This window comes from Paraburkholderia phenoliruptrix (genome assembly GCF_019511605.1).
Taxonomy (GTDB): Bacteria; Pseudomonadota; Gammaproteobacteria; order Burkholderiales; family Burkholderiaceae; genus Paraburkholderia; species Paraburkholderia phenoliruptrix_A.
In genome coordinates, this window is the sequence record NZ_JAEUAV010000001.1 from 689,171 (window position 1) to 746,021 (window position 56,851).

The 56,851-nt window shown below is 62.3% G+C and carries 49 protein-coding genes and 1 pseudogene; 22 read left to right on the plus strand and 28 right to left on the minus strand.

The genetic code is table 11. The annotated features are described in order from the left end of the window. Positions 1–23 precede the first annotated feature (23 nt). From JNB89_RS02940 to JNB89_RS02950, 3 genes are read left to right on the plus strand one after another with little or no spacing between them, the layout of a single operon-like run. A complete protein-coding gene (locus JNB89_RS02940) occupies positions 24–338 on the plus strand; it encodes an EthD family reductase (RefSeq protein ID WP_220361183.1) in 315 nt (104 codons plus the stop codon). Positions 339–388: 50 nt separating this feature from the next. Beyond that, positions 389–1,408 (plus strand): alpha/beta hydrolase, encoded by a 1,020-nt coding sequence (locus tag JNB89_RS02945; RefSeq protein WP_223216675.1) that lies wholly within the window; start codon positions 389–391, stop codon positions 1,406–1,408. A 31-nt stretch (positions 1,409–1,439) separates the two neighbouring features. Then, complete coding sequence (locus JNB89_RS02950; protein WP_220361275.1) at positions 1,440–2,300, plus strand: NAD(P)-dependent oxidoreductase; 861 nt, start codon at positions 1,440–1,442, stop codon at positions 2,298–2,300. Between the two features lie 237 nt (positions 2,301–2,537). Here JNB89_RS02950 and JNB89_RS02955 read toward each other — a convergent pair whose 3' ends face one another. Continuing rightward, complete coding sequence (locus tag JNB89_RS02955) at positions 2,538–3,833, minus strand: APC family permease (RefSeq protein ID WP_220361185.1); 1,296 nt, start codon at positions 3,831–3,833, stop codon at positions 2,538–2,540. A 249-nt stretch (positions 3,834–4,082) separates the two neighbouring features. After that, complete coding sequence (locus tag JNB89_RS02960; protein WP_223216676.1) at positions 4,083–4,928, minus strand: AraC family transcriptional regulator; 846 nt, start codon at positions 4,926–4,928, stop codon at positions 4,083–4,085. 476 nt (positions 4,929–5,404) lie between these two features. Here JNB89_RS02960 and JNB89_RS02965 point away from each other — a divergent pair, with 476 nt between their 5' ends. Next, the gene (locus JNB89_RS02965) at positions 5,405–6,304 is read left to right on the plus strand and encodes a DMT family transporter (protein WP_220361186.1); all 900 of its coding nucleotides are present in this window, start codon (positions 5,405–5,407) and stop codon (positions 6,302–6,304) included. A gap of 388 nt (positions 6,305–6,692) precedes the next feature. Here JNB89_RS02965 and JNB89_RS02970 read toward each other — a convergent pair whose 3' ends face one another. Then, positions 6,693–7,589, minus strand: a complete 897-nt coding sequence (locus tag JNB89_RS02970; RefSeq protein WP_220361187.1) for a LysR family transcriptional regulator — start codon at positions 7,587–7,589, stop codon at positions 6,693–6,695. A gap of 93 nt (positions 7,590–7,682) precedes the next feature. Here JNB89_RS02970 and JNB89_RS02975 point away from each other — a divergent pair, with 93 nt between their 5' ends. Beyond that, positions 7,683–8,681 (plus strand): NAD-dependent epimerase/dehydratase family protein, encoded by a 999-nt coding sequence (locus tag JNB89_RS02975; RefSeq protein ID WP_220361188.1) that lies wholly within the window; start codon positions 7,683–7,685, stop codon positions 8,679–8,681. 265 nt (positions 8,682–8,946) lie between these two features. Here the strand turns inward: JNB89_RS02975 and JNB89_RS02980 are convergent, their stop codons facing one another. Next, the gene (locus JNB89_RS02980) at positions 8,947–9,111 is read right to left on the minus strand and encodes a hypothetical protein (RefSeq protein ID WP_223216677.1); all 165 of its coding nucleotides are present in this window, start codon (positions 9,109–9,111) and stop codon (positions 8,947–8,949) included. Positions 9,112–9,477: 366 nt separating this feature from the next. Here JNB89_RS02980 and JNB89_RS02985 point away from each other — a divergent pair, with 366 nt between their 5' ends. From JNB89_RS02985 to JNB89_RS02995, 3 genes are all read left to right on the plus strand, one after another. Then, a complete protein-coding gene (locus JNB89_RS02985) occupies positions 9,478–10,062 on the plus strand; it encodes a chorismate mutase (protein WP_220361189.1) in 585 nt (194 codons plus the stop codon). A 264-nt stretch (positions 10,063–10,326) separates the two neighbouring features. Then, positions 10,327–10,629, plus strand: coding sequence for an EthD family reductase (locus JNB89_RS02990; RefSeq protein ID WP_218741745.1), 303 nt, complete (start codon positions 10,327–10,329; stop codon positions 10,627–10,629). Between the two features lie 32 nt (positions 10,630–10,661). Next, positions 10,662–11,408, plus strand: a complete 747-nt coding sequence (locus JNB89_RS02995) for a glucose 1-dehydrogenase (protein WP_135895448.1) — start codon at positions 10,662–10,664, stop codon at positions 11,406–11,408. 274 nt (positions 11,409–11,682) lie between these two features. Here JNB89_RS02995 and JNB89_RS30970 read toward each other — a convergent pair whose 3' ends face one another. Then, positions 11,683–11,997, minus strand: coding sequence for a hypothetical protein (locus JNB89_RS30970; protein WP_223216678.1), 315 nt, complete (start codon positions 11,995–11,997; stop codon positions 11,683–11,685). Between the two features lie 575 nt (positions 11,998–12,572). Next, positions 12,573–13,664: an FAD-dependent oxidoreductase gene (locus JNB89_RS03005; protein WP_220361190.1), complete on the minus strand. Its 1,092-nt coding sequence runs from the start codon at positions 13,662–13,664 to the stop codon at positions 12,573–12,575. Between the two features lie 187 nt (positions 13,665–13,851). Between JNB89_RS03005 and JNB89_RS03010 the strand changes: the two genes are divergently transcribed. Together JNB89_RS03010 and JNB89_RS03015 are read left to right on the plus strand one after the other, a co-directional pair. Continuing rightward, positions 13,852–14,595, plus strand: coding sequence for an AraC family transcriptional regulator (locus JNB89_RS03010; protein WP_220361191.1), 744 nt, complete (start codon positions 13,852–13,854; stop codon positions 14,593–14,595). A gap of 206 nt (positions 14,596–14,801) precedes the next feature. Further along, a pseudogene (locus JNB89_RS03015) lies at positions 14,802–14,939 on the plus strand (nuclear transport factor 2 family protein); the annotation flags it as partial. A 35-nt stretch (positions 14,940–14,974) separates the two neighbouring features. On the opposite strand, the gene JNB89_RS03020 reads toward JNB89_RS03015, so the two are convergent. Beyond that, the gene (locus JNB89_RS03020) at positions 14,975–15,865 is read right to left on the minus strand and encodes a LysR family transcriptional regulator (RefSeq protein ID WP_220361192.1); all 891 of its coding nucleotides are present in this window, start codon (positions 15,863–15,865) and stop codon (positions 14,975–14,977) included. 109 nt (positions 15,866–15,974) lie between these two features. On the opposite strand from JNB89_RS03020, the gene JNB89_RS03025 reads away from it, so the two are divergent. After that, entirely contained in the window at positions 15,975–16,805 is an 831-nt protein-coding gene (locus tag JNB89_RS03025; RefSeq protein ID WP_220361277.1) for an SDR family oxidoreductase, read from the plus strand. Positions 16,806–17,119: 314 nt separating this feature from the next. Here JNB89_RS03025 and JNB89_RS03030 read toward each other — a convergent pair whose 3' ends face one another. From JNB89_RS03030 to JNB89_RS03045, 4 genes are all read right to left on the minus strand, one after another. Further along, on the minus strand, positions 17,120–18,076 hold the full coding sequence (locus JNB89_RS03030) for a quinone oxidoreductase family protein (RefSeq protein WP_220361193.1): 957 nt from the start codon (positions 18,074–18,076) through the stop codon (positions 17,120–17,122). Between the two features lie 184 nt (positions 18,077–18,260). Continuing rightward, positions 18,261–18,632, minus strand: coding sequence for a YciI family protein (locus tag JNB89_RS03035; RefSeq protein ID WP_220361194.1), 372 nt, complete (start codon positions 18,630–18,632; stop codon positions 18,261–18,263). Between the two features lie 55 nt (positions 18,633–18,687). Continuing rightward, positions 18,688–19,995 carry an L-fucose:H+ symporter permease gene (gene fucP, locus JNB89_RS03040; protein ID WP_220361195.1) on the minus strand — a complete coding sequence of 436 codons (1,308 nt, stop codon included), beginning with the start codon at positions 19,993–19,995 and terminating at the stop codon, positions 18,688–18,690. 12 nt (positions 19,996–20,007) lie between these two features. Then, positions 20,008–20,943, minus strand: a complete 936-nt coding sequence (locus JNB89_RS03045; protein ID WP_220361196.1) for an NAD(P)-dependent oxidoreductase — start codon at positions 20,941–20,943, stop codon at positions 20,008–20,010. A gap of 293 nt (positions 20,944–21,236) precedes the next feature. Between JNB89_RS03045 and JNB89_RS03050 the strand changes: the two genes are divergently transcribed. From JNB89_RS03050 to JNB89_RS03060, 3 genes are read left to right on the plus strand one after another with little or no spacing between them, the layout of a single operon-like run. Next, positions 21,237–21,776 carry a cupin domain-containing protein gene (locus JNB89_RS03050; RefSeq protein ID WP_220361197.1) on the plus strand — a complete coding sequence of 180 codons (540 nt, stop codon included), beginning with the start codon at positions 21,237–21,239 and terminating at the stop codon, positions 21,774–21,776. A 59-nt stretch (positions 21,777–21,835) separates the two neighbouring features. After that, positions 21,836–22,789: a dioxygenase gene (locus tag JNB89_RS03055; RefSeq protein WP_220361198.1), complete on the plus strand. Its 954-nt coding sequence runs from the start codon at positions 21,836–21,838 to the stop codon at positions 22,787–22,789. Continuing rightward, positions 22,786–23,145 carry a putative quinol monooxygenase gene (locus JNB89_RS03060; protein ID WP_220361199.1) on the plus strand — a complete coding sequence of 120 codons (360 nt, stop codon included), beginning with the start codon at positions 22,786–22,788 and terminating at the stop codon, positions 23,143–23,145. Before JNB89_RS03055 ends, JNB89_RS03060 begins: the two co-directional genes overlap by 4 nt. Before the next feature lie 42 nt (positions 23,146–23,187). On the opposite strand, the gene JNB89_RS03065 is transcribed toward JNB89_RS03060, so the two are convergent. Together JNB89_RS03065 and JNB89_RS03070 are read right to left on the minus strand one after the other, a co-directional pair. Then, positions 23,188–24,180, minus strand: a complete 993-nt coding sequence (locus JNB89_RS03065; protein WP_223216679.1) for a LysR family transcriptional regulator — start codon at positions 24,178–24,180, stop codon at positions 23,188–23,190. A gap of 561 nt (positions 24,181–24,741) precedes the next feature. Next, on the minus strand, positions 24,742–27,159 hold the full coding sequence (locus JNB89_RS03070) for a filamentous hemagglutinin N-terminal domain-containing protein (RefSeq protein WP_220361200.1): 2,418 nt from the start codon (positions 27,157–27,159) through the stop codon (positions 24,742–24,744). Positions 27,160–27,905: 746 nt separating this feature from the next. Between JNB89_RS03070 and JNB89_RS03075 the strand changes: the two genes are divergently transcribed. Further along, positions 27,906–30,308, plus strand: coding sequence for a filamentous hemagglutinin N-terminal domain-containing protein (locus JNB89_RS03075; protein WP_013341711.1), 2,403 nt, complete (start codon positions 27,906–27,908; stop codon positions 30,306–30,308). A gap of 254 nt (positions 30,309–30,562) precedes the next feature. On the opposite strand, the gene JNB89_RS03080 is transcribed toward JNB89_RS03075, so the two are convergent. Next, positions 30,563–31,525 (minus strand): DMT family transporter, encoded by a 963-nt coding sequence (locus JNB89_RS03080; RefSeq protein WP_013341712.1) that lies wholly within the window; start codon positions 31,523–31,525, stop codon positions 30,563–30,565. 91 nt (positions 31,526–31,616) lie between these two features. Here JNB89_RS03080 and JNB89_RS03085 point away from each other — a divergent pair, with 91 nt between their 5' ends. After that, positions 31,617–33,062 (plus strand): PLP-dependent aminotransferase family protein, encoded by a 1,446-nt coding sequence (locus JNB89_RS03085; RefSeq protein ID WP_220361201.1) that lies wholly within the window; start codon positions 31,617–31,619, stop codon positions 33,060–33,062. Between the two features lie 429 nt (positions 33,063–33,491). Here JNB89_RS03085 and JNB89_RS03090 read toward each other — a convergent pair whose 3' ends face one another. From JNB89_RS03090 to mdlC, 4 genes are all read right to left on the minus strand, one after another. Next, positions 33,492–34,637: an alpha-hydroxy-acid oxidizing protein gene (locus tag JNB89_RS03090; RefSeq protein WP_220361202.1), complete on the minus strand. Its 1,146-nt coding sequence runs from the start codon at positions 34,635–34,637 to the stop codon at positions 33,492–33,494. A gap of 58 nt (positions 34,638–34,695) precedes the next feature. Continuing rightward, positions 34,696–36,042 carry an MFS transporter gene (locus JNB89_RS03095; protein ID WP_220361203.1) on the minus strand — a complete coding sequence of 449 codons (1,347 nt, stop codon included), beginning with the start codon at positions 36,040–36,042 and terminating at the stop codon, positions 34,696–34,698. A 275-nt stretch (positions 36,043–36,317) separates the two neighbouring features. Next, the gene (locus JNB89_RS03100; RefSeq protein WP_220361204.1) at positions 36,318–37,769 is read right to left on the minus strand and encodes an aldehyde dehydrogenase; all 1,452 of its coding nucleotides are present in this window, start codon (positions 37,767–37,769) and stop codon (positions 36,318–36,320) included. 55 nt (positions 37,770–37,824) lie between these two features. Continuing rightward, positions 37,825–39,414 carry a benzoylformate decarboxylase gene (mdlC, locus tag JNB89_RS03105; protein ID WP_220361279.1) on the minus strand — a complete coding sequence of 530 codons (1,590 nt, stop codon included), beginning with the start codon at positions 39,412–39,414 and terminating at the stop codon, positions 37,825–37,827. Between the two features lie 307 nt (positions 39,415–39,721). On the opposite strand from mdlC, the gene JNB89_RS03110 reads away from it, so the two are divergent. The 3 genes from JNB89_RS03110 (at position 39,722) to JNB89_RS03120 (ending at position 42,561) form a co-directional block, all read left to right on the plus strand. Continuing rightward, positions 39,722–40,651, plus strand: coding sequence for a LysR family transcriptional regulator (locus JNB89_RS03110; RefSeq protein ID WP_135895464.1), 930 nt, complete (start codon positions 39,722–39,724; stop codon positions 40,649–40,651). Positions 40,652–40,790: 139 nt separating this feature from the next. Continuing rightward, positions 40,791–41,180 (plus strand): DUF6232 family protein, encoded by a 390-nt coding sequence (locus tag JNB89_RS03115; protein ID WP_135895465.1) that lies wholly within the window; start codon positions 40,791–40,793, stop codon positions 41,178–41,180. Positions 41,181–41,454: 274 nt separating this feature from the next. Then, on the plus strand, positions 41,455–42,561 hold the full coding sequence (locus JNB89_RS03120; protein WP_220361205.1) for a hypothetical protein: 1,107 nt from the start codon (positions 41,455–41,457) through the stop codon (positions 42,559–42,561). A 115-nt stretch (positions 42,562–42,676) separates the two neighbouring features. On the opposite strand, the gene JNB89_RS03125 is transcribed toward JNB89_RS03120, so the two are convergent. Next, positions 42,677–45,130, minus strand: coding sequence for a glycogen/starch/alpha-glucan phosphorylase (locus JNB89_RS03125; RefSeq protein ID WP_013341721.1), 2,454 nt, complete (start codon positions 45,128–45,130; stop codon positions 42,677–42,679). 777 nt (positions 45,131–45,907) lie between these two features. On the opposite strand from JNB89_RS03125, the gene JNB89_RS03130 reads away from it, so the two are divergent. Continuing rightward, the gene (locus JNB89_RS03130; RefSeq protein WP_220361206.1) at positions 45,908–47,275 is read left to right on the plus strand and encodes an MFS transporter; all 1,368 of its coding nucleotides are present in this window, start codon (positions 45,908–45,910) and stop codon (positions 47,273–47,275) included. Between the two features lie 34 nt (positions 47,276–47,309). On the opposite strand, the gene ltaE is transcribed toward JNB89_RS03130, so the two are convergent. From ltaE to JNB89_RS03145, 3 genes are all read right to left on the minus strand, one after another. Continuing rightward, complete coding sequence (gene ltaE, locus JNB89_RS03135) at positions 47,310–48,317, minus strand: low-specificity L-threonine aldolase (RefSeq protein ID WP_220361207.1); 1,008 nt, start codon at positions 48,315–48,317, stop codon at positions 47,310–47,312. A 219-nt stretch (positions 48,318–48,536) separates the two neighbouring features. After that, positions 48,537–49,337, minus strand: a complete 801-nt coding sequence (locus tag JNB89_RS03140; protein WP_220361208.1) for a peptidoglycan DD-metalloendopeptidase family protein — start codon at positions 49,335–49,337, stop codon at positions 48,537–48,539. A gap of 106 nt (positions 49,338–49,443) precedes the next feature. After that, positions 49,444–49,755: a cupin domain-containing protein gene (locus tag JNB89_RS03145; RefSeq protein WP_220361209.1), complete on the minus strand. Its 312-nt coding sequence runs from the start codon at positions 49,753–49,755 to the stop codon at positions 49,444–49,446. Between the two features lie 258 nt (positions 49,756–50,013). Here JNB89_RS03145 and JNB89_RS03150 point away from each other — a divergent pair, with 258 nt between their 5' ends. Together JNB89_RS03150 and JNB89_RS03155 are read left to right on the plus strand one after the other, a co-directional pair. Continuing rightward, positions 50,014–50,331, plus strand: coding sequence for a hypothetical protein (locus JNB89_RS03150; protein WP_013341726.1), 318 nt, complete (start codon positions 50,014–50,016; stop codon positions 50,329–50,331). Between the two features lie 189 nt (positions 50,332–50,520). After that, complete coding sequence (locus tag JNB89_RS03155; protein WP_220361210.1) at positions 50,521–51,465, plus strand: DUF2968 domain-containing protein; 945 nt, start codon at positions 50,521–50,523, stop codon at positions 51,463–51,465. A gap of 252 nt (positions 51,466–51,717) precedes the next feature. Here the strand turns inward: JNB89_RS03155 and JNB89_RS03160 are convergent, their stop codons facing one another. The 6 genes from JNB89_RS03160 to JNB89_RS03185 form a co-directional block, all read right to left on the minus strand. Next, positions 51,718–52,044 carry a DUF4148 domain-containing protein gene (locus JNB89_RS03160; protein ID WP_135895471.1) on the minus strand — a complete coding sequence of 109 codons (327 nt, stop codon included), beginning with the start codon at positions 52,042–52,044 and terminating at the stop codon, positions 51,718–51,720. A gap of 267 nt (positions 52,045–52,311) precedes the next feature. Beyond that, the gene (gndA, locus tag JNB89_RS03165; RefSeq protein WP_220361211.1) at positions 52,312–53,721 is read right to left on the minus strand and encodes an NADP-dependent phosphogluconate dehydrogenase; all 1,410 of its coding nucleotides are present in this window, start codon (positions 53,719–53,721) and stop codon (positions 52,312–52,314) included. A 149-nt stretch (positions 53,722–53,870) separates the two neighbouring features. Beyond that, positions 53,871–54,506 (minus strand): DUF938 domain-containing protein, encoded by a 636-nt coding sequence (locus JNB89_RS03170; RefSeq protein WP_220361212.1) that lies wholly within the window; start codon positions 54,504–54,506, stop codon positions 53,871–53,873. 93 nt (positions 54,507–54,599) lie between these two features. Then, positions 54,600–55,478, minus strand: a complete 879-nt coding sequence (locus tag JNB89_RS03175) for an NAD-dependent protein deacetylase (RefSeq protein ID WP_220361213.1) — start codon at positions 55,476–55,478, stop codon at positions 54,600–54,602. 50 nt (positions 55,479–55,528) lie between these two features. Beyond that, positions 55,529–55,870, minus strand: a complete 342-nt coding sequence (locus JNB89_RS03180; RefSeq protein ID WP_346656182.1) for an oxidoreductase-like domain-containing protein — start codon at positions 55,868–55,870, stop codon at positions 55,529–55,531. A gap of 163 nt (positions 55,871–56,033) precedes the next feature. Beyond that, positions 56,034–56,798 (minus strand): SDR family oxidoreductase, encoded by a 765-nt coding sequence (locus JNB89_RS03185; RefSeq protein WP_135895475.1) that lies wholly within the window; start codon positions 56,796–56,798, stop codon positions 56,034–56,036. Positions 56,799–56,851: the final 53 nt, after the last annotated feature.

Consider the following 56,851-nt stretch of genomic DNA (forward strand, 5'->3'; position numbering starts at 1 on the left):
CACCACAGGAAACGGAGATTGTCATGTCGCGCATCGCACCGGCCATCGTGTATGTGAGCTACGAGGGCACACCCGAGGATCGCTTTGACCGCAGCTACTACGTTGAGTGTCACTTGCCGCTCGTGATGCAGGCATGGCGGCGCTACGGCCTCGAACATGTCTGCGCTTTCTTCCCGGCCCTGGCCGAGGCGGGCACCCTCGCAATCTGCGAATGCGTTTTTCGCGACGAGGCGGCAATCCAGGCCGCGTTCGAATCAGATGAAGCCGAGCAGGTCATGGCCGACGTTGCGAGCTTCACTGACATTTCCCCCACGCGTTTGCGCGTCGCCCGGCTTTGACCGGCTCAGTACTCGACTCGCGCGCCACGCGCCTATCACGCTACAGGAGAATGACCTTGGCCTTCTGGGAACAAGCCGCCCCGCGCACCGTACGCCGCGGCCATATGTGGATTGCGGGCAAGCGGATTCAAAGAAACGCGCAGACGTACCAATGCGGCCCGCTCTTTGTCGAATGGGAAGCGCCGGAGCAGGTCACCCGGCCGTGGCCGATCGTGCTTCTGCATGGCGGCGGCTATCAGGGAACCGAGTGGTTCGACACGCCCGATGGCCGGCCCGGGTGGGCACAGCGCCTCGTGGAAGCGGGCTACGTCGTTCTGGTGGCCGACCGTCCTGGACAAGGACGGTCCCCTTTTCATGTCGAGACGATGGGGCCGATGGGTCCGGCGTTTTCGTACGAACACGGCCGCCATATCTACTTCCCAGCCGAATACGAAGGCCGACACACGCAATGGCCGTTTGCTCGCGACGACGAAGCCGCAATGGACGAGTTCATCGCCGGTTATGGCCCGCTTCCCGCAGACCTCGCGTTTTCCGAGGACATGGAGGCAGACCGGATAGCAAAGCTGCTCGACAGGATTGGCCCGGCGATTCTGCTGACGCACTCGGCGTCGGGCCCGGTCGGCTGGCTGGTAGCCGATCGGCGGCCCGGTCTGGTGAAAGCGATCGTTGCCGTTGAGCCGATGGGCCCTCCGTTTGCGCAGATCCCCAACATCGGGACGCTGACGTGGGGCCTTGCCGCGACGCCGCTGAACTGGGAGCCGCCGGTCGCTTCGCCTGACGCGCTGCGCGAGGCTGCGCCCGGCGAGCACCGGTTGCCTGCGCTCGCCGGGTTGCCGATTGTCGCCGTGACAGCGGAGGCCTCAGCCTTCGCCGCTGCCAGTACGCCTGCGATCGAGCAACTCAACGCAGCGGGCTGCCAGGCCGAGCTGCTGCATCTTCCCGACCATGGTGTGTTCGGCAACGGCCACGGGCTCATCTACGAGAAGAACTCCGATGCTGCACTGGTGCCGGTGCTGAACTGGCTCATTGAACACACCGAGCCTTCGGACCCGGCGCATCGGAAATCGTGAACGCGCCAGCCCATTCGAAAGGAGAGTCAAATTGGAAATCGGATTGATTGGTCTAGGTGCAATGGGCCGGGAAATGGCCCGCAATCTGGTCGCTGCCGGTCATACCGTCACAGCATGGAATCGTTCCGGCGGGCATGTCGAAGGAGTGCGCATGGCTCAGACGCCCGCGCAGACCTTGCAGGCCGACATGGCATTCACCATGCTCCCCGACGACGCAGCAATTCGCAGCGTCATGCTGGACACGGGTCTGCTTCGTCAGGCTCGGCCGGGGCTGGTGCATGTGGTGTCATCGACCATTTCGGTGGCGTTCGCGCGCGAACTCGCAGAGCTTCATCGCCTCGCGGATATCGGCTTTGTGGCTGCGCCGGTGCTGGGGCGTCCCGATGTCGCTGCGAGAGGAGAACTGAACGTGCTTGCCGCCGGCGCGCCCGCCCCGCTGGAGAAAGTCAAGCCGGCGCTGGACGTGATTGGCAAATGCGTATGGGACATGGGCGAAGAGCCGTCTGCGGCCTATGCCGCGAAAATTGCCTGCAACATGATGATCACGATGGCAATCGAAGCGATGGCGGAAGCGGTGGTGCTCACAGAGGCGAACGGATTGTCGCGGGAACGCTTCTTCGAATTGATTCTGGGAACGCTGTTTGGCAGCCGTCCTTATCACACCTATTCCCGCAATATCATCGCAAACGAGTATCAACCTGGTTTTAAGGCCACGCTTGGCCTGAAGGATCTGGGTCTCGCATCCGCCGCAGTAGAACAGGCTGGCCGCGCATTGCCGATGCTCGCTGCCGTGCAGGGCCAAATGCTCGAGGTAGTCGAATCGGGCATGGGTGAGCGCGACTGGTCGGCAATCGCAGCTTTGACGGTTCAGCCGCGCGGGCTCAGCGCGTGAGTGCGCCGCAGAAGTTCAGGGCACGAGGATCAGACACGTCGTTCAAAGCGAGCGGCGGCTGCAGGCGAATCTGAACGGCGGCGCTGCCTGGGGGAACGCGGTGCCTTGTGCGATCAGAATCTCTCCCGACGCGCCGCGGTCGATCGGCAAACGCTCAACGCCCACCGAATGCCTGCGTGCCGATGACGCCTATTGCAACGTCTACGGACATGCACTGCCGAGCGGCGTCCAGCGCAGTCATTGCACGGTGTCACGCTTGGCGGTGCCCCTGCATATCCACATCACTGCGATGCCGGCGGCAATCCAGAATGTACCGCCGGCAATGCCCTCGGTCCCGCTTGCGATGAGCAGCAGTAGTGTCATAGCAAAGGCCAATGGCAATAGAATTTGCGGCACAGGTGTCATGAATGCAGGTGAAGCGCTTTTCGCCCGACGCAGTTGCACAAGTACAAGCAACGGCGGTATGAAATGCAGGACGTACAGAAATCCACCGATCGCTGTTGCACTTGCCGCCGAACTGAACACTGCCATCAAGATCAAAAGGCTTCCGCTCACCAGCACCGCGACAATCGGCGTCCCCGTTCGGGGTTGCACTTTTGCAAGTTGGGACGGCAGAAGGCCGTCTCTTGCCATCGCGAAACTTATCCTGGACGTTACGACCAGTACGGCGTTAGCGGTCGCCGCGGTAGTCACCACTGCAATTACAGCGACCAGACGAGCGCCGAGGTCACCGAGAAACGTTTGCGCAGCGTCGCTTAGAGGCGCTCGGGAGGCGCCCAGCGTGTGCCAATCGACCGTCCCTAATGCGGTAAATGCGACCAGCAGATAAACGAAGAGCACGACTGCCAGTGTGAAAAAGATAGCCCGCGGCAGGTTCTTGTGAGGCTCTGTGATTTCTTCTCCAGCGGCAGCAACCATGTCAAAGCCGCCGAACGCAAGGAAAGCGATCAAGGCGCCCGACAGTATCCCCGACACACCGTGCGGCGCCCAAGGGGTTAGCCGTGCGAGCTGAACCGCATGAGCTCCTGCTACCGCAAAACCGAGCAGGCCGGTGATCGCAAGGCAAATGACCAGCACCTGAAGCTTGCCGGCAACTTCGACGCCACGCAGGTTGATCGCTACGCATGCCAGTATGAGTGCAACCGCGCCTGCTTCGGGCGGCAGGCCCGTCAAAGCATTCAAGTATCCACCGAACCCAAGCGTCACATAACCGCTCACGAACACGTACGAGCCCCAGAACACCCACCCCATGAGGAAGCCCCACCTGCGTCCCAACACCTCGCGCACGAAGGCATAGCCGCCGCCTGCTTGCGGATAACGGCAGGCGAGCTCTGCGTAAGGTAGGGCGATAACCAGTGCGGCGACGAAGGCTAGCGCGAACGAAAGTAATGCGGCCGGTCCGGCTAGCGCAGCCGTCTGACCGACCAGCACGAAAATGCCACCTCCAATCGTTCCGCCGACCCCAACTGCAACCGCTCCGCACAGACCTAATGAGCGCCGTAGTTGCCCATTTGTTTCAGCACTCGCGCTCATGACCGCGCTCCGGCGGTGCATACGTGAAAGGGAAATTGTCGAGTGCGGTCGTTCAGGTTGCCATACTGTCGCCTGCGAGCACCCTGGGGTGACGATCGGCGGCAGTGAGTTATATGACAATCAAAAGAGGGATGAATGACGTCGCGCTCGCGAGCGATCGTGGCCATGGTGGCTTCCAGTAGTAGTTGGAAAGCCCCATTGTTGAACCGCAAGCGCCAGGCGTATTGGCGAAAATTGCAGCAGCCGCGGCTAATCAGCGAGATGCCGGCTCGCCGCAGCGGCCGCAAACTGCAATGGTGTAATGCCATAACACCGCTTGAAGTGCCTGGTCAACGCACTCTGGTCATAAAACCCAGTAGACGCGGCCACGTCCGCGATGGGTGATCCCTTTTTCAGGTGCTCGCGCGCATTCATGAGCCGCACTTGTGTGAGATATAGATGAGGAGTCAAGCCAAGGCACCGTTTGAAAAGACCGATGAGCTGAAACGGTGTGAGGCCGACGACGACACTCAGGTCCTCGAGTAACAAGTCGTCGGCGTATCTATCGTGTATCAGGTCGGTTACCACGCGTAGCAGCACGCGGTCGTGAGGTGCGGGCTCGATGCGTCCACCGTCACGGCCATAGCGTTCGTATAGCCGACCGAAGGTTGCGAGAAGCAATTCGCGTTCACGGAAGACATCCTTGCCCTCCTCGAGCGACACATGTAGTTCCAGAAACCGAGCAATGAGATCCGGGTCATCGAAGACGTTGCGCATGAAATAAGGCGCGGCTTCAATACCAAGTCCATCACCCACAGAGGCGATCGCCGATTCTGCAAGGTAAAGCGAACGATACCTCCATCGTTTGCTCCACCCCATCGATCCAGAATGCGCTTCGGCTGGGTTGAAGACGAGTAGCGTTGACGTTTTCGCCTCGTCGGTCACGCCCCGGCTTTTTATGACGGAGCCACCTGATTCGGTGACAGCAATGACAAAGCCGTCGTGCGTGTGCGGTGCGTACTGCTGCGTCGTGAAGTCAGCGCGCATCAAGCTGAGCCCGGGCGTATGCCGGTGCCACCAAAAGGAGGTATGATTTTTGGGGTCAGTGCGAGCCATTGAACTGTCGAAAACGATGGTCAGGCGCTAAGCGCCCCTTCGATTTGATATTGTAGCTGGGGAAAATAGGGGCTTTGCGCGGTGACTGGAGATGGCTGAGTCGACGACGTTGACAGTGACCTGCCTCAGGCAAATGTCCGCGGTCGGCGCTGTGCAGCTCAACGTGGTTGGTGAGCGATTGTGGCCGCACGCGGACTAATGCGGCTCGCATTGTCATACGAGCAGTTGCATATGACCAACCCGATCCGACCCACCTCGGTCAGACGCCCCTACTCAAAGCGGTCAGTCAGCAGAGCCAGCGTTTTGCGGATTCAAGCACCATAAAGCGGACGTTAGCGGTCTCACCAGATCGGCCGCTTTGAGACATTCCACACAGGGGCTTTGAATCGCCGAATCGCCAAGCATCGATCGGCTTTTACAGAGCCGCGGCCACTGTGAAAACGTCGACTCCTGTCGCTCTTGTACCGGAAGCGGATATGCGCCTTAACGTCTCAATCTCCGATCGCACAGCCCAATATCAAACGATCGCACTGATATTAACTTCAATGTTTTGCTTTGCGGTCGTCGATGCACTTGGCAAAGCGGTCGCACTGGACTATCCGGCGAACGAGGTGACTTTCTTCCGCATGCTGTTTGGTCTTGTGCCGGCCGCTCTCGTTAGCCTTCGTGGCGGGTCGTTGGGTGCTCGCGTCCGAAATATCGACTTTCACGGACAGACGATACGCGCGCTCACGCTTCTTGGTGCCTCCGGACTATTTTTCGCCGGCTTGCCATATCTGCCATTGAGCGAGGCCGTCGCAATCGTTTATTCCGAGGCAATCTTCGTCGTGCTCCTTGCGCCGATTCTGCTTGGCGAGCGCTTACTCGCGCGAAACGCGATTGCTGCGTTGGTAGGTTTTATTGGCGTCCTTCTGGTGGTCCGGCCTCAAGGTAGCTTGTCGAACCTCATTGGCCCGGGTCTGCTGCTGCTGAGCGCCTTTTGTGGCGCACTGTCCATGATTCAAATTCGCAAGCTTAAAGTTAGCGAAGACTCGAGCCTAACCGTGCTGTTCTTCACGGCCTTTGGGACTGCTGTTGCCGGCCTTTCCCTGTTTTTCGCGTGGCGGACGCCGACCATCAAGCATCTGTTCATCATGGCGACCTTGGCGACGTTCGCCACCGCGGGGCAGCTTCTCTTTACAATCGCAGTAAGGCGCGAAAGCGCGGCAAGGCTCGCCCCCTACACTTACACAAGCATCATCTGGGCAACGCTTTTCGGCTTCTTCTTGTGGGGCGAGACATTAGCCCTTGTGCCAGTCGTTGGAATAGCTGCGATCGTCGGCAGTTCAATCGCTGTTGCGGTTCGCGAGGAGCCGCCAGAAGGGCCCGCGGTCTAGAAGTCGAGTGCGCGGGTTCGACAAATTTCCCGGGTCGGCCACGAGCGGTCAGTCGACACTCTTGTTTGCATTCCCGGACAATCACGCACGTCCGACCAGAAGGGAACTCATATGCCGGCTGATCAAGATTTCCACTCGGGCTGGAGCAGGACCTCGGAGTATCTTCGCGAGGCGCGAGCTACTAATGAGCGCTTCGATTTGACGTTCGACACCGGCGAGCGCGCCGAGCGCAGGTCGCCTTTGACCTCGTCTGCGAGACGCGAGGCAAGATCGTGGCGCCGTGCTTCAGGCTCTCGCCCCTAAGAGTCGGTCCAAAGCCGCTCAGCCTGCAAACCGCTTCAAGCACGCCGCGCCCGCTAACCGGATCCGCTACCTGGCAGTCGCGGCTTTAACGCGCGTACTGTTCGAGCGCGTCAGCGAGGGCGTCGAAGGTGACGCGGCAGCGCGGGCTCGCGCGCAGATCTTCGTGCATCGTCACCCAGGTTTCGAGCTGGAGCGCGAACGCCTTCGACAGCACGCGTACGAGGCCATCGCGGCGCGCAATGGCGACGTGACATCCGCCGATGCCCGCGCCCGCGCGGACCAGCGCCAGTTGCGCGAGATCGCTATCGGCGCGCATTGAAAACGTCGCGTGACGAAAACCCGGCAACGTGCGGCTCACATCGCGAATGAACGCGTTGGGCTGGTCGTAGCCGATGACCGCGTGTTCGGCGAGCGCCGCCATGCTACGCGGCGTACCGTGACGATCGAGATAGTCGCGCCGTGCATGAAGCCCGACCTCGATCACGCCGACGCGCCGCGCGACCAGTTGCGTCTGGCGCGGACGCACCATGCGCACGGCGATATCCACTTCGCGCCTCAGCAGGTCCTGCACGCGGTTTGACAGCACGAGTTCGACAATTAACCGCGGATGCCGCTCGCGCAGCGCCGCGATGACCGGCGGGAGCACCTCGACGCCGACCACTTCGCTCGCGGATACGCGCACGACGCCCTGCACGCCCGCGCCATCGTCGCCCACGTGGCCGCTCGCGGCGCGCTTGAGCGATGCCGCTGTGCTCTGCATCGCTTCGGCGTGCGACTGCAACGCAAGCGCGACGTCGGTTGGCTGAAGCCCGTTCTGCGAGCGCGTGAAGAGACCCACCGCAAGCGCCCGTTCGAGCGCTTCGACGTGACGGCCCACCGTCGGCTGCGTGATGCCAAGCGCGCGCGCCGCACCCGACAGCGACCCTTCGCGCAGTACCGCGAGAAACGTCCGGTAAAGCTCCCAGCCGATGTCGTTTTCCATACGTTTTTGTATATCTGATCAACGATGATCGCCAATTTTAATGTGCTCACGAAGCGCGGAGAATAGCGCCATCGACAACTTACGGGGCGTGACATGGCGCAAGGCGAAACGGTTCTGGTACTCGGGGCGACGGGCGGCATCGGGGGGGAAGTCGCGCGGCAACTGCGCGATGCCGGCTGGGGCGTGCGCGGGCTGCGCCGTGGCGCGGGGGCATTGAAAGGCGACGGCATCGAATGGATTCAGGGCGATGCCATGAACGCGGCCGACGTGATGCGCGCGGCGCGGGGTGCGTCCGTGGTCGTGCACGCGGTAAATCCGCCTGGCTACAAGCGCTGGGCGGAACTCGTGCTGCCGATGATCGACAACACCATCGCGGCGGCGAAGGCGCAGGGCGCGACCATCGTGTTGCCGGGCACGGTCTACAACTTCGGGCCGGACGCTTTTCCGTTCATCGACGAAGACGCGCCGCAGCATCCCGTCACGCGCAAAGGCGGGATTCGCGTGGAAATGGAAGCGCGCCTGCAACGCGCGAGCATGGAAGGCACTCGCGTGCTGATCGTGCGCGCCGGCGATTTTTTCGGGCCCAGAGCGGGCAATAACTGGCTCGCGCAAGGACTCGTGAAGCCCGGAAAGCCGGTCACGAAGATCAGCAATCCGGGGGCGCGAGGCATCGGGCATCAGTGGGCGTATTTGCCCGATGTGGCGCGCACTATGGTCGAGCTGCTTGCGCACCGCGATTCGCTCGATGCTTTCGCACGCTTTCACATGGGCGGCCATTGGGACGAAGACGGCACGCGCTTCGTCGATGCGATTCGTCGCGCGGTTGCGCGCCGCACCGGGCACGAGCCATCCGTTGGCGGCTTTCCGTGGTGGCTGCTCGCGCTCGCCGCGCCGTTCAATGTAACGTTCAGGGAGCTTCAGGAAATGCGCTATCTATGGGCGACGCCGGTGCATCTAAACAACGCACGGTTTGTGCAGACGCTCGGGCACGAGCCGCATACGCCGCTGGACGTGGCCATCGAAAACACGCTCATTGGCCTCGGATGTCTCACGACTGACCTGCACGCTGCGAAATCGAGCTCCACTTCGTGAAGCGAGCGGCCGTTCGGTTCGGAGCCAGTTACTCCCGGCTCCAAAGCCCTTGAACTTTGGCAGCGTCGGCGGAAAACGAAATTTGCCTTCCATGGTGTTCAGCTCTTCACCGCCGAGTGCCCAGAGGTGGGTGGCCGACGCGCTTGAAATGGCTGAGCAAACTGAAGTCTGACTGACACACGGCCGGCGAGCGGACGTTTGCCGACTAAGAAGTGTCACTCGTAACTCTGGTCGCTCGGACGTTGAAAATGTCGGCACCGAACCGCTAGCGTAAAGCGCCGCCAAGTGCGCCGTCAAAGCGGGCGCGCGCGGCATGGATGTCGGAATAGCGCCGATCGGCCCAATCGATGAGATTCGCCATCGGCTCCAGCAGGGACTCGCCCAGCGGGGCCAGACGAAAAGCTTCCTTTACGGCTTGCAGGTCGCCCAAGGCGGCACACCGCCCGTCTTCTACAACTCGACAAATCGGAAATCCACCATGGTTGCCTATCTTGTGGTGAGACACCACGACGAAGACGCCTCGGCATCCAACGGCGCGCCTCACGAGCCGGAAATGCCTTGCACGTTGGGTCGGTCATTTGACCGATGTTCACCGGCCGAACGTTGCGCGATTCTTCAGTGCTGGAGAGGATCGTTTGGATACCAGGATGCATAACGCGGCAAAAGGGGAACACGGCGTGGCCACGACTGCTACACAGAAATGGCCGCTCGGCGAGTGGCGTTCTGGCGGAACCGGGACATATGTATCCAAGCGTGGAGCGTGTCGACTCCTGCACCGGAAGGAATTGTCCGCATCATGAAGTTCAGATCATGGAGATTTCGTCTTTTGAAAAGTTCACTCGCCGCTGTCACGTTATCTGCATCGCTGTCGGCACCGGCCGCGCCAGGAAACGCGTCGGCGTTGAGCGCGCTATTGGATATGACGGCGGCGCGACTGGGAATCGCGAGGCAGGTCGCACTGAGCAAGTGGGACTCCGGAAAGCCCGTGGAGGATGTGTCAAGAGAGTCTGCGGTGATCGCTGCCGCGGTAGAGGAGGCGCGAGCCAACGGAGTTTCGGCCAACCTGGCAGCACATTTTTTCGCGGACCAAATCGAAGCTAACAAGCTCGTCCAGTATGCCCTGCTGGCTGAATGGCGGCGTTCCGGTCAGGCGCCGGACGATGCACGTGCGGACCTTGCGAAAGAAATACGTCCAGAACTTGACCGACTCCAGGAAGGGTTCATCCATGTGCTCGCGCAATCCGGTCCACTTCGGGACCGTGCCGACTGCAGCGAGCGCGTTTCTCGCGCCACTCGCGAGTACATTGCGACACATTCTTTGAATCCGCTCTATGCACTCGCTATGGACCGCGCACTTGCTCGGGTTTGCGAGCGTGATTAGCTTGGCGGGCAACTTCAGGCGACTAGCCTTGTGGGCGCACGCGCCGGTGCGCGCGATCCGGGGCGGTTATTTCTGGATTCCGGGCAAACGCGTGACGAGCGGCGGCGGCTCCGCTGCGTTTCGGCTCCGCTGCGTTTCGGCTCGATGCGATTTAACACGACGAACTGCGTTGTTGCGCTGTGTGGGCACCGAAAATGAGGGACTCCTCTCAACCCTATCCCCAAGCGCCTTCATCTTCAATCTTTACCTGATCGGGAAAAAGGGATGACCAAACTGATTGTCGTATGCACTGGCGACAAAAGCACCCGGTTCGACCGGAACTACTACGCGACCCAACACCTTTCGCTGGCGATGGAGTGCTGGGGGCGGTATGGCCTCGAGGCGGCTGACGCGTTCTACCCCGCTGGCGAAGGCGACGGATGGGTATCTATCGGGGTGTATCGATTTAGGGATCCCGCGGCGATCGAGGCGGCTCTTGCTTCGCCGGAGATGGAACGCATCATGGCGGACGTGAACAACTTCACGGACTCTCCCTTGGTTATGCGCACGGTCTTCTCGCCTCTCTAAACATCGAACCTGGCCTATTCCGGAATCAATCCATGAACAAGCTAAAAGACAAGGTCGCCATCGTGACGGGCGCTTCCAAAGGTATCGGCGCGGGTATAGCCCGCCAGCTTGCGGCAGACGGCGCAAAGGTCGTCGTCAACTACGCCTCGAGCAAGAGTGGCGCTGACGAGGTCGTCGCCGACATAGAAGCGGCTGGTGGAAGGGCGGTGGCAGTGCGTGCAGATGTCACCAAAGAGGCGGACGTGGACGCGCTGATAAGAGGCGCCATCGACACCTTTGGGCGTTTGGATATCGTGGTGAACAACTCCGGTGTCTATCAGTTCGCGAAGATAGAAGAGACCACAGAAGCGCTCTATCGCATGCAGTTCGACATCAACGTTCTCGGGCCGCTACTAGTCGCGGGTGCCGCAGCGCCGCATCTGGGCGAGGGCGCCAGCATAATCAACATCAGCTCGAACGTTACCGCTGTTCTGCCGGCCGGGAGCGCTATCTACAGCGGCACGAAAGGTGCCGTTAACGCGATCACGGGGGTGCTCGCGCGGGAACTTGGCCCACGCGGAATCCGGGTCAATGCCGTGAACCCTGGCTTGATCGAAACGGAAGGCACGCATGCTGCCGGGGCGATCGGTTCGGAGTTCCACGCGTGGAACGAGGCCCGGACACCTCTTGGTCGCATCGGACAAGTGCAAGACATCGCGCCGATCGTCTCTTACCTCGCATCGGACGATGCGCGCTGGGTGACCGGCGAGATCATCTTCGGTTCGGGAGGCATGCGCTGAGTGTGTGAAGTACGCCGCACGCTCAAGTGGTGCGGCGCGCTCACATTTCATAACTCGACGAGAACACGCGTTGCTCGACGATCGCTCGTGTCAGAGCGGATTGCCACCCGTTGCCACAAGTCGCGCCATCAAGGGGTGGCTTCGTACGACTGGTCGAAGACTTCGCGGCCCGGCCACCCGACTTCCTAGCGGGCTTGCCCGTCGGCTGTCCCGTGCGCGCCAACTCACGAACCCATGCTGCCGCGAAGCGGACCGGATCCGAATAATGTGCCGTTTACTCCTTTGTGCGATCCTTTGTGCGATCCTTTGCGCCCAGTCGCATTACCCGGCCGTTGATCGCATGTGTTTGCTGCCGCGCCCCGGCGGAAAACAGATAGGCGCAAACCTCTGTTTCGCGCGCAATGCCGGGTACGACCGTATATAGCGCATCGACGAACCGCTCGGCAATCGGGTCATAGTAAGTTTCGCGAATGTGCCCCGAGCGCCCGTCACTGCCCCACTCGACTCGACCCTCGTTGCCTGCCGTTATCACAAATACAAGGCGAGTTCCAGTTTCTGGCCTATCGTCACGGTGGTCTGCTCCATGCATCGCTGCGAGCAGGAGCGCGTGCGGATTGCGGTCGGCGCGGCGGGTCGCCGGCCCGCTTATTGCCCGTTCCTTACCGGCGAGTCAGCGTCTTGTCCGATCGATGACTTCGTCGAACGAGCGGCGGCGAGCGTGCTGGATCTCCTCGGAGAAGGTGTAGCGATGAATTGGCCGATGCCGAGAAGCGGCGGCTTTTCAGAACGCCACGTCAACATGTGTTTTCACCCAGCCTCGGTCGCGTGCCGCCGACCGGTCTCCACGGCCGCGCCGGCCCGCTGCATGACCGGGATGAGGCTCTGGCCGGCCGTGAGCCGCCGGTCGAGGTCGCCATCCATTCGCATGGTCGAGGTTCAATCTGCTCTCGCTCAATGGCCGCTCTCGGGCGAGTGGATGGCGGGTTGCACTACCCCGATGTGGACCAACATCGGACTCTTTGAAGAGGTCCGTCACTGTCCGCTTGTCGGTTGATGTCCGTCTGACCGTGACGGGTCGGCATGCCGCAATCGGCTCTGCGAACTCATCGCCGCAAAGCGGTCAGTGGTCTTGCTTGCGCATCAAGGCAGCATGAGTGAGCGCCACTAGGCGTCAAACCATTCGCCGAAACGGCGCAGACACTCTTCAGCGATAGGCGCCGCCCGATCAAGCATGACCTGCTCCTGCGCGCGAACCGCGTCTCGCCAGTTGACCGCCGACACGATTGCTTCAGCGAGTTCCGCAGCGTCGAGCATGGCCAGATTGACGCCCGTGCCCATTGGCGGCATTACATGTGCGGCATCTCCTATCAGCGTCAGTCCCGACTTCACGGGCCACTTCGTCCCGGCAGGGAGACTGACGATCGGGCGAATGGCGGCGATCCGATCGGCGTCCGTGATGAGCGATAGCAAAGCGGGCGACCAGCCTGCGTATCGGGCCAGAAGGTCGAGTGTGCTTATCCCCACCAAGGATTGTTCCGGTCGTTCGGTAGTGACATTGGACGTTTTGAATGCGGCGTACACCCGCACTACGGCATTGCCGTTGCGCTGAGCAAAGATTCCTTTCTCTTCATGCAGTGCGAGGAGCGTGCCGCGCCCGACGAATCGTGCAATTGCTGGGTGCTTGCGGTCTACGTCGGTAATCCATAGCTCGACGAAAGTCACGCCGGTGTAGACCGGACGTGCGTCGGTGAGTGCAGTCCTCACCGCGGAGCCGGCGCCATCTGCACCGATAACCAGGTCGCACTCTCGCACTGCCCCGCCCTTCAGACGCACCGACCAGCGTCCGTTAGCTGCCTGGACGACATCGACTATGCGAGCGCCCCAGACGACAATCTCCGGTGGAAGCGGATCAAGCAACATCTTTCGCAACACCACTCGATCGATCTCGGGACGCGTTCCTGTTCCTGGCTCTGGAATTTCTTCGCGAAGAACAACGCCTGTCAGGGCATCCACAACCTTTTGCCCTTGATCGTCGTGACGGGCAAGAGCAAGAAAGGGCTCCAACAAACCTGCCTTTCGTAATGCCAGTTGTCCTTCGTGCGGGTGCAGATCCAATGTGCCGCCCTGGTCTCGCGAAGACAGAGAGGCATCAGCTTCGAGTACGGTCACTTCGAATCCGTGGCGGCAAAGCATGTTCGCGGCAAGGAGCCCGGCTGGGCCGCCGCCCGCAATCACGATAGATGGTTTCGATGACATATCGGTTCTGTTGGTCAGGTTTCGGACATAAGGCTCGGAACGGCTTGAAGGTTAAGCGTCGGAAGACTTGATCCGTTATCGATATCTGGTCAAAATACATTGAATATCGGCCAACCTTCCACACCCCACGATGCCGGCTCGTGAATCAACCAAGGCCAACCCGTTACGCCGGGAACCAAGGGACCCAATGGAGCGGTTCACGCGAGAGACCTCGCAGAAGGGAAAAGGCCGCACCGGCTTTCACCGGCATCCAGAGGGGCAACTGATCTGTATCGTCACGGGCCGCTTGCAAATTCAAACGGAGGTCGGTGCGTGGCTGTTGCCGCCAAGGCGGGCGATCTGGATTCCGCCCAACCTTATGCATACCGGCGACCTGCGGGGCGTCAAAGCGTGGTCGCACATTCTGCTGTCGCCCAACCGCTGCCGTCTGCTACCTGAGCGGCCGCAGGTAATCGCGGTCGGATCGTTGCTAGAAGCGCTGATACAGCGCGTCGCACCGTGGGACCATACCGTCGCGCGAACGCCTGAAGAAGCGCGGATCGTCTCCGTGATGATCGATGAAATTCGCGCGGCAAAGCATGAACCGCTGCACCTTCCCCTACCCGGCGACAAACGCCTGCTCAAGATGGTCGACATCGTGTTGAACGATTTGAGTCGGGAGCACTCTCTGGAAGCACTGTCGTCAATGGCCGGCCTGTCGGCAAGAACCGCTCGGCGCCTGTTTGCCGCATCGCTCGGCATTTCGTTGGCCGAATGGCGACAGCAGGCGTTGCTTCTACGTGCGATCGATCTGCTTGCGCAGGGCGAGTCCGTATCGGCAGTGGCAGATGTGCTGGGCTACGCCAGCCCGAGCAGTTTCATTGCGATGTTCCGCATTGCGTTTGGTGTGACACCGGGGAAATATGTCAAGGCTGACGGCCACGATGCCTGATGTCGACGTCCTGCGAAAGCGTTCCGTTTGCCAGCGCGGTAATGACTCGCTTCGTTTGTCGGTCCAAGAACCTGCTGTGCGCTATCGCTGAGACGGGGACCATGCGGATACTGCTTTGCTCTCTTCTTAGAAGGAATGCGATTCGCTATGGCCGAAAGGACGAGCCGCTGTCCTTTCGTTAGCGAAAGCATCCACGTCGCGGTGAGGGACTAAAGGATGGCTCCGCGGTGCGTTTCGAGTGCGTCGATGTTTTTGAATTCGACGACAACGGGCTAATCGAGCGGATGATCATCGTCTACGATACCCATCCTGTTCGCAGTACGGTAGGTGACAAATACGCGTAGCCGAATCGATCTCGTATAAATGCAGCAACCGCACGTCAGGCAGCCGCCCGAACCATGTCGATGAACGCTCGCAAACTGGTCGGCATATGGCGGGTGCCAGGGAAGTAAAGGAACAGACCAGGAATCAGCGGACACCAATCCTCGAGCACCGCAACCAGGCGGCCATCACTTAATGCCGCACGGGCATAGGGTTCCGGGACATAAGCGATGCCCAGGCCGTCTATCGCTGCCTCCACTATCAACTGAGTGTTGTCGAGTGTCAGGGCGCCCGGTACGTCGATCGCCATGTCCTGCCCTCGCTTGAGAAACTCCCAGCGATAGCGCTTACCGCTCGGAAGGCGTTGCCGGATGCATTGGTGCTGAAGCAGCGCATCCGGCATTGTCGGTGCCGGATGACTGACCAGATATCCGGGAGAAGCCACGGCCAGGAAACGCATGTCGGGCCCAAGACGAATCGCGACCATGTCCCTCGGCACGGCCTCGCCCAATCTCACGCCCGCGTCGAAACCCTGTTCAACAATATCCACGAGCCGTCCCTCAGCCACAAGGTCAAGCTCTATACCCGGATAGCGTGCGAGAAATTCGGGCACGACGGTCTGAAGCAACAAGCGAATGGCACCTTCGCTGCCATTGATTCGCAGCGTACCCCTTGGATTTCCTTGTGCGCCGGCGACTTCCTCCAGGGCCGCATCGAGATCGCCCACGAGCGGACCAATGCGCCGTAACAGGCTCTCGCCCGCCTCGGTTAGCGACACACTACGTGTTGTCCGGTGCAGCAGGCGAGTACCCAGGTTGTCTTCCAACCCCCGCATTGCATGGCTAAGCGTGGAGCGGGTGACCCCGAGCAGATCGGCGGCACGCCGGAAGCTACGGTGTTCGGCAACAGCCATAAAGGCTCTCAGATCGTCCAGCGTCGGCTTGCTCATTGGTGGTTGTTTTTCACCTCGTCATCCAATCAATTGGTGATTATCGCCACAATGATAACGACGTAGCATGAACCGCACTCCCTTTTCTTTTATTCAAAGGACGCAAATCATGCACAAGACCTGGCTCATTACAGGAACCTCTACTGGCCTCGGCCGGATTCTCACCGAACGCTTGCTGGAACGCGGCGACCGGGTGGTTGCCACTCTGCGGCGGGCAGGCGCGCTCGACGAACTCCTCGCAAAATACGGTGATCGTCTGTGTGTCCTTCAGCTCGACGTTACGGATGTCGAATCAACCAGAACCGCAGTGGCAAAAGCCTTCGACCGTATGGGGCGCATCGACGTGGTGGTCAGCAATGCCGGGTATGGCCTCTTCGGCGCGGCGGAAGAAGTGAGCGACACGCAGATTGAACGGCAGATCGCCACCAACCTGACGGGCTCGATCCAGCTCATCCGGGCAGTACTGCCACACCTTCGCAAGCAAGGCGGCGGGCGTATCGTCCAGGTCTCGTCGGAGGGCGGACAAATCGCCTATCCAAACTTCAGCCTTTACCACGCCACCAAGTGGGGAATCGAAGGTTTTGTCGAATCTGTCGCCAAGGAGGTCGCGCCGTTCGGCATTGATTGCCTGATTGTTGAGCCGGGCCCAACTGCAACTAACTTCCGCCAAGGATTGGATCACGCGCAGCCTATGCCTTGCTATGAAGACACACCAGCCGGTGAAGTACGCAGGGCAGTATCGTCCGGCACGTTCGCGCTGAAGGGCGATGCCGTCAAAACGGTCATCGCAATGATTGGCGCGGTCGATGCCGAAAGACCGCCTTTGCGGCTGACGCTGGGCAGTACCGCCTACGCTTCGATCAGCCAGGGACTGACCGAGCGGTTGCGCTGCCTGGAGGCAAAGAAAGACGTCGCGCTTTCCGCTGATCGGGACGAGTAAAGTCGGTTGGCCGGCGCCGCCTTGCCGGTGTAGCCGCTATCACGACTTGTATGGCTGAGACGAGGGGGCGCCGTGCGAGCTTCTAACCAAGCCATCGTAGCCGCAGGGTGTCACGCGCGCGCCGCTCCGACGAGGATCTATCACAGCGGCATCGCCGTGCGAGCGCTCAACGACACTGACGCCGCGACGGAGTTCATGGCGCAGTTCCGAGGCGTCCAGGACGCCAACGCCACAGGGGCCGGCATTGACCAGGTCGCGGACGATTTATTGTCCTATTTAGCCGGTCTAAGCGGCCACTGCGATGACCAATAAGTTCATGTTGCGACTGCTGAGTTGGGCACATAGACGATGCGGTGCCCAGGATCAGCCCAGGCGGTGGACACGTCAGAAAGCGGGACTGCGCGGTAGTCGAGCGATAGTTTCGCCTCTGCGGCGGCCCGTAAAACGCCATTTATGGCGCCGATCAATCCGTGCACGCTCACGCTGCCGAGACCGCTTCCCATGATTTCGATAGCGGAGGACCGCAATACAGAAGCGGGCAACGCGACCTCGCCCCCAGCGGCGGAACCGACCTGGACAAAGCGGAGCGGTACGCCCGAAGGACAAGCCTTCGCGGCCGCAACAAGAATTGAGCGCGCACTCGCTCCCCACAGATAGTCGAGCACCACGTGAACCCCGCGGGCAAGGTGCGGGTGCAACGCAGCCTCGAACGCTTCGCGGTCTTCGCCAAGAGGAACCACGGCATCCGCGCCGACGGTGCGAAGCACTGCTTCGTTACGGCCGGTCGCTATCACGCGTGCCGCGCCCAGATGTCGCGCAATCCATACCGCAAGCTTTCCCGCTACGCCTGTCGCGCCGTTTATCAGGACCGTCTCGCCGTTGATCAGCCGCGCGCGTTCGGTCAGTGCGGCCCAGGACGACATGCCTGGGTTGGCGAGCACGGCGGCGGCGGTGTCTTCGAGGTCATCTGGCAGCGGCAGCCACTGTCCATCGGCGACCACAGTGCGATCGGCCATAGCGCCAAACGGCGCGCGGGGCAGCAGGAAGTAAACCCGTCTTCCGTCATCGAGCCGCCCCACGCCATCGACCCCAACAACAAACGGATACTGTCCGGTTGCGCTGTAATGATGACCGGCAGCACGGCCACGGGCGAGCTGACTCAACGCGGATGCTGTTACATGGACAACGACCTCGCCCGGCTCCGCGACCGGTTCGGCGAAATCGTCATAAACCGGCAGATGGCCGGGCTTCAAAGCGATTGCAGCTTTCATCTTGACCTTCCGAAGTCATAGGTGGGGTTGATCCCTGATCGATGCCGGGAATCGTCATGCCGCTTTCATCCAAAAGACTCGCGACCGCGTGGGACGCCAATTCCTGCTAACGCGGGGCATCGTCGCGTGGGTAATCGCCGTTCAAAATGCGCAGATGCGCAACTAAGCGCGGATGCAGCGCCTTTTAATCCAGGTTGAATCGTGTGGCGGAAAGACGCATGTTAATCGACAGCGTCCCTTCGCGCAGTTCCCATAGCTTCAGTTCATAACGGCGCAGTCCACGGCGAATGAACGGCTCCGCGTCCATGAACTCTCCAGCTTCCTTTTCGGTGGCGGCATACAGCACCGTCATTCCTTCGCCCACGATATGGCCTTCAGTAACGAACGGCCCGGACAGGAACACCTTGTCCTCGTGCTCGACAAGATAACGAATATGCTCGGGAATGTGCGGCATCGTCTCTTCAACGGAGGCGACCGGATAGCTGAATGCCACATAAAGACGCTTGCGCAGGTTCGGTGCGACGAGGCGCTGAATTTCAGCCTGAAGCTCTGACATGAGATATTCCTTCAGTGTTGACTGCGTGAAAATAATGCCTGTGTCGCGAGGGCGTTCATTCGAGCGTCGACGTCCAGTTGCACCGGCTCCCTCGACGGTCCGCGGCGCGAATCGACAGCGCGAAGCCCAGCACGACAGTGAAGCAGACCAGCGGCACCCAGTACGCGGTGTTCGTCGTAAAGCGGTCGGCGATTGCGCCCATCACCAACGGTGCGACAGCGCCACCGACCAGCGCCATCACATGGAACGAGCCGGCGCGCCCTGTACGCACGCCAAGCCCTTTGATGCCGAGCGCGAAGATGGTCGGAAACATGATCGACTCGAAGAAAAACACGGCGGTCAGTGCGATCACTGGAACTGGGCCGCTGGTCACGCAAGCGGCGATGCAAAGCACGAGCGAGGCAACCGCGTATGTCGCCAGCATCGCGGCGGCATCGAAGCGCTGCATCAACGCGGTCGAAAGAAAGCGGCCGCCCGTGAACGCGATCATCGCTCCCGACAGGATGAATGCCGCCTTGCTTACCGGCAACGCGGGCCAGTGTTCGGTTGCGAAATTGATGAAGAACGCAGCGATACCCGCCTGAGCCGAGAAGTAGAAAAATTGCGCGACGACGCTGAACACGAAGCGCCGCTCACGGCGCAGCGGCAACGCTTCGTTCGCGTCTGCCGCCGGTAGCCGCGCGTCCCGGCCCGGCTCCGGCAAGGCAACCTGCCAGAATGCGAGGGCGAGCAGCAGAATTACCGTTGCAATCACGATATAGGTTGTTCGCACCGAAGCCACATTGGATGCCGCCGCAGCTGCCGCATTCGCGACTTCGGCGCCAGGGCGGAAGAAGAAAAGACCGCCAATCAAGGGGCCAGCAAACGCGCCGAAACCGGTGAACGCCTGCGCGAGGTTGAGCCGGCGCGCCCCGCCATCGGGCGACCCGAGCACGGTCACGTACGAATTCGCCGCGCTCTCCAGGCACGCCGCGCCGCATGCCAGCACGAACAGCGCCATCAGGAACGGATAGAAGCGATGCTGTGACGTCGCAGGAGCGAACAGCAGCGCGCCAAGCGCGAAGATGGCGAGTCCGAGCAGGATGCCGCGCTTGTACCCGTAGCGACCGACGAACAGTCCGGAGGGAACCGCCACGAGGAAATAGGCGCCGAAATAGCAGGTCTGCAGCAACGCGGACTGCAAGCGCGTGACGTTGAGCGTCTGCTGGAAATGTTTGTTCAGCACATCGAGCAGACCGTACGTGAGGCCCCACGCGAAGAACAGGCTGATGACGAGCGCGAGGGCAATGCGGTAGCGCACGGCTTCATCGCGTGCAGTCGCGGCCGCTGAGTCGGCGATGGTGGACGAAGTGGAAGTGGCCATGTCGGACCTCGCTCATGCATCGCGCCGCGCACGCGCGGAGCGCAGCGACAGCTTGATCGTCGCGGCATAGTCCTCGCTGCCCAAGCCGAACGCCGATGCGTGATCGAGCGCCTGCGAGACCACCGACGTGATGGGCAATGGCAGGTGTGCATCGGCGCCCGCTTCCAGAATCAGGCCAACGTCCTTGCGCATCTGCTCCACCGTGAAGGTCGGCGAGTAGTCGTGCGCGACGAGTTGCTGCGCCTTAGCCTTCACGATGGGCGAGGCCACCGCGCTTTCGCACAGCACCTGCCACATGTCGCGCCAGGCGAGGCCGCCCTGCTCGCCGATCGCGAGCGCTTCGCCCAGCATGCCGACGGTATTGGCGACCATCGAATTGATGACCAGCTTCATCGTGCGCGCCTGTTCCGCCCCGCCGACGTAGAACTGCGACGGTCCCAGCAGCCGCAGCAACGGCAAAACACGGCGATACTGCTCGAACGGACCGGATGCGATTGCAGTCAGTTGCGCCTGTTCGGCCATCCGTGCATTGCCCGATACGGTCACGCGTAAATAGTCGACCCCCGCCTCCTCGAACACACGAGCAACGCGAGCCGACGCCTTCGTCGACACGGTGCTCGTATCGACATATAACTGCCCTGGACGCGCACGCGCGGCAAGCTCCCACGCAACCGCCTCGAAAGCTGCGTCGTGCGGAAGCGACGTAATCAGGATTGCGGCCTTATCGGCAATCGCATCCAGCGTGTCGAGCACCGGCAGACCGCCGGCGCGGGCCAGCGAAGCGCGCTCGCTGCTGGTATCGAATGCGGATACGCGGTGGCCGTGCCGGCGCAGGCGCTGCGCCATCGGCAGGCCCATCTTGCCGACACCGACGAAGCCGATGTCGAAAAGGTCCTCATCTGCTAAGCGGGTATCGCCTTCGGCGCAGACGCCAGCTATGTCTTCCATGAATGTCTCCCGGTTGTAGTGAATTGCGCCGGCGAGCAGTTCGAGCGCCGGCGTCTGAACCAATCGTAAGTGGCGCCAAGCGCTCCGTCCAACACCGAATATTTCTGAGCCCGATGCCCGTTTGTTATCGGAGGTGCGCTATTGCCTTTTTGCGGATGCCTGCGGCCGATGCCGGAAAGTTATTGAGGCTTTCAAAAAATGGTGTTGGATTTCGCGCGGCGGGCTGGATACGCTCGGTTTGTGGGCCGCAATACATGCAGGCCACGCTCGATACCTCTATGGAGAACACGATTATGGATATCACACCAAAGCAGATGGAAGCCACAAGGATCGCACGCTGGGGCAAGGTCGAACCGTACGGCGAGACCTTCATCGAAAGCAGACTGCCTGGATTCGAGAAGCGCCTGTACAAGATCATCAACCGCGGGGTGCTCGAGAACAAAGGCGTGCAGCCAGCTATCCAGGGCGCGCATCGCTTCGGCGTCACCCTGATCGAGGTGCCGGTCGGCCAGGGTGCGAACCTGCACTCGCACAAGACCGAAGAAGTATTCTTTCCGCTCAACGGCAAGATGATCGTGATCTGGGGCGATCATGGGGAGCATCAGATCGAACTGAACCAGTGGGACTGCATCTCGATGCCGACGGGTGTCATGCGCGGCTTTCGCAATCCCAACGACCATGCCCTTGTGATCTATTCGGTGGTGGGCGGCACCGATGAAGAAGTGGGTCGGATCGAGTGGCATCCCGACGTGCTGAAGGCGGCCGAGGGAAGCGGCCTTGAATATGACGAAACCGGCTATCTGAAGACCGAAGCTCAAGGCGTCGACCGTTAGATCGGCTTCATAACAGCAGACCCAGTAGTAATCAACTTATGCAGGAGGCGAAGCACCCAATGAACGAATCCCCTCATGTAGCACCGGCTGCACCCGCACTGGCCGGTGCCGATACGGGCTTCACGTCGCCGCAACCTGGCCGCGAAGCGCTCACGGCCACGCCGGAAGCGTTGCTCGAAGCCGTGCTCGCTGCGAACCGCCGAACGACGGACCCTCGCCTCAGGCAGGTTCTCGATGCGCTGCTTCGTCATCTGCATGCGTTCGCACTGGAAGTCAGGCTCGGCTATCAGGAGCTCGAGGTGGGGCTCGACTTCCTCGTGCGCATCGGTAAGGCGACCGGCCCGGAAAAACATGAAGGCATTCTGCTCGCGGACATTCTCGGATTGGCCACGCTGGTCGGACTTATCGACGCGAAACAGGCGCTGGCCGCGGGCGGCACGGAGCCCGCGCTGATCGGCCCGTTCTGGCGCGCCGCCCAGCCCCTGCGCGAGAACGGCGCGCATATCGCCGCGCAGGGAACGCCTGGCGAGCGGCTCTTCGTTAATGGCCGCGTCCTGTCGCTCGACGGCAAGCCAATCGCCAATGCGCGCGTGGAAACCTGGCAGGCTTCACCGGGCGGGCTTTACGAGAACCAGGATCCCGACCAGGTAGATATGAATCTGCGCGGGCGCTTCCAGACCGACGCAGACGGCCGCTTCTCGTTTTACAGTGTGCGGCCCGCGGGCTACGCGGTGCCAGTGGACGGTCCGTGCGGCGAACTGCTCCACGCGCAACAGCGCGCGATCATGCGGCCCGCGCATCTTCACTTTATCGTGATGGCCGACGGGTACAAGACGCTCGCCACGCAGATCTTCGATGCGGAAGATCCGAATGCGTATCGCGACGTGGTGTTCGGTGCGGTCGGCTCGCTGCTGCATCGATTCGAACGGCAGGCCGACGACAGCTTCCGGCTCGACCTCGACCTCAAGCTGGAACCGGGCACGATGCGGGTGCCCATGTGTCCGCTGCCATGACATCATCGTCCATTGCCCGGACCCCCGTGCAACGCCCGTCGACGACAGATGCGCCGCTCGTGATTCTCGCGACATTCGTACCGGAGTCCGGCCATGAAGAGGCCGTCCGGCACGCGCTGCAAGCGGTGCTGCCGGCCACACGCAGCGAGCCGGGATGCCTGCGCTTCGATCTGTATGTGAGCTTGGAACCAGTCACGACCTTCCGGCTGTTCGAGATCTTCAGAAGTCAGCAGGCAGTGGATGCGCATCGCGACACCGATCACTACCGCACATTTCGCTCGGCCGTGATGCCGCTGTTAGCCACAGCGCCTGTCGTAATGAAGATGGCACCGCTCGACGTGGTTGAAGTTCCGTAGCATTTGACGACGCAAACACGTTCGTGACGCGCACGTCGCGCTTCATTCGTCTCGCGTATCCGCTGCAACGACCGCCGTTTCGTGCGCCTGCGCCATCGGCCAGTCGCCGGTGGTGATCATCATTGCTATAAGCGCGCGGATCGTGCTCATCAGTGCGATCGTCGCGCTCGACGGTGGACGCTGACGAGCGTGGGCGAGAAAGCGCTCGAGTACCAAGCCTTCGATCGGCACGGCGCGCAGCCGCCCGGTCTGAATCTCACGACGCACCGCGGACGCGACGTGCACGGTCCAGCCCGCACCGTCGGAAACGAGCTGCGCCGCCACGTCGGCCGACTCGACTTCCATCACGTCGTTGAGCACCAGATTCGCATTGGCCGCGCCCCGCTCCACCGCGAGCCGCACGCCGGACTTTTGCAAGCCGGCGAGGATCAACGGCACGTCGGCTAACGCCTCAATGCGCAGTAGCGACCCGGCGAGCCGCGCATCACTCGCGGGGCCAATCGCGCACAGCATTTCCGTCAGCACATGTTCGGCATGAATCTGCGCGGGCGCGGCGATGGGACCGGTGAGCAGCGCGACGTCGAGCGTGCCGCGTTCCAGCGCGTCGCACAGCGACGGCGAAAAGCTTTCGTTGACGCGCAGCCGCACCTCTGGGTAGCGGTTGCGCAGCACGCGGGTCAGAGGAAGCACGAAGAAACTGGCAAACGCCGGCGGCAAGCCGAGCGCAACCGTGCCGCGCGGTGTGCCCTGCAGATCCATGATATCAACGCGGATCTGGTCTGCGTAGCGTAGCAGGAAGGTGGCGCGGTCGAGCAGCAGTTCGCCTTCCCGCGTGAGCGATGCGCCGCGCGAATGACGTTCGACGAGCTTCACGCCGAGCTCAGCTTCGAGCAGTTGCACCTGCCGGCTGAGTGCGGGCTGCGCAATGTGCAGGACGGCCGCGGCGCGCCCGAAGTGCTGGTGAGCTGCAAGCACGGTGAAATATCGCAGCTGACGTAGGTCCATCATTTCCTTTAACTGGATCGAGGCATCCATGTCCGAAACCGCGTGCGATAGTGCGGGTTACCGGCGTAATGTCAGCTCGCGGCTCAATCTCGGCGCAACCTTTTTGATGGCCCCTCGACGGTCCAATATGGTGACATGTCTGTCGTTGCTTCCACAAGGCTTTAGCTGCACGATTCGCTTGCGGCGAGACAACCGCTGTGGCAAACATCATTTGATCGCTAGTAACTTCTGTTTCGTCAGAATGAGACGAGGACAAACCTGTACTCCAAGGAAGGCCGCGGCATGGGCATATCTCCGTCAGGGCAAGTCGAACCCCGATCATTGACGATGTTCGTCACAGCGATGAGTGTCCTTAATGGCCGAACTGGTCCTACGCTGAAATGGGGGGTGGCCCGCCCCGATCGGTTCGCTTGCGGCTCAGATCGAACTCCAACGGTCGTCCGATTGGTCACAAGGAAAGGGAACGCCGGGCGAAAACAGACGCAGGCCTCACCTGCTCGCCGGCTGGCATCCGTGGATGCAGCCAATCGCTGGCCCCGTTCCGCCTCCGGCCGGGCGATCACTAACAGCAGCTAGCGATGAATGGGGCGGTTAATGGCCCGCTTGCCATCGCAGGACCGGGTGACTCGCGCCGGCTGGCATGAGCCATACGCCAGTCGGCCCGAAGTCCCAGCCGACGAAGCTGGCCGGATCGCTCATCTGCGCGGTGGTGAGACCGTTCGATGCCGGCAGTTGCGGGCCGGTCCCGGCGCTGACGCTGCGGGTCGTCGCCTGTTTGTCCCAGTAAACGTTGGTGGCGATTCCCGCGCCAGGGCCCGGCTGGTTATACGCGGCGATGCCGCCGAAGCTGGTGACCGTATCCGGCGGCGAGCAGCAATAACCTTGCACCAGCCCGGCCGCGAACGACTGCTCGATTGTGCCGGAGTTCGAATAGACGAGGCCGCCGGTGCTCAGATTGCCATACGAGGTGCCCGTTGCATACGATTGCGAAATCGTACCGGCGTTGAGGCCGGCCAGCGCTCCGGCCACGCCGTGATATCCCGCGCTCACGTCGCCGGTTGCATACGATTGCAGAATGGTCCCTTCATTGAGGCCGACCAGTCCGCCGAGCACACCGGCCGAGCCGACGACCGCGCTGCTCCACGAACGCGCGATCAGACCGTCGTTGCGTCCCACTAAGCCGCCGAGCAACGCACCTTCGAACGCGCCGGAGCCGCGGCCGCCCGTCGTGTAGGCGGAGGTAATCAAGCCCTGATTCTCGCCAGCCAGAATCCCAAGCGGGATACCGCTCGGGAAATAGAAATTGGTCACGACCCGGGCGTTGGTCATCCCCACATTCCGCACGACACCCGTCGGCCCGATCGCGCCGAACAGTCCCGTCGCCGGCTGCCCGGTCGAGCTCTGATCAAGCTGGGTAAACCTGTCAATCACGTGCCCCCTCCCGTCGAACTGGCCGGAAAACGGCGTGGTCGCATTGCCGAGCGGAGAGAAAGCGAAAGACGTATCGGTTGAACTGGCGTCGATGTCTTTGCCAAGCGCATACGCGCCGCCGAGATCGGACGCGATGTTCTGTAAATCGCCGACAGAATTGACCAGCTTGTAGCCGGTCACCTGGGTAAGGAGACCGCTATATGGAGCCGCTGTCCACGCTTTGTTCGCCACGATAGTGCCGGGATTGTAACTGCCGCTCATGTCATAGAGCGCGCTGACGATGCCGGTACTTCTCGACCAGTCGATCGTGCCGCCGTTGTTCACGCTGCCGCCGTTGTCGATGCCGGAAGCGTCGGCCCGCAAGGTCAGATTGCCTGCACCGTTGTTGGCGATGGTCGTACCCGACGTCACTGATACATGCCGGTACGCGGCGAGCGTGAGCGAAGCGGGACCACGCCAGCTCAGGGTCGAAACGACGCCCAGGTCGCCCGTTGCGCCGTTGGCGCCGGTCGTCGCCACATTCACCGAGGTGCCCGCGTTCAGGCTGCGCTGCAATGCATGCGCGGCGGAGTCGTCGATCGTGAATGCGGATGTCGAGAGATTCCATTGGCCTGCATGAACCGCCGCATGCTTGCCGAACGCCAGTTCTGCCGCTTGCGTATCGACTGTTCCGCCGCTGCTGTCCGCGTTGCTTGCGGCGATCTTGCCGAGTTGGTCGACACGACCGTTGTCGGCAACGAGCCAGACGCGCCCGTCGCGGCTGGCCGTGCCGGTCACACGGATGCGCGTGCCGCTGCCTGCGAGCGCATACACGTTGCCGTCGGCGGCCTGCAGGCTGACCTGCGCGGCCATTATCCGCCCGTTGTCGACGACCGTGCCCTGACTGCCCGTCTGCACGAACACCTGCCGGCTGCTGGCCGAGTCTTGCAACAGCACTTGCTCGCCGCTGGCTAGTTCTGCCGTACCATCGGGCGCTGCCAGGGTACCGGCGTTAATGACTGCGTGTCGCGCAATCAGGAACACATCGCCGCCGCTTGAACTGATCTTGCCGAGGTTGATGACGCTTGCGTCCGAGTTGCCCGATAGCGTGAGCGCGCCGCTGCCTCTCATGAAGGCGTCGTTGCAGACATCGAGCGTTGACGCGACGAAACGTCCGCCCGTGCTGACGACACCCGACGGCCCCACGACGATGCCCTGCGGATTGATCAGATAGAGGCTGCCCGTCGCGCTGAGCCTTCCGCGGATGGCAGAGGATGAACCACCCGTCACTCGGTTCAGCGTCGCGCCCGAGCCGTTGTCAAACATCACGCTGTTGGTTTTGCCAATCGAAAAACTGTTCCAGTCGATCACGCCGCGCGTCGAACCTGGTTGCGTGATCACGAGGCCGTTTCCCTGGCTTGCTATCGCGCCCGTGCCGGCCACGTATGTGCCGCCTTGCGGAAGGACACCCGCTGCGAGCGTCTCATGTGCCACGGGCAGCGCTGTGAGCGAGATACCGATGGCGAGCCACAGGCGTCCGTTTGCTTGCCTGCCATGCACTGGGCGTCGCGCGAGCCCGGGTAGTTCTCGACATGACATACATCCCCCTTTCCGCAAGAGGTGCGGAATGGTGCCGGTGACGCCGCACAGCCTACCGCAAACGCGGAAGCCGCTGCGTCTGAAGAATAGTTGCTCAGGTCGCAAATGCATGCCGATACCTCTGCGTTCTGCGCCACCTTCTTCCTTCGACCGGCCTGTGTAGCCGCTTGTTCGTGTGGCGGCTCGACTGATGCGCTTACGACATCGACGGGAAACCACTCCACGACCGAAGAGGGATCTCACTCGACCGTAGCCCGATCCGTGAACAGCAATGAGTGGTGGACGATATCGGCGTTTGCGCGCCCAACATCAAGGACTGCTTGCAACTCCAAGGCCGGCATCTGAAGGTCCGTCCAGCGGGAGAGGCGAACGTCGGTTCCTGGCCGCAGCCGGTCTCACGATACCCAGCAGAGTGACCTGCGCGCCGAGTTTCGTCGCTGCGTGAGCTTCACTAGAACGGCCCAGCCCGCACGAAACACGCGACATGTGCATCGCACGATTGATACCATCGCGAAATGTGGCCACCACCGCACCGGAAAATGTCGCGAAACGCGGAGATATCGTCATGCGTCGGCGATGCCAAAAGCTATTCTTCAAACGCGACGACTAACGCGTTTCAGGTCGTGACGTGCGACAACGGCTCGGGCTTGACACTATCCCTGCCCCAAGCGCCGATGTGCCAGTCATCGCGTCGCTAATGTCGACCGGATTTCGGCCTGCGCCAATGGATCCGCGAAGGGGGACATATGGCACTCGTGTCACCAGGTAGCTCGGTAATTCGCGCGCCGCATCGTCGGCCACCGCCTCAGCATGTCGCGCCGCTGATCGCGGTGTTGCTGGCTGGATTGTCGTTGGCGCATGCGGCGTCTGCCGGTGGCGTTCTGCCGCAAGGCGGCCGCTATGTTGCCGGCGCGGGAACCATCGCTGGTCAGTGCAATGGGCTCACCATTACGCAGCCTGGTTCGACTCGCGGCGTGATCGACTGGGCCAGCTTCTCGATCGGTAGAGGCAACACGGTCACGTTCAACAACGGTTCAGGCGCCACGCTCAATCGCGTGACGGCCAGTGCGCCTTCGGTGCTTCTCGGCAGTCTGAACGCAACGGGCAGTGTGTACCTGATCAACCCGCAAGGCATTGTGGTGGGCCGCAACGGCGTCATCAGCACGGGAGGGCGGTTCGTGGCTTCGACGCTCGATGTGCCGGATAGCTCTTTCGTCAATGGTGGGCCGCTGACGTTCTCCGGCACGTCCAATGGCAAGGTCGTGAATCTCGGCAAGATCAGTTCCAGCGGTGGCGACGTTTTCCTGATCGCACGCGATGTCGTGGTCAACGCAGGCTCGGTCAGCGTCCCGAACGGCACCGCCGAATACGTCGTTGGGCAGCAGGTGATGTTGTCCGATTCCTCGAGCGGCAGACAGGTCTTCGTGCAGACAGGAAGCGAAGGCACCGTGATCCATCGCGGTGCCACGCAAGCCGCACAGATCAACCTCGAAGCGGCCGACGGCAACATCTACGCGCTCGCCGGTGCAGGTTCGCGTATCCGCGCGACCGGCACCGCAACGCGCGAAGGCCATGTCTGGCTGGTCGCCGACAGCGGTCACGTCACGCAGAAGGGAACCGTCGCTGCAACGAACGTGGGTGGCAGCGGCGGCACCGTCGATACGCTCGCCGCCACCTTGGCGTTCGGGCACGATGCCGCTGTTCAAGCGGGGGTGTGGAACGTCTCCACACCAAGCTTCACCGTCGATGCGACCACGGCCGGCGCTTTCGCGCGCAGTCTGAATAATGGCACGTCCGTCAACGCAACCGCGACCGGCGCGAACGGCGCAAGCGGCGACATGACCGTGCTATCGGACCTCGACTGGCAGAGCAACGCATCGCTCTCGCTGGCCGCTTTTCGCTATGTGGCCATCGGTCCGCAGACTACGATCCGCAACACCGGCAGCGGCAACCTCAGCTTGCGTGCGGACGCGTCGGGCATCGATAACCAGGGCAGCGTCGCAAACGAGGGCGTCATCGACTGGTCGGGCAGTAAAGGTCTGGTAAGCACGTACTTCGACATGAATGGCGGCAACCGTCCCGGGGTTGTGCTGACGAATCCGGACTGGGTAGCATCGGCGTTTGGCGGCCCTGTCAGTCAGTACACGCCATACAAGCTCGTCAACTCGCTAGCGGATCTCGACAACATCAACCTCGATCTCGCGGGGAACTACGCGCTGGGCAAGGACCTGAACGCGGCGCCGCCAGCCGGGACGTTCAATGCACCGATAGGAGGGTTTCCTTCCAACTTTCTAACGTACAGTTACTTCAACGGACAGTTCGATGGGCTCGGACACACGATATCGAACCTTTCGCTCAATGCAACCTCTTCCGCCTTCGCGCCGCCGGGCGGCCTTTTCTCGGCTATAGGGACGACGGGCATCGTGCGCGACCTCAACGTGCAAGGTACGATCACGGGTCCCGCGACGCTAGGCAACTACGGGATCCTGGCGGGCAGCAGTCTCGGCATCGTCGCGTCGGTCCACAGCAGCGGCGTGGTTGACCTTCCGCTCGCGGGGATCAGCGTACACGCGGGCGGTTTGATCGGGGAATCGCGAGGCTTGACATATCGCTCATCGAGCAGCACCGATATCAGTACGCTTTCTGCCTATACCGGCGGCCTTATCGGGGCAGACTCCGGCAACATCCGTCAGTCGTTCGCGACGGGTAACGTAGCGGCGAACGGCGGTGCGGCGGGCGGCCTGGTCGGTCAACTCGACGGATTGGTTTCCCAATCGTATGCAACAGGGTCCGTCACCGCCCAGCAGGGCGCGGTCGGTGGCCTCGTCGGCGGAAGTCTGGGCTACATCGAACAGTCCTTCGCTACCGGCCATCTCCAGGCGCCCGACGGGGGCGGAGGCGTCGCGGCCGTCAACATCCCCTCCAGCTTCATCGCGAGCGACGTCTTCTGGGATACGCAAACGACCGGTACCACGATCCCGGTCGTGAGTGTCGGCTACGGCGGCACGCTCGGCTATGCGCGAGGCCTCACCACCGCGCAGATGGCAATGCCGTCCAGTTTCGCCGGCTACGACTTCGGGCCGAATGGCGTATGGGTCATGCCTGCCGGCGCGACCCACCCGATCCTAAGCTGGCAACGAGGCCAGTAAGCGCGACACGGAAATGGCGGCGTGCATTCGACTGGCGGCGTTGCGGCGTCGGCACCGTCTTCGCGAGGCGGCTGATGTGTTCGGCGCCTCAATTGTCGAAGACGGCGCCAGCACGCCGGATGACCAGCATTGCCGCACCCCTTCCTCAGTGGTCGGGTCAGTTCGACCCACGGCGGTCCTACAATATTTAGCGACACGAGCGGCCGCTTCCGGGCCGCTTCCAGGTCCCTTCCATATCCTCGATTTACCGTCCCCTATCGCTCAAAGCGTCGACTGTACAAAATCTCACGTAACCGCGACCGGAATCGGTGAACCCCGTCTTTAGTCAAAGGTGTTGCGAGGGCAATGCCGCCAAGTATCGTCGCCATCGAGATTACGAGCGAGGCACTGATGGTCTCGCCCAATCCGATGGTCGAGGACGCGATACCTACGACCGGCGTTGCCAGCAAACCCAACGACGTGGTCACAGCGGGCAAGCTGCGGTTCACCACGGCCATGGCCCAGTATGCCAGTGCTGTGCCGCATAATCCCGCAAACAGGAAAGCGCCTGCGAGTTGCGGCGACCACACGATTCCCGGCGCACCATCCATGCAAAGCGCGAGCACCGACAAGACGCCGCTGGCCAGCAACGTTTGCCAGAAGACCAATTGAAATGGCGTGGAAACCCATTGATGAGCACGCACATAGAGAATGTTCGCTGCCCAGAAAAAAGCGGCGAGGAGGATCACGCCGTTGCCGAACAAGGTATGCGTATCACTCCAATCGAGCGCCCACGGATTGAACATGAGTGCCAGGCCGACCAAACCAAGAGCAATGCTGGCGATCTGGCGTGGCGACGGCCTTTCTCGAAGAAACAGCCAAGCGCCCGGCGTAACCCATATGGGCGTCGTATAGCCGAGTACGATGGACCGGCCTACCGGTACAAACTTCAGTCCCAGTGCGACCAAGGTCGAGAAGGCGACCATATGGAGCATTGCGATCGCCAGCACGACAGGCACATCGCCGCGCCTGGGGATGATCAATTGGCCACGCGCCAGCAAAATCACCAACAGCGCTGCACTGGCAATCGTGCACCGAATGGCCGTCGTCCACAACGGCGTCACTTGATGGACAATGATCTTAGTCGCAGTCCAGTTCAACCCCCAACTCAGAATCACCAGCGCGAACAGAAAACACGCGAGGCGGCGCGAAACAGGATGAGCGGCGGTTGCGTCCATAGGTGCACGATGTGGGAGAAGTTAACCGATCATAGGTTTGACTGGCACCGCTTCAAAGGGTATGTTTTGATAAAAACATGGGGCCAGTTTTATGGGTGATGCGCTCGCCGGTCTGATCGATCTCAAAGTAGAACCGCAAAGCGGTGTTGCCCTCACACGGCAGCTTTCCGATCAGCTAAGACAGGCGATTACGGCAGGAAGGCTGGCCAGCGGCCGGCGTCTGCCATCCAGCCGGGAACTCGCGGAGCACCTGAGCGTGTCGAGGAATACCATCTCCGCTGTGATCGACCAGTTGGCGATGGAGGGGTATCTCGACGTTTCGAAAGGACGGCGCCCGGTTGTGGCGACCTTGCCGTCAGCAAACCTGATCGCGCTCGAAACAGATAGTCAGCGGCGCGCAAGCCTCACTGGCATGTCGAGGTGGGCACAACAAATCGTCCGCAGCGATTGGCCGATTACCGAGCAAGGTCGCCCCAGACCGTTCGTACCGTGCTTGGCCGACGCTCGTGAGTTTCCCCACGCGATCTGGGGACGATGCCTGAGGACCGCGACGCGCTACGCGCTCCCTCGAAGAAGCATGGCTTCCAACCGGCTCGAGCTGCAGAAGGCGCTGCTGCATCATCTGGTCGAATACCGCGGCGTCAACGCGGAGGCACAGCAGGTGTTCTTGATGCCCACCGCTCAGGCTGCCATTGCGCTCATCGCCCGCGTGGTGCTGGACCCTGGTGAGGTCGCATGGATCGAAAGCCCGGGCTACGGCGGCGCACGCGCAGCGTTCGAGGCTGCCGGCGCGATTGTGCAAGGTATTGCACTGGATCAATGCGGCCTGGCATTTGAAACGTCGTTGGACGCGCCGCGTTTGATATTCGTCACGCCCGCGCATCAGCACCCGACCGGATTGCTGATGCCGGCCACCCGTCGGCAAGCGCTGCTGCGGTTTGCCGACAGGGTCGGTGCCCGCATCATCGAGGACGACTACGACAGCGAATTTCATTATGAAGGGCGACCAGTGGCTGCGCTTCAGGGCTTCGATCAAAGCGGCAGCGTGTTTTACGTCGGCACCTTCTCGAAATCTCTGCATGCAGATATTCGAGTAGGTTACGTCGTCGTGCCCAAATGTTTCGTCGAGACATTTGCCAAAGCACAAAGACACACCGGCCAAATCGTCAGCATGACGTTACAGGATGCCTTGTCCGATTTCATTGGCGAGGGACATTACGCCGCTCACATTCGCAAGATGACACGCATCTATCGTGCGCGACGTGATCACCTGTGTCATGCACTGTCGGCTATCGGAAACGACCTCACCCTCTCGCCACCGGATGGGGGCATGCAGGTGATAGCCCGATTAGGGCCGCAGCTAAAAGATCATGACGTGTGCCTTCGCTTGGCGGAGGCGGGGGTGATGGTGCGTCCGCTGTCACCCTATTATTTCGCTGAAGCTAAAGCTCACGGATTGTTTCTCGGCTTTGCGGCCTGGAATGAAACCGAGATCGATGCGGGTGCGGAGATCATTGCGCGCGTGATACGCGGATGATCGGCGAAATGAAGTTGACGTTTCCCTGTCTATGCTGGGGGACTTGATTCTTTCGTCTGCCGCTTCGTTAATTCTCAATGAACCACGGGGACCTCCAAAATCGAAAGCGGACATTCGTTTTCCCGATTCTAACCCTCGCTCGTACGTCCGAAAATGGCCCGACCACAACCTTATGCATTTTTGCATCGCTTGGCCCCGCGTCGTCGCATCGGACTCTCGCAACCGGTCATAGCGCCTGCGTCCCAGGAAAGCGCCCGGTGCAGGGACGCGCTATGGTCAGCGGCGATTCGGCGTATCCCGGCGGCCTCGGGAAGCCTCACTGCGGCGTGCTACCGGCTCTATTCATGGCACAAGATTCCGGCGGCAAATAAGCGGGAGAGCTATCCCAAACAATTGCGCATCCAGAATCCGGCGTCAATGCGCAGTTGCCTATGATGGCCGCTTCGAGACATAGCTGCGGTCTAGCTCATCCACCGAACGACAACCGATGAGAGCAAGCGTCCGGTCCGTTTCCCGCGTGATCATCCCGATGACGTCGCTCACGCCGGTTTCACCTCTGGCAGCCAACCCGTATAACGTGGCGCGCCCCAGCATCACTGCATTGGCCCCCAACGCGATCGCCTTGACGACATCCGCCCCCGTCCGTATGCCGCTGTCGAGAATGACCGTCGATCCCAAGGTATGCTCGACAATATCGGGCAGCACGTCGGCTGTCGCCGGCAGGTCGGCGAGTTGCCTGCCGCCGTGGTTGGAGACAATGACGCCGTCGGCGCCGAGCTCGATGCACCGCACGGCATCGTCAGCCGTCACAATGCCCTTGACAAGGAGTTTGCCTGGCCAGTCGTCGCGCAAACGGCGCAGGTCGTCCCAACTGAAGCTCGCATCCATCTGCCGGCGAAGAATTGCGGCTTGTGAGGCCGTGTCCGACGCATCGTCCGTGGCGAAGTTCTTCAACTCCGGCATGCCGTTCATCAGATAAGACCACAGCCAACGCGGGTGCGATAGTCCGTCCACCGCGGCACGTGCGCTTGCCTTGAACGGCATCGCAAAGCCATTGCGAAGATCGCGTCGGCGAAAGCCGTTCACCGCGACATCGGTGGTGAGGATCAAGGTCGAATAGCGAGCCGCGCGGGCACGATTGACCAGGCTCTTCGCAAGGTTTCGATGAACAACATAGAGTTGAAACCACAGCTCTCCATCGGCCCCTTTTGCCACCTCCTCGATGGACATGTTCGAAGCCGTCGATAGCGCAAACGGAATACCGGCCTTGCCAGCCGCACGCGCAAGTGCGAGGTCGCCCTTGGGCCAGAACGCGCTATTGAGGCCCGTTGGCGCGATCACCAGCGGAAATGGAATCCGCCGGCCTAAAAGCGCCACGGACTGCTCCCGTGCGCTGACATCCGACAGTCGACGTGGCAGCAACTGCAACTTATCGAAGGCCGAACGGTTATGCGTCAGTCCCGATTCATCGTCAGCCGCACCTTCCAGGTAGTCGAACACCATTCGTGGCAGCCGCCGTCTGGCTGCGTCACGATAGTCGCCGACGGAGAAAATGCCGGGAAATCCTGTTGTCATGATTTGCGTACTGTCAGTCTGAATCGTGATGCGAAAAACGTCGCCCTCAAGACGGAGGTCAAGCGCGATTGACGGGCGGAATATGACGACGCACGATCATCAGGCAGATAAAGACCATCAACATCGCTCCGCCAAGCATACCCAGGTACGCAGACGCTCCACCTCGCGTGATCACGAATGCCCCAGCGAACGCACTCAGAATCGCTCCGAGCCGTCCAAATGCGAGTGCGGATGCGGTCCCGGTCGCGCGTACCTCGGTTGGATAGACGTAGGCGCAAAGGGCGTACATCGTTGACTGAACTGCATTCACAAAGAGGCCGTGCAAACCAATGCCGAACACAAGCAACGTGGTGTGCGCGGAGACGTCAAGACCGCGTAGGAAAAGCGCGCTCGCCGATGCCGTCAGGCAGCACACGAGCAAAGGCCAACGCGACCCGAACCGCCCGATTGCCACTGCGCATCCCAGCGCACCAAAGACGCCGCCCAGGTTGTAGGCGGTGAGACCTGAGCCTGCCACCGCAGGGCTGAGACCCTCGCCAGCAAGCATCGTCGGCAGCCAGCTGAACGCACTGTAGACCGCGATCAGGTTCATGAAGAAAGCGATCCAGATTGCAATCGTGTCACGGCCCTGCCCGTCCGTGAACAGCGCACGAAAACCCGGACGCTGTTCTGCCTTTTGCTCTTTCTGGTCAGCGAACACAGCGTCCGACCGAACCGAGCGGGACATACGGGTCAATAGCTCACGCAGTTCGTTCCAACGTTCGTTGCGGCGGGCAAGATAACGTGGCGACTCCGGCATGACGAAGAACAGCAGCAGAGCCAGTGCTACCGGAAGTGTGCCTCCAATAAGGAAGAGTCCTCGCCATCCATAATGAGGAAGCACGACACTCGCGAACAGCCCGGCAAGCATGCCGCCCAGCGGTACGCAAACGATGGTCGCAGTCACTGCGAGCGTCCGGCGGCGAGCAGGCGTAAATTCCGCTGTCATGGTCGTCGAGCTTGGCAGCGCACCACCGATACCGAGTCCTGCAAAGAAACGCAGGATTGCAATCGTCATAACGTCCGGCGACAAAGCAATCGAACTTGTTGCCAGGCCAAATACCAGCACGCTCGCAATAATCGCCCAGCGCCGACCGAACCTGTCCGCGAAAAGCCCTGCGAACGCGCTGCCAACACCCATGCCTACGAGCCCTGCAGCAACGGCGGGCGCAAATGCGTTGCGCGTAATTCCCCATTCCTTGATCAAACTGGGAATGGCGAACCCAATGAGTTGCCCATCGAATCCATCCATTACGATCGAAAGCGCGCAGAGCAATACGACTATCCGCTGAAACGCTGAGAACGGTCCCTCATCAAGGGTGCGGCCTATGTCTACGGTTGGCAGATGGAGATTACGATCATTCATTTCGCCTCCCACGTCAAACCAGTGGAGGCTGAACCGCAGTTCCGGACCATCCGTTTTCTGAGGCGATGGTCCGACCTGAAATGGACTTGATCGAATGACAACTCACGATTGACACGATTGACATAGGGCATTGCAGTCTCCTTAACTTGATCGCTCATCTTTCCCCGAGCGAATGCTTCGCACCGGTATATGGTTGTTGTTTTTGTTCGCGGCCGTCGGCCAGCGGCCCGTCTCTTCCACCGTGAGGAAGACCGGGCTTGCGACCGTATAAACAATTAGAACGGGTAGTGACGAGGACTCGTTTGCACGGTGATCCAGCGCAAATCGGTAAATTCCGCGATCCCCGCCTTGCCGCCGAAGTGCCCAAAACCACTCGCCTTCATCCCGCCAAACGGCATTTGCGCTTCGTCGTGAACGGTCGGTCCATTAACGTGGCAAAGCCCGGACTCAATACGCTTTGCTACCGTCAACGCGCGCGCAACATCGCGGCTGAAGACTGCCGCCGACAGACCATATTCATTGTCGTTTGCGCACGCGATAGCCTCTTCGTCTCCATTAACGCGCACGATTGCCTTGACTGGTCCGAACGACTCTTCCCGGTAGATGTGCATGTCCGCCGTGACGTGATCCAGCAACGTGGCTGACATGAGCGTGCTCTCGGACTTTCCTCCGCACACTAACGTCGCACCTTTCGACAGCGCGTCGTCAATCAGGTCGTTGCACTTCCTGACGGTCGCCATGTCAACAACGGAGCCCAGCACGGCCGGGCCTTTTCTCGGATCGCCAAGCGGCAGGCTCTTCGCCTTTTCGGCCAGTCGCGCGACGAATTCATCGGCAATCTTCTCGTCCACAACGATTCGTTCGGTGGACATGCAGATCTGACCGGAATTTGCGAACGCCCCGAATGCTGCGGCCTGAACTGCAGCGTCGAGATCGGCATCGTGAAGAACCAGAAACGGAGCCTTTCCGCCGAGTTCAAGTACGCAGGGCTTCAGGTACTTCGCGCATTGGGTAGCGATGATGCGGCCGATGCGCGTTGAACCGGTGAAGTTAACACGCCTGACCGCCGGCTCGGCAATGATCGCTTCGACAATGGCGCCGGCATCCGCTGGCGCATTCGTCACGAAGTTGACGACGCCGCGTGGCAGTCCGGCGTTCTGTAACGCCTCGATGATGAGGCCGTGGGTCGCGGGGCAAATTTCGGAACCTTTGAGCACGACGGTATTGCCGCAAGCCAGCGGCAACGCGATAGCACGCACGCCAAGGATGACGGGCGCGTTCCAGGGTGCGATCCCGAGCACGACGCCGGCCGCCTGACGAACCCCAAGCGCGAGATTGCCTGGCACGTCTGAGGGAATCACCTCGCCCGAAATCTGCGTGGTCATCGCAGCGGCTTCGCGCAAGCCGTCCGCTGCAAGTTTGACGTTGAAATCCGCCCATAGGCGGGACGCGCCTGTTTCAGTTGCCATTGCCAGCGCGAAAGCATCGCCATTTTGTTCGAGCGCATCTGCGGCTCGATTCAGCAAAGCGCGGCGCTCGCCCGGACCCAGCGCCGACCAGGCGGGAAATGCGGCGGCCGCAGCGTGCACCGCCGCTTGCGCATCGGCGACAGTCGCGGCTGGTGCCGTCGATGCAACCGTGTTATCCAGCGGGTTACGGCGCTCAAATGTCGCCCCATCGCGCGCCATCGTACGCTCGCCGTTGATCAACATCGGTACCTGATTCATTGCTGTCTCCTGAAATATGTTTGGAAAGCCGGCCTGTCGAACCACCGACTTACAGTCAGGCCACGACAATTTCTACAAGGCGTGTTTCGCCCGAAGACAACGCGTCTTCCAGCGCGGACTTCAGCAACTGAGCGTCGCTCACTCGCACCCCTTTGCAACCCATGCTGCTCGCCAGAGAAACGAAATCCAGCCCCGGAAGGTCAGTGCCCTGTACCGGATCCGACGCGGAGAAGCCAAATACCGGCGCGAATTCCTGCAAAGCAGCGTAGCGGGAGTTATTCAGAATGACGAATGTGATCGGGAGATCGAGTTGGACCGCGCTGTAAATCGCTTGCGGCGAATACATGGTCGAGCCGTCACCAATCAGGCCGATCACGCGGCTGCCGGGCTTGCCCAAGGCCACGCCCACTGCGGCGGGCATTCCGTAGCCCAAGCCCCCGCTTGCCATCGTGTAGAACGTCTGACTGCGCGTGAACGGCAGATAACGTTGCATGACGGGCCGCGAACTTGGCGCCTCCTCGACCACGATATCCGCGGCGTCGCGGACCTCGGACAGCGTCTGCAACGCATACGCGACTGACATGATTGCAGTGGGCTCGGCTCGCTCTACCACCTCGCGACGAGCCGGCAGCGGCCGGCCATGCGGCGCCGGACGGGCAAGCAGGTCGACAAGCCCCAGGCGAATGTTCGCCACCACCGACGTGCCCACCGGTGTCCACGCCGCGGTCGCCGGATCGTCGATAAGCTGGTACAAGGCCGCGCCATCAGGCACATGCGGCCCACTGCCTTCAACGTGATAGGCAAACGCGGGCGCGCCGACGGCAAAGATCAGGTCATGCCCATGCAGAATCCGGACAATTTTTTCGCGCATCGCCGGAAGGAATCCGGCGAAAAGGTGATGATCTTCAGGAAAGCTGCAGCGCGACGACATTGGCGCAACATAAACCCGCGCATTGTGGCGCTCTGCTAACTGGATTGCCTCACTCCAGGCATCGGCACGATCGAGCTCTGCCCCCACGACGATGGCTGGCCGTTTGCAGTTGTCCAACGCGTCGCCGATCTCCGCAATCCGCACCGGATCGGGGCGGGACCGGGTGCTGACTCGCGTCACCTCGACGAGTTCGGCCGGCTGATCCCAGTCGTCGACCGGAATGGACACGAACACCGGACCACGCGGCTCCTGCATCGCGACGTGGTAAGCACGGGCAAGGGCAAGCGGAACATCCTCTGCACGAGCCGGTTCAATGCTCCACTTCACATACGGGCGCGGCAGTTCGGTCGCTTGCGATGCCGATAGAAACGGATCGAACGGCAGAATCGAACGGGCCTGCTGGCCAGCAGTAATAACCAGCGGCGTGCGATTCTTGAAAGCCGTGAATATGTTGCCCATCGCGTTGCCAACGCCGGCCGCCGAATGCAGATTGACCAGCGCGGCATTACCGGTCGCCTGCGCATACCCGTCTGCCATCCCTACCACGACAGCTTCCTGCAATCCCAGCACATACCGGAAGTCCTTCGGGAAGTCGCGGAACATGGGCAACTCGGTCGAGCCGGGATTGGCAAACACGGATGTCATTCCGAGGCGCCGCATCAGGTCCACGACGGCATCGCGAACGGTCGGCTGGCCACTTGTGTTTCGTTGCATCACGAGTCCTCTGCGGTTCGCCACCAGGATTGGCGGTGATTGGATGAGCCGCAGTATGGAATCCTGCGCATTGATTGAAAATTGCCAAAAATGGTCAAAGTCATTACATTTGGGCATAGGTAGGTTCGGCTCCCCGACTGGCTCTTTTTGCTGTGCGCCTTGCTGAACAAGGCTATGCGCCGTAATGACCGGCTCTCGGCAGGCGCAGCGGGCGAGTGCTGCGGTCCCTTCCAGGGAAGACACCTACGGCTGCACAGCTTGGGACCTTTTCCGGTCCCTTTAGCCCCTTTCAATCTGGTTCGCCGCGATGAGTTTCAATCTGCAGCAGTTGATGATGTTCACCACGATCGTCTCCGCGGGTAGCCTGGGACGAGCCGCGGCAACGCTGAACATGACCCAGCCGGCGCTGAGCAGATCGATCAAGCGGCTCGAGGAGTCAGTAGGGGCTCCGCTTTTCGAGCGGCACACCAAGGGGATGCAGTTGACCGCGCTTGGTGAAGCGTTGATGCCGCATGCGGTGTCGCTGCAAAGGGAAGCCGCCCAGGCGCGAGAGGAACTCGATGCAATGCGCGGCCTCGCCAAAGGGGTCATCAAGGTTGGCGCCGTCGGCAGCATAGCGAGCCTCGTATTGCCGATGGGCATCGCATGTGTGCTCGAGAAATGGCCCAATCTGCGCGTTGAGGTGATTGAAGGCGTGTGGGATCGTCTGGTAGAAGGGTTGCTCACTCACGAAATCGACCTGGCGCTGTGCACTTCGGGAATCGAAACTGAGGAGGTTGCCGCAATCTCCGATTGTTCGTGGACCGACAGAAGTTACGTGGTCGCGGCGACCGACCATCCTTTGCGCTCGAACGACAGGCTTCGACTTGAAGATACATTGACACAGCGCTGGGCCCTCACGCCCAGAGGAACTGGACCTTATGCCCACGTGAAAGAGACCTTCGAAGCACAGGGTCTCCCGATGCCTTCCATCGCGGTTGAAACCCGTTCGGTGACCGTGCTCAAAAGCCTGGTAGCGCGCTGTGGGTTTGTCTCCTGGATGGCCGAACCCATGTACGACACCGAAAGCAGAGCCGGCGTCATTGATGCTCTGGATATCGAAGGCCTCGATGCTCAACGCACTCTGACTGCGTTCCGTCGTCGGCAAGGCACGCTGCCGACGCCAGCGGTAAAACTGCTCGACGAATTGCGTCACCTGACGGGCTCTTTACGTAAAGGCAAGCCCAATCTGTCCTGATCACCGTCGCAATGGCCACGGGTTCAATGGGGGCGCTAGCGTTGACCAGCAAGGGTGCGACCGTTGGGCCCACCTCATGACATTAGACTATCGAAGTCTGCTACCCTGCGCCCTTTGCAACAGCTTTGCTTTCGACTCGATGGAAACCCCTTTCAACGATCGCGGCGTGTCGGTCACCCGCAATGCGCTTTCATCTGCCGGCCAGGTCTTTCCGCTGCGCGACATCGCCGGCGTTCAGGTCGTCACGGTGCAGAAGAACAAGATATTGCCAATCACGATCTCGCTGGTGGGCCTCATTGGCGCGATTGTCGGCGGCGTGCTCAGCGCCCCTGCCGGTCTCGTGTGCGGCGTAATGCTCGTGGTCGTCGGCTGGCTCACGTGGGCCACGCAGGACATCACGCACCGTCTGATGGTGCAAACCGCCAGCGGGGAGCGCGAGGCGCTCTCGAGCGTCGACCGTGAGTTCGTCGAGCGTGTCGGCGCGGCCGTGAACGAAGCCAAAGCCGCAGCAACGTCACCCGCGCAGTAAGTTCAGGTAAGCGAAGCGGAGCCCGCGCCCGCGGGCTTCCGTAACCGCCCAATGCACATGCGTGTGCCCCACATCGCCCACGCAGAATTTCCACGCCGCCACCGCGCCGCCCAGCCCTTCACACATCTTTGCAAGTGCGACCCGGCGCGCGGTTAGAGTCGCCGCTCCTGTTATCGCGCGTTCCCTTTCGCAGGCCTCGCGATGCGCCGCATCTCCGGCATCGCTGCAGCATGCATCGCCTTCGCAAGGGACGGCTTTTTTGCGAGCGTGCCTCATGCCCCTGCTTTCTCTCACTGGTTATGCCGTCCGCCGGCATTTACGTCGTCACTGGAGTCGTTTCACCGCCGCCGCGCTCCCCGCGCTCGGCACACTTGGCACGCTCGCCACGCTGAGCGGCTGCGCGGTCACGTTCCCCACGCCCACGCCGCCAGCCCCGAGCGTTTCGCTGATCAACGGCGGCAAGGACGGCGTAGCAATTCCGCTGCACGTCGAACGCGCCGATCAGGATCACGCGCGTCTCGGCCTGCCGGTCGTGCTGGACGGCAAACCGGTCTACCTGGCGCTCGATACCGGCACGCAAGGCGTGCGCGTGCTGAAGTCGGTGCTGCCGGGTTCGGGCTATCCAGGCGCGGCACCGTCGAACACGCTGCCGCTCGCGAACGGCGCCCAGGTTGCAGGCGCCTCCGTCAAATTGCCGATGACCGTCGCCGGGTCGAAGCTCGTGTCCATCGACGCACAAGCGGTGGAGACCGTCAGTTGCCAACCCACGTCGAAACGTTGCATCGCGATGGACGGCTACACCGGCGAATTCGGCTGGGCCTTCTCGGGACTCTTCGGCGTGGGCGCCGCGCAACCGGACGACACCTGCTGCACGCAGCCGCTGCGCGCACTCGCCGGCCATATTGGCGAACGCTACGCGGTGCACGCAAACTTCGACCAGCCCTACCTGCTGCTGAGCCCCTCGGGCGCCATCACCAGGGACTACACGATGGTGCCGATGACCGTCGCGCAGGACGGCACGGTGCAATGGCCGCGCGGCTGCATCAACGTGGGCGACAAGATGACGTTCTGCGCGCCGCTGGTGTTCGCGACCGCGACCACCGACATGATCCGCGTAGAAACCGACACCGCGCCGAACTGGACCGGCGACGACGGCGTCGGCAAAGTTCTGGTGCAGGGCAACTACAACGCGGCCATCGGCTCGGGCAACTGGGTGCACCGCTATGACGACGCGCAGGTGACCATCGTCAAGGCCAGGCCGGGCGCGAACCGCATCGTGGTCGGTCTGATGGGCATGCAGAATATCGACGTGCTGTTCGACTTTCCGCGCGCGCAGTTGGGTCTGCGCGCGAGCCAGAGCATCGAGAAACTATCGCCTTGAACGCACGCATCAAATGAAAAGGCCGCGCGTCACACCATAAGACGCACGGCCTTTTCCGGCGAGTTGCGCGCGACGATCACACGATGTCACGCGCCAAGGCAAATCACGCAAACGCTCAACTCACGCTGAGCGGATTCACGCGCCAGATCTCGCGGGCATAGTCGGCAATGGTTCGGTCAGAAGAGAACTGCCCCATGCCCGCCACATTTTCGATCGCGCTTTCGGTCCATGCACGCTTGTCGACGAAACGAGCGTCCACTTCGTTTTGCGCCTTCGCAAACGCGGCGAAATCGGCGAGCACCATGTAGTGATCGCCCCAATCCACCAGTGTGTGGAAAATGTCCGAGTAGCGCAGCGGATCGTCGGGCGAAAAGTAACCGCCGCGAATCTGGTCGAGCGCCATGCGCAGTTCCGCGTTCTCCTCGTACACTTGCCGCGGCCTGTAGCCGGTTGCGCGCAGGTTGTCCACTTCGTCCGCGGTATGACCGAAGATGAAGATGTTCTCGCGCCCCACGGCATCGCAGATCTCAATGTTCGCGCCGTCCATCGTGCCGATGGTCAACGCACCGTTGAGCGCGAGCTTCATGTTGCCGGTGCCGGACGCCTCGGTGCCGGCCATCGAGATCTGTTCGGACAGATCGGCAGCGGGAATGATCAACTCCGCCACGCTCACGCCGTAGTTCGGCACGAACACCACTTTCAGACGGTCGCCGATCAGCGGGTCGTGGTTGACCTTCTGGCTCACGTCGCCGATCAGCCGAATGATGGTCTTGGCCATCCGGTAAGCGGAGGCGGCCTTGCCGGCGAACATCACGACGCGCGGCACCCAGTCGCGCTCGGGGTTCGCGCGAATCTGGTTGTAGCGCACGATCACATGCAGCACGTTCAGCAACTGCCGCTTGTATTCGTGAATGCGCTTCACCTGCAGATCGAACAGTGCATCGGGACTGAAATGCAGCTTGGTGTGCTGCGCGAGCCGCTGCACGAGCCGCACCTTGTTGTGACGCTTCGCTTCGCGGAATGCCTCGACGAAATCGCTGTCGCCGCGCAGTTCGCGCAACTGCTCGAGCTCGAACAGATTGCTGCGCCAATGCGTGCCGATGCGCTGATCGATTAGCGACGACAGCGACGGGCTCGCCTGCGAGAGCCAGCGCCGCGGCGTAATGCCGTTCGTCACGTTGGTGAAGCGGTCGGGGTAGATGCGCGCGAAGTCCGCGAAGATGTCGCGCGTCATGAGCTGCGAATGCAGCTTGGACACGCCGTTTACCTTGTGGCTCGCGACAATCGCCAGATAGGCCATGCGCACGCGCCGCTGCCCATATTCGTCGACAAGCGAAATGCGCCGGATCATTTCGCCGTCGTGGCCCGACTGCTCGCTCACATGCTTGAGAAAGCCCGCGTTGATCTCGAAGATGATTTCCAGATGCCGCGGCAACAGTCGCGACAGCATTTCCACGTCCCACGTTTCGAGCGCTTCGGGCATGAGCGTGTGGTTCGTGTACGAGAAAATCTGCGTGACGTGTTTCCACGCCTTGTCCCACGGCAGATGATGCACATCCACGAGCAAACGCATCAGCTCGGGAATGGCCAGCACCGGGTGCGTATCGTTCAGATGCACCGCGACCTTTTCGGAGAAGCGCCCAAACGTGCTGTGCGTGCGCTGATAGCGGCGAATCAGATCCTGCATGGTCGCCGAAACGAAGAAGTACTCCTGGCGCAGACGCAGTTCGCGGCCGGCCGGCGTGGAGTCGTCGGGATACAGCAGCCGCGACACGTTCTCGGACATGTTCTTCGTATCCACGGCGTTGCGATAGTCGCCGCGATTGAATGCGCCCAGGTCGAGTTCGTCGGTGGCACGCGCGGACCACAGGCGCAACGTGTTGGTTGCGTCGGTCGCATAGCCGGGAATCACCGTGTCGTACGCGGTGGCGTTCACATGCTCGGTGTCGATCCATTCGACCTGGTCGCCGCGCTGCACGGTGCGTCCGCCGAAATGCACGGTGTACTTGATCTCGGGCCGCGGAAATTCCCATGGATTGCCCGCGCGCAACCAGTAATCCGGCGCCTCGACCTGCTCGCCGTTGACGATCTCCTGCCGGAACATGCCGTACTCATAGCGGATACCGTAGCCGAAGCCGGGAATGCCTAGCGTGGCCATCGAGTCGAGAAAGCAGGCGGCCAGTCTGCCGAGGCCGCCGTTGCCGAGTGCGGCGTCGGGCTCTATGTCGATCAGCGCGTCCATGTCGACGCCGAGACTCGCCAGTGCTTCCTTCATCTGATCGTGAATGCCGAGCGCGAGCAAAGCATTCGTGAAGGTCCGGCCGATCAGGAATTCCATCGACAGGTAGTAGACGCGCTTGACGTCCTGCTCGTATTGCAGGCGCGTGGTTTTCATCCAGCGCGCGACGAGCCGGTCGCGCACGGCAAGCGCCGCGGCATGCAGCCAGTCATGCGGATGCGCAGTGACGGCATCTTTGCCGACGCCGTACATCATGCGATTGGAAATTGAGCGCCGTAGCGCGTCGACGGTACTGTTGAGCTGGTCGAATTCCAGATCGACGGCTGTCATCGAGGCCTCCGGGAAAAAACGCTGCGGCATGCGCGAACCGCACAGATGACGGACGGGAGGCGCGTGCCGGTCAGGCGGGTTAAGAAAACAGAGTAGGACATTTTACGGCTCCCGGAAATCGTCGAGAGCGGGTGCTCCACACGCATGTGCCATGCCCGGCAGCACCCTCGCTCACAGGCGACGGGTCCGGCCAAAGCGCACGCGCGTGGTGCAACGCGCGCGCGGACGGGCACTGCGCGCGTGCATCGGACTGTCATCGCGGCCGATGCCAAAGTGTGAAGACGGCCACCACGGGCGTGACATGATGCGACGGGAATCATGCGACACAGCGATTATTTTTTCGGCCGATGACGCGCGGATGACCTGCTGATCTGATCGAATCGACGGCTTCATCTGCTGAACGTTCGACGCTTCCAGCGAGCGCACGGCCGGACGGGCTGCACTGTGCGTCGCTGCGTGAGTGATCACGCTCCGTACTCGGGCACGCGTGGCGGGGCTGACAGTTAGTTGCGTCTGCATGCGTTTTTCATCCTGCTTACAGTTGGGCTGTTGCTCTGCACGATCCCGGCGTCTCTGTAACAATCGCTTCATTCGCCGCGCGCGGCGGCCCTCGGCGCTCGTCCGGGCGGCCCGCGCGCCCGCAGTTGACCCACGCTTGCCGCTCGCGCCGCACATCGCCAACGATTCTCGCGGCGCGTCGCCATGCATATACCGACGAGCCACGCCTTGTCCGAACGACTCAATACCGCCGCGCCGCCCTTCCCTGCGGATGCCCCCATGTCCGCCGCCAACCGCCGCGCGATGGTGGCGATCATGCTCGCGGTCGCGCTCGCCACGCTCGACACCGCGATCGCCAATACCGCGCTGCCGGCAATCGCGGCCGATCTGCACGCCGCACCCGCGGCCTCCGTGTGGATCATCAACGCGTACCAGCTCGCGATGGTCGCCACGCTGCTGCCGCTTGCGGCGCTCGGCGACATCGTCGGGCATCGGCGCATCTATATCGGCGGAATCGCGCTGTTCACGCTCGCGTCGCTCGCGTGCGCCATCGCCCCCACTCTGCCGATGCTTGCCGGCGCGCGCGTGCTGCAGGGGCTCGGGGCGAGCGCGATCATGAGCGTGAACACCGCGCTGATCCGCTTCCTCTATCCGCCGCACCGCCTCGGGCGCGGTCTTGGCACGAATGCGCTGATCGTCGGCGTGTCGTTCGCGGTCGGACCGACGGTGGCGTCGCTGATTCTCTCGGTCGCGTCATGGCCTTGGCTGTTTGCGGTCAACGTGCCGCTCGGCGTGCTCGCGCTAAGCTTTGCGTGGCCGGCGCTGCCGCACACCGAACGCGGCAAGCACAACTTCGATCCGGTCGCGGCGCTCCTGAACGTGGTGACGTTCGCCGCGCTCATCTTTGCGCTCGGCGAAGCGGCGCAGCGAGCGTCGACTCAACTGGTGCTGGGCGCCGCGGCGCTCGCCGCGATCTTCGGCGCGCTGCTGATTCGCCGCGAGGCCGGCCACCCCGCGCCGATGCTGCCCGTCGATCTGTTCAAACGGCCGGTATTCGCGCTCTCCGCACTGACGGCGGTCTGTTCGTTCGCCGCGCAAGGGCTTGCGTTCGTGTCGCTGCCGTTCTATTTCGAGGATGTACTGCATCGCAGCCAGGTCGAAACCGGCTTTCTGATGACGCCCTGGCCGGTGGTGGTCGCGTTGGCGGCGCCGCTTGCGGGCAGTCTGTCGGACCGCTATCCGCCGGGTCTGCTCGGCGCGGTGGGCCTTGCGGTGATGTCGGCGGGCATGGCGTCGCTCGCGCTGCTGCCGGTGCATCCGCATGTGCTGGATATCGGCATCCGCATGGCGATATGCGGCGCGGGGTTCGGCTTTTTCCAGTCGCCTAATCTGAAAGCGCTGATGGCAAGCGCGCCGCCGGAGCGCAGCGGCGGCGCGAGCGGGATCGTCGCGACTGCCCGGCTGCTCGGGCAGACCACGGGCGCGGCCCTGGTTGCGTTGAGCTTTGGGATTGCGGGTCGGCATGGGCCGACGCTCGCGCTCGGCGCCGGCGCTTTTTTTGCCGGCGCGGCGAGTCTGGCGAGCGGATTGCGGCTTCTCGCGCCGTCGCATCGCGCGGGCGTGCACGCGAAAGCGTCGGCGAAATAGAAAGCGCGCGCGGTTGGACGCGCGCGGCACCCCGTCACTGCGCGGCGAAGTACCCCTTTACCGCTGCGACGAAGGTGTCGATGTCAGCGCGCGAAACGTCCTTATGCGTGACGAAGCGCGACGCATACAGCATCTGCGTGAGAATGCCGCGCTCCTTGAGCCACGCTTCCAGCGGCGCGCAGTGCTGCTGCGGGAACTGCGCGAACACCATGTTGGTTGCGACGGACTGCACCTTCACCTGATCGATGGATTCGAGCCCCGCGGCCAGATGCGCGGCGTTCGCATGGTCGTCGGCGAGACGCTCCACATTGTGCTCGAGCGCATACAGGCAAGCGGCCGCCAGCACGCCCGCCTGCCGCATGCCGCCGCCGAGCACCTTGCGCCAGCGGTGCGCGAGGTCGATCAACGCGCGGCTGCCCACCAGCACCGAGCCGACCGGCGCGCCCAGCCCTTTCGAAAAGCAGATGGAAACCGAATCGAACGGCTCGCACAGCGCCGCGACCGGCTTGGCCGACGCCACCGCCGCATTGAAGACGCGCGCGCCGTCGAGGTGTGCCGACAGGCCGCGCTCGCGCGCGAGCTGAACGGCCTCAGCAACATAACCCTCCGGCAACACCTTTCCGCCGATGGTGTTCTCCAGCGCCAGCAGCCGCGTGCGCGCGAAGTGGTTGTCGATGGGCTTGATCGCGGCCGCGATCTTCTCGAGCGGGATGGAACCGTCTGGTGCGTTCTCGAGCGGCTGCGGCTGGATGCTGCCGAGCACCGCCGCGCCGCCGCCTTCGTATTTGTAGGTGTGCGCGAGCTGGCCGACGATGTATTCGTCGCCGCGCGCGCAATGGGCCATCAACGCTGCAAGGTTGCTCTGGGTGCCGCTCGGGAAGAACAGGCCGGCTTCCTTGCCGGTGCGCTCGGCGAGCGTGGCTTGCAGACGCAGCACGGTGGGGTCGTCGCCCCAGACGTCGTCGCCGGTTTCGGCGGCCGACATGGCCGCGAGCATGGCCGCGGTCGGACGGGTTACGGTGTCGCTGCGCAGATCGATCATTGTGTGTCCCAGTGCGTTTTTCGAGTGAGAGGCCATGACGGCCGGCCAACGCGCCGCTTGTCGCTTGCCTTGAAGGGCAAAGCGGCGGGTGCCGGCCGTGAGCCACACAGTGTATTCAATTTGCGCCGCGCCCGCCGGGGCGCGCGGAGCGGATTTAAGAGCCGATGTAAGAGCGGAGGTAAACCAGCGGGGCTTGATATTCGGCGTGAGCGCGCCTGGCTAGCGCGGAAGCCACGCCAGCGGATCGACCGGTTGGCCGTTCTGCCGCACCTCGAACTGAATCGAGCCGACGCCGCGACTGTCCACGCCGACTTCGCCGATGGTCTGCCCTTGCGCGACCGCATCGCCTTCCTTCACGAGGAGCGTGCTGTTCTGCCCGTATGCGGTAATGAGCGAGTCATCGTGTTTGATGATGATGAGGGGTCCATACGCCTCGATGCCCGAACCCGCGTAGACCACCCGGCCGGTGGCGGCGGCCTTGACCGGATCGCCGGGACGTCCGCCGATCACAATGCCGTTCGAGCGGCCCGCGGCGAACGTCTTCAGGATGGGCCCGCGCAACGGCCATTGCAGCACGCCTTGTTGCGGCGCGGCCGACGCTGCCGGCGCTGCCGGCGCAGACGGCGCGGCTGGGCCGCCGCTCGGGGCGCCTGCATTGGGCGCCACGCTGGAAGGCGGCGTCACGATGCTGCCCGAGGCCATGGGCGGAGCCACGCGCAGCACCTGGCCGGGCGCGACGGCGGCATTCACCGGCAAGCCGTTCCATGTGGCGAGGTCCTGCAGCCCGCGCCCGTAGGCTGATGCAATGCCGGCAAGCGTATCGCCCGGATTGACGCGGTAGAAGCCGGCCGGCACCGGCACCGTGCCGAGCGTGGTGGGCCGTGCTTGCGTGTTGCCATAGAACGGTGTGCTGTCCCACGGCATGCTGGTGCAGCCGTTCAGTAGCGCGGCCAGTCCGGCGGCCGCGAGCAGACGGGTTGCAACCGATGGAGTCCCCGCCCATTGCCATGGTCTCGTCATGTGATGTCCCTCGACATTTTTTGATTCAATCTTGTGATTCGATCGACTTCAATCGATGCCTTAGCATTTGCCGTGCCGCTACCGGTCGCAACGGCAGACGCCGCGCTCAGACGCTGCCCTCGGCCTCGACCACCAGGACGCGCGCCGCGCCAAGCGGATGCGCGACATGCTCGGTACCCACCGACGCATAGAAAACATCGCCGGTTTCCAGAATCGTCGCCTGCTCGACACCGTCTTCGCGATAGCGCATCTCGACGCGGCCATCCAGCACGGCAAAGACTTCTTCTCCGTCGTTGACGTGCCACTTGTACGGTCGATCGGTCCAATGCAGCCGCGTGGTGATGCCGCCCATATTGGCGATGTCCAGCGCGCCCCAGGCGCGCGTGGCGGTGAAGCTCTTGCTGCGGATGATCTTCATGGTCCCCCAAGGCACTCGCTAAAGACCGCGCCGTGCGGCGCGGGCCGCTATCCGAATCTGACATGGCCGCCGCCGGCAAGCCGCGCGCGCCACAGTTGAGAACGGGCATTATAAGTCGCGCGGCCCGCCTGCCTCGCGCATGGAGGCGAGCCCGGCAAATGGTGTGACCATTGAATCCTCGTGCCCCTCACCTATACTCAACCTTGCTGCGCCCCGGCGGCGCGGACCCAAACTACCGGATCCCGCAAGGAGTCGACGATGAACAAAGCCACCTTTCTGGCCGTACAACTCAACGTCGACGACGTCGCCGCGTCGCCGGGACTGGTCGAATTGCTGAACAACCATCTGGTTTTCGCAGCCGACGTCGCCGAGGCCGCGGACGCACTCGTGCAACTGGCGAGCATCGTCGGACTGGCGAGCGGGGTAGAAGCACGCGTCGAAATTCCCGCGCTTGCCGTCGAGCGGCTGCGCGAGGCGCTCGACAACCTGAGCGGCTACGACGAATCCTGGCTGCTTGCGCTCGAACCGAGCCGCGCGCTATTCGACGACATAGCCCGGCAACGCACGCTGCACTAAGAGGCTGCGCTCGCGGACGACATCCGCGTCGCTGCGCAGCCGGACGTGGCCGGTGGAGCCGTCCGTCCATCCGTCGTCCACGTCATTGAGCCTTCGCTTTTCGCTCACCGCCCAAGCCACCAGTTTGCCGGAATGCCTGATTGCCGGCGCCGTCTGGTTCTGTCGGGCGAGTCAACTGGAGGAACCGCCGTGAAAAGTCTCCTGAACCGCCGTAGCGTGCTGACCGGTCCATCCCACATCGTGCGGATGGCGCAAAATCCTGCCGCCGCATCGGCTTCGTCTCCCGACGCGAACGCGGACGCAGACGACTTGTCGCGCGGTCTTGCGTCCGGGGCTGCATCGCGCCCCGCGTCCAAGGCCGGGGCGAACGTCGGGGCGGACGTGGATGCCGCTTTCAGAGCTGATTTCCGCGCCGATCCCAGGGCCGATTTCAGCGCCGACGCAGAGGCCGAGCTGGACGGGACTCCGGGACCGGGCACGGGGGCCGATGGCGCTTCCATTGGACCTTCCAACGCCGGGAGCGCTGGGGGTGCGGCCGTTGCCCGTCACGGCCCGCGCCCGGTGCTGACCTTGCGCCCCGTACAGGCTGTGCCCTCGCAGGTCAGCGCGCGCGGCGTGCAGATCGCCAATACCGCCGAAGTCGAATGGCTGGCTGAAGAAGATGCGCTCATGCCGTTTCGCGTGTTCCGCAGCTTTGCCTACTCGGTCAGCCTGCTGTTTCATGCGAAGGAGCTGGCGTACTACGTCGCGCTGTATCAGGACGGCGCCCTGTGGCGCGCGCTGAAGGCCGCCGACCTCGAAGCCGCCGAAGCCGCGTTCCATCATTTCGAGGACCAGGCGACGCGCCTGTCGGACTGCGAAACGCGCCGTGCGCAACTCGAGGCGCAGAACGGGCAGTTGGCGCGCATGATCGCGCGCTCGGAGGCCGAGGCCGAGCGGCTGCGCAGCGACCTGCAGCGACGCAGCGCGCAGGAGCAGGCGGCCTCGAACCGGCAGCATCAGGTGCGCAAGGAGGTGTCGCAACTGGAGGCACAACGCATCGCCGCGCAGGCGCATCTGAACAAGGCGCACCGGCAGATGCAGCAACTCAAGATGACGAGCAACGAAGCCATTCCGCACTTGCCGAGCCGTTGATTGCCTGAAGCGACGGGCGCTCACGGGCGGGTTTGCGGCGTGGGCCTGCGGGACGAGTGCCTCGCGCTGTGGACTTGGCTCCAGCGCTTTTACTTGGGGCTGGGCTGGATTGGGACTTCGGCCGGGCTTGCCCCGGCCAGCAACAAAACGCCGCCATGGCGACAAACCATGGCGGCGTTCTTTACAACATCAGATACCTGTCTACGAGCCGGCGCTTCGCCTACTCCAGCAACTCCAGCTCGCCATTGACCATTAGTTGCCGAAATACACGGAGCTACGGTCGGTCGTGATTGCGCGGCCGGCTTGCGAGCTGCCGGCGATAGGTGCGCCGTAGCCGCTGTCCGCCACCCGGGCCGAAGCCTGGGCGGTGCCGTTTTCAGCATTGACACGCGCCTGAGCGGCTTGCAGGTTGGCCGGGTAGTCGGTACGGTCGCTCGACGGGTTGTAGCCGGCCTTTTCGAGCTGGACCAGTTCAGCGCGAACCTGAGCACGCGTGACCGGCTGGTTCGATTGAGCAAACGAAGCGACCGGAGCGATCAGAGCAGCGGCGACGACAGCAGCAGAAATAAGAGTCTTCATGATGTATAACCTCCAGAACTTGTTGTGATTCGCTTCGGGCCTTGGTTGTCCCTAGCGCTTAAAAACAAGTTTAGGAGGGAGAGCATCTAGGGGAAACCCCTAAAACGACGAAACTCTATTCCGCAAATTGCAATAGTCGGTCGTCAAACCAGCCCCTACCCTATCCCGCCGATAGCCGCCGGCAATAATCCCGCCGTCACCACCAATCACCCGGCCGCCGCCCGCGCCGTGCTGCACGCGTGCGGCGACCCCTGCCGCTCGAGCGCTTCAGCTCCAGTTCGCGTGGAAGCTGCCCGCCTTGTCGATGCGTTCGAACGTATGCGCGCCGAAGAAGTCGCGCTGCGCCTGGACGAGGTTGGCGGGCAGTCGCTCCGAGCGGTAAGCGTCGAAATAAGCCACTGCGGATGCGAAAGCGGGCACCGGCACGCCCGCGTTGATCGCCGCCACCACCACTTCACGCAACGCCGTCTGGTAGTTGCTGGCGATGTCGCGGAAATACGGGTCGAGCAGCAGATTGGCGATCGCCTTGTCCTTCGTGTACGCGTCCGTGATTTTCTGCAGGAAGCGCGCGCGGATGATACAGCCGGCGCGGAAGATCTTCGCGATCGTGCCGAAGTCCAGGTCCCACTTGTACTCTTCCGACGCGGCGCGCAGCTGCGCAAAACCTTGCGCGTACGAAATCACCTTGCTGAAGTACAGCGCGCGGCGCACCGATTCGATGAAGGCGTCGCGCCCGGCGCCGAGCGGCTTTGCCGTCGGTCCTTCCAGCACCTTGCTCGCGGCCACGCGCTGATCCTTCAGCGACGACAGCACGCGTGCGAACACGGCCTCGGTAATGAGCGGCAGCGGCGCGCCGAGGTCGAGCGCATTCTGGCTGGTCCACTTGCCGGTGCCCTTCTGCGCCGCACGGTCGAGAATCACGTCGACGAGATCCTTGCCGGTTTCCTCGTCTTTCTTGCTGAAAATTTTCGATGTGATTTCAATCAGGTAACTGTCGAGCTCGCCCTGATTCCACTCGGTGTAGACCTTGCCCAGTTCTTCATTCGACAAGCCCGCCACCTGCTTGAGCACCGCATAGCTTTCGGCGATCAACTGCATGTCGCCGTATTCAATGCCGTTGTGCACCATCTTCACGAAGTGGCCTGCGCCGTCCGGACCCATGTAGGCAACGCACGGCTCGCCGTCCGGCGCTTTCGCGGCGATTTCGGTGAGAATCGGCGCAACCAGGTCGTAAGCGTCGCGCTGGCCGCCCGGCATGATGGACGGCCCTTTCAACGCGCCTTCTTCACCGCCCGACACGCCGGTGCCGATGAAATGCAGCCCGGCCTTTGCCAGTTCCTGATTGCGGCGAATGGTGTCGGTGAAATGCGTGTTGCCGCCGTCGATGAGAATATCGCCCTTTTCCAGCAGCGGCTTGAGCGATGCAATGGTGGCGTCCGTCGCCTCGCCCGCCTTCACCATGAGCAGAATGCGGCGCGGTTTTTCCAACGATTCGACGAACTCTTCCAGCGAGAACGCCGGCACCAGCTTCCTGTCCGGATATTCGGCGATGAGTTCGTCGGTCTTTTCGCGGCTACGGTTGTAGACCGACACCGCGTGGCCGCGGCTCTCGATGTTGAGCGCCAGATTGCGGCCCATGACCGCTAGCCCCACCACGCCGATTGCCTCTTTGCCCATGTGAATTCTCCAGTGTCCAAAAGTGTCGTGACGCCGCGCCGCGAGGAAACCGGGCCGGACGTCGAGGGTGAAAGCATAAAAGAAATGCCGGTTTGCCGCTCGTTAACGGGCAAGGGCAAGCCAGGCTGCTTTCGCTATATGGGGCGCCGTCACCGCGCGTCGCCCGCTTGCGCGCGCTTCCTGAATACGAGACTGAAATTGTTGGCCGGCATAGTGACCGGCTCGTCGCACACGAATCCCGCCGACGCCGCGAGCGCCACGACTTCTTCCATGTCGCGCACGCCCCACGACGGATCGCGGCTGCGCAACTGTTCGTCGAATGCCGCGCTGCTCGGCGCCGTGTGCGCGCCGCCGCGCTTGTACGGCCCGTAGAGGAACAGTACACCGCCGTCGCGCACATGGCGGCTCGCCCCGGCGAACAGCGCCTGCGCTGCACTCCACGGCGCAATGTGGATCATGTTGATGCACACCACCGCGTCGATCGTGCCGACCGGCCAGTCCGGCTGACGCACGTCGAGCGCAAGCGGGGCGCGCACGTTCGGCGGGCCGTCGTGCGCGATCCATGCGGCTATCGATTGGCGCGCCTGCAGGTCGGCGTCGCTCGGCTGCCAGTCGAGATCTGGCAGCACTGCAGCAAAGCAGACCGCATGTTGCCCCGTGCCGCTGGCAATTTCGAGCACGCGGCCAGTCGCGGGCAATACGGTGCGCAATACGGCGAGGATCGGCTCGCGGTTGCGTTCGGCAGAGGGCGAGCGTTGCCGCATCGACGGGACGGGTTCTGTCATGGTGATATGTGAGCGTTCGATTGCATTAGCTGCGTGGGACTGCTGGATGGGACTGCTGCGTTGGACTGCATTGGATCGGCATGCGCTCGCCGCTCAATCTAGCGCGAGACGCCCCGCAAGAGCGGTCAGCATATCGGCGCATGGCGCCGCGATTTTCAGCGCGAGAAGCGGGTCTGCACGGGTGCGCCCCAGGTTGATTGCGGCGACCGGCTTGCGCTGCTTTTGGGCCCATACGCAAAAGCGGTAGCCGGAGTAGACCATCAGCGAAGAACCGACCACGAGCACGGCGTCTGCGGCATCGAGCGCATGGGAAGCCGCCTCCACGCGTTCGCGCGGCACGCTTTCGCCGAAGAACACCACCGCCGGTTTCAGCAGGCCGCCGCAGTTCGAGCACGCCGGCACCCGGAACGTTTCGAGTGCATGCCATTCGAGATGCGCGTCGCCGTCGGCGGCGGTTTCGGCGGTGACGTTCAGGAGCGCCGGATTCTCGGCCTGGAGCGTCTGCTGGATCGCCGCGCGGGAATGCTGCGTGCCGCAATCGAGGCAGGTCACGCCGTCGATACCGCCGTGCAACTCGATCACATCGCGGCTGCCCGCGCGCTGATGCAGACCGTCGACATTTTGCGTGACGAGCGTCGCAACATGACCCGCGGCCTGAAGACGCGCCAGCGCGACATGCGCCGCGTTCGGCCGCGCCTGCGCGACGACGGGCCAGCCGACCATGCTGCGCGCCCAGTAGCGCCGACGCATCGCATCGGTGCCGAGAAACTCCTGCAGCCTGATAGGCGGCGAGCGCTTCCACTCGCCGTTGTCGTCGCGATAGCCGGGAATGCCGGAGTCCGTGCTGATGCCCGCACCGGTCAGCACGAAAAGCCGGGGATAGCGCTGCACGAAGTCATGCAGATCGTCGAGCGTATGCGATTCCTGCAAAGGCGCAATGGAGTCGGCAGATGCGGGCGGTTGGTCGGTCATGGCGGATGAGTGATGGCTGCGGCGTGGATTATGAACGCGCGATTGCGGGTTCAGCGACGCTTGCGGGTGTGGGCTTGGGCCGGTGGGGTTTTTCGGGCAGCGGTTGGTTGGGGTGTGGTTGGTTCAGGTGTGGTTGGTTGATTTGCGGTTGGTTCAGGCGTGTTCGCTTGAGGCGTGTTCGCTTGAGGCACGTCCGCTTCCGACCGGCTCGGTTTGCGCGCGCTCCGCTCGCCTTTCACCTGCTGCGGCCGTCCTGCTTCCTCTGCTTGCCCCATCTTGCGCGCCTGCCATTGCGCCAACGCGACCTCATAGCGTTCGAGCGCTTCGTCGTAAAGATCGAACACACACGGACTACAACCGCTATGGCAACAATCGTCGAGATCGGGCTGCACGGGCGGCTGCGGCTTCGGGTCGTCGGCGGATGCGGCACGGGGCACGGCGGAAGACGTCACTTGGATACGCGGAAACGGGTAGCGAGGCGCGAAGCGCAAACAACAGGCTGCACAGCGCCCAGTATAAGTGGATCGCCCGCGCCGCGCTGCGTGCCGGCCGCGCTCAGCCGCGTCCGACGAACGGCATTTTGCTCGCCATGATCGTCATGAACTGAACGTTCGCCGAGAGCGGCAATTGCGCCATATGCAGCACGGCATCCGCGACGTGGCGGACATCCATCAACGGTTCGACCGCTATCTCGCCGTTTGCCTGCGGCACGCCGCGTGCCATGCGCTCGGCCATGTCGGTGGCCGCGTTGCCGATGTCGATCTGACCGCACACGATGTCGTATTTCCGGCCATCTAGCGACACGGCCTTGGTGAGCCCGGTAATCGCGTGCTTGGTGGCCGTGTACGCCACGCTGTTCGGACGCGGCGCATGCGCCGAAATGGAACCGTTATTGATGATGCGCCCGCCACGCGGATTCTGCGTTTTCATGAGACCGAACGCCGCGCGCGTGCAGAGAAATGTGCCGGTGAGATTGATGTCGACCACGGAGCGCCATTCGTCGATGTCGAGTTCGTCGATGTCAACCGGCGAGCCGTTGCGTCCTGCGTTGTTGAAGAGCACGTCGAGTCGCCCATAGCGTTCGCGGATCGTATCGAACAGACCGCCGACGCTCGCGGCGTCCGCCACGTCGCACGGTGCGGCCAGCGCCTCGCCGCCAAGCGCGCGCGCCTCTTCGGCCACTGCCTCCAATGCGGCAACGCGCCGGCCGGCGAGCACGACGCTATAGCCATGTTCCGCGAGGCGCAGCGCGCAGGCCCGACCAATGCCGCTGCCCGCGCCCGTAACCAATGCCACTTTTCTGATTCCCGTCACTGTCACCGCGTGTCTCCCTGTTTGCCGGCCCGCGCGGGCCCGTGCCTTGCACCTTACCG

What these genes read in the sequence shown, in the direction of transcription:
- JNB89_RS03090 (WP_220361202.1), bottom strand. Translation starts at nt 34,637, where the DNA reads ATGACAACAGGATTTCCCGGCATTTTCTCCGTCGGCGACTATCGTGAC.
- JNB89_RS03145 (WP_220361209.1), bottom strand. Translation starts at nt 49,755, where the DNA reads ATGAAGATCATCCGCAGCAAGAGCTTCACCGCCACGCGCGCCTGGGGC.
- JNB89_RS02945 (WP_223216675.1), top strand. Translation starts at nt 389, where the DNA reads ATGACCTTGGCCTTCTGGGAACAAGCCGCCCCGCGCACCGTACGCCGC.
- JNB89_RS03020 (WP_220361192.1), bottom strand. Translation starts at nt 15,865, where the DNA reads ATGAGCAAGCCGACGCTGGACGATCTGAGAGCCTTTATGGCTGTTGCC.
- fucP (WP_220361195.1), bottom strand. Translation starts at nt 19,995, where the DNA reads ATGGCCACTTCCACTTCGTCCACCATCGCCGACTCAGCGGCCGCGACT.
- JNB89_RS02970 (WP_220361187.1), bottom strand. Translation starts at nt 7,589, where the DNA reads ATGGAAAACGACATCGGCTGGGAGCTTTACCGGACGTTTCTCGCGGTA.
- JNB89_RS02985 (WP_220361189.1), top strand. Translation starts at nt 9,478, where the DNA reads ATGAAGTTCAGATCATGGAGATTTCGTCTTTTGAAAAGTTCACTCGCC.
- JNB89_RS02995 (WP_135895448.1), top strand. Translation starts at nt 10,662, where the DNA reads ATGAACAAGCTAAAAGACAAGGTCGCCATCGTGACGGGCGCTTCCAAA.
- JNB89_RS03095 (WP_220361203.1), bottom strand. Translation starts at nt 36,042, where the DNA reads ATGAATGATCGTAATCTCCATCTGCCAACCGTAGACATAGGCCGCACC.
- JNB89_RS03035 (WP_220361194.1), bottom strand. Translation starts at nt 18,632, where the DNA reads ATGTCAGAGCTTCAGGCTGAAATTCAGCGCCTCGTCGCACCGAACCTG.
- JNB89_RS03170 (WP_220361212.1), bottom strand. Translation starts at nt 54,506, where the DNA reads ATGACAGAACCCGTCCCGTCGATGCGGCAACGCTCGCCCTCTGCCGAA.
- JNB89_RS02955 (WP_220361185.1), bottom strand. Translation starts at nt 3,833, where the DNA reads ATGAGCGCGAGTGCTGAAACAAATGGGCAACTACGGCGCTCATTAGGT.
- JNB89_RS03175 (WP_220361213.1), bottom strand. Translation starts at nt 55,478, where the DNA reads ATGACCGACCAACCGCCCGCATCTGCCGACTCCATTGCGCCTTTGCAG.
- JNB89_RS03060 (WP_220361199.1), top strand. Translation starts at nt 22,786, where the DNA reads ATGACATCATCGTCCATTGCCCGGACCCCCGTGCAACGCCCGTCGACG.
- JNB89_RS03050 (WP_220361197.1), top strand. Translation starts at nt 21,237, where the DNA reads ATGGATATCACACCAAAGCAGATGGAAGCCACAAGGATCGCACGCTGG.
- JNB89_RS02960 (WP_223216676.1), bottom strand. Translation starts at nt 4,928, where the DNA reads ATGGCTCGCACTGACCCCAAAAATCATACCTCCTTTTGGTGGCACCGG.
- JNB89_RS03075 (WP_013341711.1), top strand. Translation starts at nt 27,906, where the DNA reads ATGGCACTCGTGTCACCAGGTAGCTCGGTAATTCGCGCGCCGCATCGT.
- JNB89_RS03130 (WP_220361206.1), top strand. Translation starts at nt 45,908, where the DNA reads ATGTCCGCCGCCAACCGCCGCGCGATGGTGGCGATCATGCTCGCGGTC.
- JNB89_RS03045 (WP_220361196.1), bottom strand. Translation starts at nt 20,943, where the DNA reads ATGGAAGACATAGCTGGCGTCTGCGCCGAAGGCGATACCCGCTTAGCA.
- ltaE (WP_220361207.1), bottom strand. Translation starts at nt 48,317, where the DNA reads ATGATCGATCTGCGCAGCGACACCGTAACCCGTCCGACCGCGGCCATG.
- JNB89_RS03065 (WP_223216679.1), bottom strand. Translation starts at nt 24,180, where the DNA reads ATGGATGCCTCGATCCAGTTAAAGGAAATGATGGACCTACGTCAGCTG.
- JNB89_RS03125 (WP_013341721.1), bottom strand. Translation starts at nt 45,130, where the DNA reads ATGACAGCCGTCGATCTGGAATTCGACCAGCTCAACAGTACCGTCGAC.
- gndA (WP_220361211.1), bottom strand. Translation starts at nt 53,721, where the DNA reads ATGGGCAAAGAGGCAATCGGCGTGGTGGGGCTAGCGGTCATGGGCCGC.
- JNB89_RS03100 (WP_220361204.1), bottom strand. Translation starts at nt 37,769, where the DNA reads ATGAATCAGGTACCGATGTTGATCAACGGCGAGCGTACGATGGCGCGC.
- mdlC (WP_220361279.1), bottom strand. Translation starts at nt 39,414, where the DNA reads ATGCAACGAAACACAAGTGGCCAGCCGACCGTTCGCGATGCCGTCGTG.
- JNB89_RS03140 (WP_220361208.1), bottom strand. Translation starts at nt 49,337, where the DNA reads ATGACGAGACCATGGCAATGGGCGGGGACTCCATCGGTTGCAACCCGT.
- JNB89_RS03005 (WP_220361190.1), bottom strand. Translation starts at nt 13,664, where the DNA reads ATGTCATCGAAACCATCTATCGTGATTGCGGGCGGCGGCCCAGCCGGG.
- JNB89_RS03080 (WP_013341712.1), bottom strand. Translation starts at nt 31,525, where the DNA reads ATGGACGCAACCGCCGCTCATCCTGTTTCGCGCCGCCTCGCGTGTTTT.
- JNB89_RS02940 (WP_220361183.1), top strand. Translation starts at nt 24, where the DNA reads ATGTCGCGCATCGCACCGGCCATCGTGTATGTGAGCTACGAGGGCACA.
- JNB89_RS03025 (WP_220361277.1), top strand. Translation starts at nt 15,975, where the DNA reads ATGCACAAGACCTGGCTCATTACAGGAACCTCTACTGGCCTCGGCCGG.
- JNB89_RS03085 (WP_220361201.1), top strand. Translation starts at nt 31,617, where the DNA reads ATGGGTGATGCGCTCGCCGGTCTGATCGATCTCAAAGTAGAACCGCAA.
- JNB89_RS03115 (WP_135895465.1), top strand. Translation starts at nt 40,791, where the DNA reads ATGGAAACCCCTTTCAACGATCGCGGCGTGTCGGTCACCCGCAATGCG.
- JNB89_RS30970 (WP_223216678.1), bottom strand. Translation starts at nt 11,997, where the DNA reads ATGCATGGAGCAGACCACCGTGACGATAGGCCAGAAACTGGAACTCGC.
- JNB89_RS02990 (WP_218741745.1), top strand. Translation starts at nt 10,327, where the DNA reads ATGACCAAACTGATTGTCGTATGCACTGGCGACAAAAGCACCCGGTTC.
- JNB89_RS02965 (WP_220361186.1), top strand. Translation starts at nt 5,405, where the DNA reads ATGCGCCTTAACGTCTCAATCTCCGATCGCACAGCCCAATATCAAACG.
- JNB89_RS03160 (WP_135895471.1), bottom strand. Translation starts at nt 52,044, where the DNA reads ATGAAGACTCTTATTTCTGCTGCTGTCGTCGCCGCTGCTCTGATCGCT.
- JNB89_RS03055 (WP_220361198.1), top strand. Translation starts at nt 21,836, where the DNA reads ATGAACGAATCCCCTCATGTAGCACCGGCTGCACCCGCACTGGCCGGT.
- JNB89_RS02975 (WP_220361188.1), top strand. Translation starts at nt 7,683, where the DNA reads ATGGCGCAAGGCGAAACGGTTCTGGTACTCGGGGCGACGGGCGGCATC.
- JNB89_RS03030 (WP_220361193.1), bottom strand. Translation starts at nt 18,076, where the DNA reads ATGAAAGCTGCAATCGCTTTGAAGCCCGGCCATCTGCCGGTTTATGAC.
- JNB89_RS03110 (WP_135895464.1), top strand. Translation starts at nt 39,722, where the DNA reads ATGAGTTTCAATCTGCAGCAGTTGATGATGTTCACCACGATCGTCTCC.
- JNB89_RS03070 (WP_220361200.1), bottom strand. Translation starts at nt 27,159, where the DNA reads ATGTCATGTCGAGAACTACCCGGGCTCGCGCGACGCCCAGTGCATGGC.
- JNB89_RS03120 (WP_220361205.1), top strand. Translation starts at nt 41,455, where the DNA reads ATGCCCCTGCTTTCTCTCACTGGTTATGCCGTCCGCCGGCATTTACGT.
- JNB89_RS03010 (WP_220361191.1), top strand. Translation starts at nt 13,852, where the DNA reads ATGGAGCGGTTCACGCGAGAGACCTCGCAGAAGGGAAAAGGCCGCACC.
- JNB89_RS03150 (WP_013341726.1), top strand. Translation starts at nt 50,014, where the DNA reads ATGAACAAAGCCACCTTTCTGGCCGTACAACTCAACGTCGACGACGTC.